Annotated in this window: 58 protein-coding genes (1 of these 58 only partly in view); 8 read left to right on the top strand and 50 right to left on the bottom strand. The window is 39.4% G+C overall.

Going from position 1 to position 57671, the window contains the following annotated elements:
- Positions 1-455: 455 nt before the first annotated feature.
- The 9 genes from B9Y69_RS12605 to mutY all read right to left on the bottom strand — a co-directional run bounded on the left by B9Y69_RS12605 (position 456) and on the right by mutY (position 7683).
- A complete protein-coding gene (locus B9Y69_RS12605) occupies positions 456-1145 on the bottom strand; it encodes a YiaD family glycine zipper/OmpA-like lipoprotein (RefSeq protein ID WP_200811800.1) in 690 nt (229 codons plus the stop codon).
- Between the two features lie 97 nt (positions 1146-1242).
- Positions 1243-2007, bottom strand: coding sequence for a hypothetical protein (locus tag B9Y69_RS12610; RefSeq protein ID WP_085473323.1), 765 nt, complete (start codon positions 2005-2007; stop codon positions 1243-1245).
- Positions 2008-2061: 54 nt separating this feature from the next.
- Positions 2062-2451 (bottom strand): hypothetical protein, encoded by a 390-nt coding sequence (locus tag B9Y69_RS12615; RefSeq protein ID WP_085473324.1) that lies wholly within the window; start codon positions 2449-2451, stop codon positions 2062-2064.
- A 2-nt stretch (positions 2452-2453) separates the two neighbouring features.
- The gene (rlmD, locus tag B9Y69_RS12620; RefSeq protein WP_085473325.1) at positions 2454-3863 is read right to left on the bottom strand and encodes a 23S rRNA (uracil(1939)-C(5))-methyltransferase RlmD; all 1410 of its coding nucleotides are present in this window, start codon (positions 3861-3863) and stop codon (positions 2454-2456) included.
- Between the two features lie 136 nt (positions 3864-3999).
- A complete protein-coding gene (locus B9Y69_RS12625) occupies positions 4000-4575 on the bottom strand; it encodes a TetR/AcrR family transcriptional regulator (protein ID WP_085473326.1) in 576 nt (191 codons plus the stop codon).
- A 3-nt stretch (positions 4576-4578) separates the two neighbouring features.
- A complete protein-coding gene (locus B9Y69_RS12630; protein WP_085473327.1) occupies positions 4579-4998 on the bottom strand; it encodes a hypothetical protein in 420 nt (139 codons plus the stop codon).
- Positions 4999-5000: 2 nt separating this feature from the next.
- Positions 5001-6041: a phenylalanine--tRNA ligase subunit alpha gene (pheS, locus tag B9Y69_RS12635; protein WP_085473328.1), complete on the bottom strand. Its 1041-nt coding sequence runs from the start codon at positions 6039-6041 to the stop codon at positions 5001-5003.
- Between the two features lie 125 nt (positions 6042-6166).
- Positions 6167-6613 carry a single-stranded DNA-binding protein gene (locus tag B9Y69_RS12640; protein ID WP_085473329.1) on the bottom strand — a complete coding sequence of 149 codons (447 nt, stop codon included), beginning with the start codon at positions 6611-6613 and terminating at the stop codon, positions 6167-6169.
- A gap of 2 nt (positions 6614-6615) precedes the next feature.
- Positions 6616-7683: an A/G-specific adenine glycosylase gene (gene mutY, locus B9Y69_RS12645; RefSeq protein ID WP_085473330.1), complete on the bottom strand. Its 1068-nt coding sequence runs from the start codon at positions 7681-7683 to the stop codon at positions 6616-6618.
- Between the two features lie 381 nt (positions 7684-8064).
- On the opposite strand from mutY, the gene B9Y69_RS12650 reads away from it, so the two are divergent.
- Positions 8065-8916 carry a M23 family metallopeptidase gene (locus tag B9Y69_RS12650; protein WP_085473331.1) on the top strand — a complete coding sequence of 284 codons (852 nt, stop codon included), beginning with the start codon at positions 8065-8067 and terminating at the stop codon, positions 8914-8916.
- Between the two features lie 285 nt (positions 8917-9201).
- Here the strand turns inward: B9Y69_RS12650 and B9Y69_RS12655 are convergent, their stop codons facing one another.
- From B9Y69_RS12655 to B9Y69_RS12705, 11 genes are all read right to left on the bottom strand, one after another.
- Positions 9202-9618: an urease accessory protein UreE gene (locus tag B9Y69_RS12655; protein ID WP_085473332.1), complete on the bottom strand. Its 417-nt coding sequence runs from the start codon at positions 9616-9618 to the stop codon at positions 9202-9204.
- A 78-nt stretch (positions 9619-9696) separates the two neighbouring features.
- On the bottom strand, positions 9697-10614 hold the full coding sequence (locus B9Y69_RS12660; RefSeq protein ID WP_085473333.1) for an urease accessory protein UreD: 918 nt from the start codon (positions 10612-10614) through the stop codon (positions 9697-9699).
- Positions 10615-10626: 12 nt separating this feature from the next.
- Complete coding sequence (gene ureG / locus B9Y69_RS12665) at positions 10627-11166, bottom strand: urease accessory protein UreG (RefSeq protein WP_449448553.1); 540 nt, start codon at positions 11164-11166, stop codon at positions 10627-10629.
- Positions 11167-11596: 430 nt separating this feature from the next.
- A complete protein-coding gene (locus tag B9Y69_RS12670; RefSeq protein WP_085473335.1) occupies positions 11597-12283 on the bottom strand; it encodes an urease accessory protein UreF in 687 nt (228 codons plus the stop codon).
- On the bottom strand, positions 12252-12776 hold the full coding sequence (locus B9Y69_RS12675; RefSeq protein WP_085473336.1) for an urease accessory protein UreE: 525 nt from the start codon (positions 12774-12776) through the stop codon (positions 12252-12254). The genes B9Y69_RS12670 and B9Y69_RS12675 overlap by 32 nt, the downstream gene beginning before the upstream one ends.
- A complete protein-coding gene (ureC, locus tag B9Y69_RS12680) occupies positions 12776-14629 on the bottom strand; it encodes an urease subunit alpha (protein WP_085473337.1) in 1854 nt (617 codons plus the stop codon). The genes B9Y69_RS12675 and ureC overlap by 1 nt, the downstream gene beginning before the upstream one ends.
- A gap of 4 nt (positions 14630-14633) precedes the next feature.
- Entirely contained in the window at positions 14634-15017 is a 384-nt protein-coding gene (ureB, locus tag B9Y69_RS12685) for an urease subunit beta (RefSeq protein WP_085473338.1), read from the bottom strand.
- 18 nt (positions 15018-15035) lie between these two features.
- Positions 15036-15338 (bottom strand): urease subunit gamma, encoded by a 303-nt coding sequence (ureA, locus tag B9Y69_RS12690; RefSeq protein ID WP_085473339.1) that lies wholly within the window; start codon positions 15336-15338, stop codon positions 15036-15038.
- 27 nt (positions 15339-15365) lie between these two features.
- Entirely contained in the window at positions 15366-16760 is a 1395-nt protein-coding gene (locus B9Y69_RS12695; RefSeq protein WP_085473340.1) for a porin, read from the bottom strand.
- Positions 16761-16838: 78 nt separating this feature from the next.
- Positions 16839-18224, bottom strand: a complete 1386-nt coding sequence (locus B9Y69_RS12700) for a sensor histidine kinase (protein WP_085473341.1) — start codon at positions 18222-18224, stop codon at positions 16839-16841.
- Positions 18214-18906 carry a response regulator transcription factor gene (locus tag B9Y69_RS12705; protein WP_085473342.1) on the bottom strand — a complete coding sequence of 231 codons (693 nt, stop codon included), beginning with the start codon at positions 18904-18906 and terminating at the stop codon, positions 18214-18216. The genes B9Y69_RS12700 and B9Y69_RS12705 overlap by 11 nt, the downstream gene beginning before the upstream one ends.
- A 61-nt stretch (positions 18907-18967) precedes the next feature.
- Between B9Y69_RS12705 and B9Y69_RS12710 the strand changes: the two genes are divergently transcribed.
- The 5 genes from B9Y69_RS12710 to B9Y69_RS12730 all read left to right on the top strand — a co-directional run bounded on the left by B9Y69_RS12710 (position 18968) and on the right by B9Y69_RS12730 (position 23755).
- Positions 18968-19408 (top strand): hypothetical protein, encoded by a 441-nt coding sequence (locus B9Y69_RS12710; protein ID WP_134433799.1) that lies wholly within the window; start codon positions 18968-18970, stop codon positions 19406-19408.
- Positions 19409-19420: 12 nt separating this feature from the next.
- Positions 19421-21286, top strand: coding sequence for a M1 family metallopeptidase (locus B9Y69_RS12715; protein WP_085473344.1), 1866 nt, complete (start codon positions 19421-19423; stop codon positions 21284-21286).
- Positions 21287-21923: 637 nt separating this feature from the next.
- Positions 21924-22778, top strand: coding sequence for an AraC family transcriptional regulator (locus B9Y69_RS12720; RefSeq protein ID WP_085473345.1), 855 nt, complete (start codon positions 21924-21926; stop codon positions 22776-22778).
- A 1-nt stretch (position 22779) separates the two neighbouring features.
- Complete coding sequence (locus B9Y69_RS12725; RefSeq protein ID WP_085473346.1) at positions 22780-23214, top strand: DUF983 domain-containing protein; 435 nt, start codon at positions 22780-22782, stop codon at positions 23212-23214.
- Positions 23215-23461: 247 nt separating this feature from the next.
- Positions 23462-23755 (top strand): GNAT family N-acetyltransferase, encoded by a 294-nt coding sequence (locus B9Y69_RS12730; RefSeq protein WP_085473347.1) that lies wholly within the window; start codon positions 23462-23464, stop codon positions 23753-23755.
- Positions 23756-24058: 303 nt separating this feature from the next.
- Here the strand turns inward: B9Y69_RS12730 and B9Y69_RS12735 are convergent, their stop codons facing one another.
- The 28 genes from B9Y69_RS12735 to B9Y69_RS12870 form a co-directional block, all read right to left on the bottom strand.
- Positions 24059-24490 carry a WxcM-like domain-containing protein gene (locus B9Y69_RS12735; RefSeq protein ID WP_085473348.1) on the bottom strand — a complete coding sequence of 144 codons (432 nt, stop codon included), beginning with the start codon at positions 24488-24490 and terminating at the stop codon, positions 24059-24061.
- Positions 24491-24500: 10 nt separating this feature from the next.
- Positions 24501-25463 (bottom strand): MraY family glycosyltransferase, encoded by a 963-nt coding sequence (locus tag B9Y69_RS12740; RefSeq protein ID WP_085473349.1) that lies wholly within the window; start codon positions 25461-25463, stop codon positions 24501-24503.
- A 9-nt stretch (positions 25464-25472) separates the two neighbouring features.
- Entirely contained in the window at positions 25473-26387 is a 915-nt protein-coding gene (locus B9Y69_RS12745) for an NAD-dependent epimerase/dehydratase family protein (RefSeq protein ID WP_085473350.1), read from the bottom strand.
- 189 nt (positions 26388-26576) lie between these two features.
- A complete protein-coding gene (gmd, locus tag B9Y69_RS12750) occupies positions 26577-27689 on the bottom strand; it encodes a GDP-mannose 4,6-dehydratase (RefSeq protein ID WP_085473351.1) in 1113 nt (370 codons plus the stop codon).
- A 167-nt stretch (positions 27690-27856) separates the two neighbouring features.
- Positions 27857-29017 (bottom strand): glycosyltransferase family 4 protein, encoded by a 1161-nt coding sequence (locus tag B9Y69_RS12755; protein ID WP_085473352.1) that lies wholly within the window; start codon positions 29015-29017, stop codon positions 27857-27859.
- The gene (locus tag B9Y69_RS12760; RefSeq protein ID WP_085473353.1) at positions 28995-30089 is read right to left on the bottom strand and encodes a glycosyltransferase; all 1095 of its coding nucleotides are present in this window, start codon (positions 30087-30089) and stop codon (positions 28995-28997) included. Before B9Y69_RS12760 ends, B9Y69_RS12755 begins: the two co-directional genes overlap by 23 nt.
- Complete coding sequence (locus tag B9Y69_RS12765; protein ID WP_085473354.1) at positions 30090-31019, bottom strand: glycosyltransferase; 930 nt, start codon at positions 31017-31019, stop codon at positions 30090-30092.
- Positions 31012-32286, bottom strand: a complete 1275-nt coding sequence (locus tag B9Y69_RS12770) for an O-antigen polymerase (protein ID WP_085473355.1) — start codon at positions 32284-32286, stop codon at positions 31012-31014. Before B9Y69_RS12770 ends, B9Y69_RS12765 begins: the two co-directional genes overlap by 8 nt.
- On the bottom strand, positions 32276-33004 hold the full coding sequence (locus tag B9Y69_RS12775; RefSeq protein WP_085473356.1) for a glycosyltransferase family 2 protein: 729 nt from the start codon (positions 33002-33004) through the stop codon (positions 32276-32278). Before B9Y69_RS12775 ends, B9Y69_RS12770 begins: the two co-directional genes overlap by 11 nt.
- A 5-nt stretch (positions 33005-33009) precedes the next feature.
- On the bottom strand, positions 33010-34266 hold the full coding sequence (locus B9Y69_RS12780) for a glycosyltransferase family 4 protein (protein WP_085473357.1): 1257 nt from the start codon (positions 34264-34266) through the stop codon (positions 33010-33012).
- A gap of 42 nt (positions 34267-34308) precedes the next feature.
- Positions 34309-35277 carry a glycosyltransferase family 2 protein gene (locus B9Y69_RS12785; protein WP_085473358.1) on the bottom strand — a complete coding sequence of 323 codons (969 nt, stop codon included), beginning with the start codon at positions 35275-35277 and terminating at the stop codon, positions 34309-34311.
- Between the two features lie 20 nt (positions 35278-35297).
- Positions 35298-36617, bottom strand: a complete 1320-nt coding sequence (locus B9Y69_RS12790; RefSeq protein ID WP_144036570.1) for an MATE family efflux transporter — start codon at positions 36615-36617, stop codon at positions 35298-35300.
- An 81-nt stretch (positions 36618-36698) separates the two neighbouring features.
- Positions 36699-37106, bottom strand: a complete 408-nt coding sequence (locus tag B9Y69_RS12795; RefSeq protein ID WP_085473360.1) for a polysaccharide biosynthesis C-terminal domain-containing protein — start codon at positions 37104-37106, stop codon at positions 36699-36701.
- Positions 37103-37969: an NAD-dependent epimerase/dehydratase family protein gene (locus B9Y69_RS12800; protein ID WP_085473361.1), complete on the bottom strand. Its 867-nt coding sequence runs from the start codon at positions 37967-37969 to the stop codon at positions 37103-37105. Before B9Y69_RS12800 ends, B9Y69_RS12795 begins: the two co-directional genes overlap by 4 nt.
- Positions 37962-39041: a CDP-glucose 4,6-dehydratase gene (rfbG, locus tag B9Y69_RS12805; protein ID WP_085473395.1), complete on the bottom strand. Its 1080-nt coding sequence runs from the start codon at positions 39039-39041 to the stop codon at positions 37962-37964. The genes B9Y69_RS12800 and rfbG overlap by 8 nt, the downstream gene beginning before the upstream one ends.
- A gap of 1 nt (position 39042) precedes the next feature.
- Positions 39043-39819, bottom strand: coding sequence for a glucose-1-phosphate cytidylyltransferase (gene rfbF / locus B9Y69_RS12810; RefSeq protein WP_085473362.1), 777 nt, complete (start codon positions 39817-39819; stop codon positions 39043-39045).
- A 112-nt stretch (positions 39820-39931) separates the two neighbouring features.
- Positions 39932-41017 (bottom strand): GumC domain-containing protein, encoded by a 1086-nt coding sequence (locus tag B9Y69_RS12815; protein ID WP_085473363.1) that lies wholly within the window; start codon positions 41015-41017, stop codon positions 39932-39934.
- Between the two features lie 5 nt (positions 41018-41022).
- Positions 41023-43542: an SLBB domain-containing protein gene (locus B9Y69_RS12820; protein WP_085473364.1), complete on the bottom strand. Its 2520-nt coding sequence runs from the start codon at positions 43540-43542 to the stop codon at positions 41023-41025.
- 36 nt (positions 43543-43578) lie between these two features.
- Positions 43579-44439, bottom strand: a complete 861-nt coding sequence (gene rfbA / locus B9Y69_RS12825) for a glucose-1-phosphate thymidylyltransferase RfbA (protein WP_085473365.1) — start codon at positions 44437-44439, stop codon at positions 43579-43581.
- 12 nt (positions 44440-44451) lie between these two features.
- A complete protein-coding gene (rfbD, locus tag B9Y69_RS12830) occupies positions 44452-45300 on the bottom strand; it encodes a dTDP-4-dehydrorhamnose reductase (RefSeq protein ID WP_085473366.1) in 849 nt (282 codons plus the stop codon).
- A gap of 228 nt (positions 45301-45528) precedes the next feature.
- Positions 45529-46086 carry a dTDP-4-dehydrorhamnose 3,5-epimerase gene (gene rfbC / locus B9Y69_RS12835; RefSeq protein ID WP_085473367.1) on the bottom strand — a complete coding sequence of 186 codons (558 nt, stop codon included), beginning with the start codon at positions 46084-46086 and terminating at the stop codon, positions 45529-45531.
- 32 nt (positions 46087-46118) lie between these two features.
- Entirely contained in the window at positions 46119-47174 is a 1056-nt protein-coding gene (gene rfbB, locus B9Y69_RS12840) for a dTDP-glucose 4,6-dehydratase (protein WP_085473368.1), read from the bottom strand.
- Positions 47175-47353: 179 nt separating this feature from the next.
- Positions 47354-47818, bottom strand: a complete 465-nt coding sequence (locus tag B9Y69_RS12845; RefSeq protein ID WP_085473369.1) for a hypothetical protein — start codon at positions 47816-47818, stop codon at positions 47354-47356.
- A 229-nt stretch (positions 47819-48047) separates the two neighbouring features.
- The gene (locus B9Y69_RS12850) at positions 48048-48521 is read right to left on the bottom strand and encodes an adenylyltransferase/cytidyltransferase family protein (RefSeq protein WP_085473370.1); all 474 of its coding nucleotides are present in this window, start codon (positions 48519-48521) and stop codon (positions 48048-48050) included.
- A gap of 180 nt (positions 48522-48701) precedes the next feature.
- Complete coding sequence (locus tag B9Y69_RS19215) at positions 48702-48875, bottom strand: hypothetical protein (protein ID WP_159451846.1); 174 nt, start codon at positions 48873-48875, stop codon at positions 48702-48704.
- Between the two features lie 528 nt (positions 48876-49403).
- Positions 49404-50558, bottom strand: a complete 1155-nt coding sequence (gene galK, locus B9Y69_RS12855) for a galactokinase (protein ID WP_085473371.1) — start codon at positions 50556-50558, stop codon at positions 49404-49406.
- The gene (locus B9Y69_RS12860; protein ID WP_085473372.1) at positions 50558-51601 is read right to left on the bottom strand and encodes a UDP-glucose--hexose-1-phosphate uridylyltransferase; all 1044 of its coding nucleotides are present in this window, start codon (positions 51599-51601) and stop codon (positions 50558-50560) included. Before B9Y69_RS12860 ends, galK begins: the two co-directional genes overlap by 1 nt.
- 507 nt (positions 51602-52108) lie before the next feature.
- Positions 52109-53347 (bottom strand): 3-deoxy-D-manno-octulosonic acid transferase, encoded by a 1239-nt coding sequence (locus tag B9Y69_RS12870; protein WP_085473374.1) that lies wholly within the window; start codon positions 53345-53347, stop codon positions 52109-52111.
- 59 nt (positions 53348-53406) lie between these two features.
- On the opposite strand from B9Y69_RS12870, the gene B9Y69_RS12875 reads away from it, so the two are divergent.
- Both B9Y69_RS12875 and galE read left to right on the top strand, forming a co-directional pair.
- A complete protein-coding gene (locus B9Y69_RS12875) occupies positions 53407-54399 on the top strand; it encodes a UDP-glucuronic acid decarboxylase family protein (protein WP_085473375.1) in 993 nt (330 codons plus the stop codon).
- On the top strand, positions 54399-55418 hold the full coding sequence (gene galE / locus B9Y69_RS12880; protein ID WP_085473376.1) for a UDP-glucose 4-epimerase GalE: 1020 nt from the start codon (positions 54399-54401) through the stop codon (positions 55416-55418). The genes B9Y69_RS12875 and galE overlap by 1 nt, the downstream gene beginning before the upstream one ends.
- Positions 55419-55474: 56 nt before the next feature.
- On the opposite strand, the gene B9Y69_RS12885 is transcribed toward galE, so the two are convergent.
- Both B9Y69_RS12885 and B9Y69_RS12890 read right to left on the bottom strand, forming a co-directional pair.
- Positions 55475-57409, bottom strand: coding sequence for an OmpA family protein (locus tag B9Y69_RS12885; protein WP_085473377.1), 1935 nt, complete (start codon positions 57407-57409; stop codon positions 55475-55477).
- 33 nt (positions 57410-57442) lie between these two features.
- Positions 57443-57671, bottom strand: partial view of a PorP/SprF family type IX secretion system membrane protein gene (locus tag B9Y69_RS12890; protein WP_085473378.1) — the 3' portion only. The gene runs 785 nt beyond the window's last position; the window shows 229 of its 1014 coding nt (coding positions 786-1014); its start codon lies off the right edge, out of view; it ends in the stop codon at positions 57443-57445.

Genomic DNA, 57671 nt, shown 5'->3' on the forward strand with positions numbered 1-57671 from the left:
AACTCGAAAAGATGCCACTTTGGCAGAGATTGTTAGCAGGTAATTGATAGTGCGTTGTTGCTTACCTGTAGTTGGTGGTTAGTAGTTGGCGGTTAGTAGTTAGTAGTTAGTAGTTAGTAGTTAGTAGTTCATGGTTTGGTAGTGTGCGGCTGGTAGTTCATAAAGACTGAGCTTCTCCCGCCCAAATTTACGATGTATAGCCTATACCGTCATCCCAAACGAGGCACAAGGAGGGGCTATTGATAATACAGCGCAATTGATCGGGAATAACAAGGACGGGTACTGAATAGCTAATAATGCTCAGAAATTTCCTGCCGTCGATAGGTCTGAATACACATCAAGAAGCATAAGACCTGTGAATAAACCATCCTTTTACATACGTAAACCATTCAAACAGAAAAGGCGCTGATGTATACCTTAACACCAGCGCCTTTCCATTATATTTTAGAAGTGGATTACTTACCCGCTTCTGCTTTTGCGTCTTGAATCATCTTATCACCCGCTACCACAACAATCTCTACACGGCGATTCTCTGCACGACCAGCATCTGTATCGTTAGAGGCGATGGGCTCAGAAAAGTTTTTTCCTTCTGTTTTTACACGTGATGAAGCTAAGCCTTGCGCTACACAAAAAGCTTTTACAGCATTCGCTCTAGACTCCGAAACTTTTTGATTCGCGGCTAACGTACCAACATTATCCGTATGTCCAATAACCATAATTTCTGTTCCTGGCTCTTTATTTAAAGTAGCAACTAAATTACCAATGTTGGTTTTTGCAGCGCTTTTTAATGTCGAGCTGTTGAAGTCAAACAAAATACCCTCATCGAATTTCACAATGATACCTTCATCTGCCTTGATAACCTCAGCACCAGCAACCGTATTTTCGATTTCCTTCGCTTGCTTATCCATTTTCTTACCGATCAAAGTTCCGGCAACACCACCAATCGCAGCACCCGCAAGTGCACCAATTGCTGTATTTCCGGCTTTCCCTCCGATTAGCGCACCAATACCTGCACCTGCAACACCACCAATTGTACCGCCTTTGGCAGCATTACTTGCGTTTTGAATTGTCGCACAACTAGATAACAACATCACCGATGTTGCTACAGATAAGCCATAAATAGCTACTTTTTTATTTATTTTCATACCGATATCTTGTTTTCCTTTTGTAATAAATTAGTTATAAACAAAGCTGATGCCAAAAAAATAACATCGCTTCATCATACGGCAACTTTTCTAAAAACTACCGTTCCTGTACCGGGATTTCTAGCTTGGGTAATCGAAGTGATTTAGGGCGACCATTCTTTTCCCAACTTTCCAGGGACGTCTTCACATAATTCATAAAATCATATTGTCCCCAATGTTGAACCGTACTGAATGAAGGTCGGTACAAATCCATGAAAGACTGTAAATCATCGCCTGTCAAATCAGTTAATGCACTCACGGAGGTTTTATTAAACACTTTATCCACTTGATTTTCTTCCAACTCCCGATCCATCACCTTTGCAAAGCGTTTTGCATTTTTAGCATCTCGACCAAAAAGATTGTATAATGCCGTAGCAGGACTATTTAGATAAGTCCCTACCGAATTTTTACCTCCATTATAGACCCCTTTCTTTGAATAGTCTTCCAACATGTCTCGCATTTCTGCCTCCCGCGAACGACGGCTCACCACAACGGTTTCAATCGTTAAACCGGGCTGCATCTCGATTAAAATGTCCTCTTGTGTATACAGTACCGTTTTTACCGGGCCATACCCTGTTTTTGTAAAAGACAAACTATCTCCCGCAAAGGCTTCAATAATAAACACCCCAAAAGTATTGGTCAAGGCTTTCTTTTTTGTCCGGAGGTTGGTTACATTAACTTCCGAAATACGGGTACTTCCGCCCTTCTCCAGGACAATACCAGACATCCCGGCCGTTTGTGCCGAACCTGTATGTGATAGTAAAATTATGAGCAAACAGCTCACAATCCCCTTAATTAGTTTGTTCTCTATCTTGAAATACATTTATCTAAAAGTAACAAATGTTTAGACTCGACAATGTTAAAAAGTTTTAATTTTTTAATAGGGATAAAACACAAAGTTTGCTCCCTCTGGCACAACCACAAACAGACACATGTACGCATTGGCATTCTTAAAGCTTTTTTCGAAGTACGCTTTCCGGTCATCTTTTATTAAGCCACGTTCCACAAACTCTTCTAAGGAGCTGGCATGAATGGACCACTGCGTATTCAATTCGTTCTTATCGAGCACAATTTCACCAATACTTATTTCGTGCTGATGTGCCACAAAAATCGGGTATAGGGTATAACCCTCCGCCATCATCTCTGTTGCGACCTCTTTTATCGACTCTTTATAAAAATCAAGATCTACTTTTAGGCTTTTGAGTGGACTAGGTTGCCCTCCGGCTTCCTGCCCCTCTCCTCCTGCCATCAAATCTTCAATATCCATATTTATCCTTTCAATTCTAACAAAACAACATTCTCCACGTGTTGTGTATGAGGGAACATATCGACAGGTTTTATACGCACCACCTTATATTTCTCCTGAAGGAGCGCTAGATCGCGCGCTTGTGTCGCAGCATTACAGCTAACATACACCACCTTTTCGGCCTCCATCTCCAATATTCTGTTCACAACATCAGCATGCATACCCGCTCTCGGCGGATCAGTAATAACAACCTGTGGCTTACCGTGTTCTGCAATAAAATCTGCGGTTAGCACATCTTTCATATCACCCGCATAGAACTTTGTGTTATACACCTTATTGATTTCCGAATTGATCTTCGCGTCTTCAATCGCTGAAGGCACATATTCTACGCCAATTACTTCGCGCGCTGATTTAGCCACAAAGTTTGCGATCGTACCTGCCCCTGTGTAAAGGTCATACACCAATTCGTCACCTTTCAATCCCGCAAAGTCGCGTGTAATCTTGTACAATTCGTATGCTTGAGCTGAATTCGTTTGATAAAAAGATTTCGGGCCTACTTTAAACTTCAAGCCTTCCATCTCTTCGTAAATAAAATCTCTACCACGAAAAACATGGATATCCTGATCAAAAATGGTATCGTTCTTCTTTTGATTCACGATATAGAGTAAAGAAACGATATCTGGGAAACGATCAGCTACTGCCGTCATCAACTGTTCTACTTGTCCTTCTTCCGGATACGCAAAAACAACAATCAGCATGACTTCGCCTGTTGAAGCTGTGCGGATAATTACATTACGTAGACCACCTTCATGCGCACGAAGATCATAAAATGTAATCCCCATTTCCAAAGCCAATTGCTTGATTGTATTACGGATAGCATTAGAAGGGTCTTGCTGCAAGAAACAATGGTCAATATCTAATATCTTATCGAAACGCCCCGGTACGTGAAAGCCTAGCGCATTCAAATCATCAGGTTTTACTTCATCGTCTACAGATGTCAACCAACGTTTATTCGAGAATGTATATTCGAGTTTATTTCTATAATATTCAGTTTGTTCGGATCCTAAGATAGGCTCCATCATGGCGGTATCCACTTTCCCTAAGCGCTTTAAAGCATTATCTACAGATTGCTGCTTGAAGGATAACTGGGCATCATAGTTCATATTCTGCCACTTACAACCACCACAAACACCAAAATGTGGGCAAAATGGTTCTACTCGATGCTCTGAGGGAGTAGTAAGGGCAACAACACGACCTTCAGCAAAGCTCTTTTTTTTTCGCAAAAGCTCCACATCTACAATATCTCCGGGAATTCCCTTCTCAATAAACATAACAAGGTCATCTTGTTTTGCAACACCTTTTCCCTCTTCCGCAATATCAATAATATGTACGCCGGAAATAAATTTTTTGTCCTGTGGAATTCTTCTACCCATAATGGGTGCAAAAATACATTTTTTTTATGAGTTGTTAATAGGAAGTAGGTAGTTGGTGGGGAGTAGGTCGTAGAGAGTAGTTGATAGACCGTCGTTGACAGAATAAAACTACAATCACAAAACAATGAACTAAAAACTAGAGCAAAGTTGCTTGAACTAAATAAGGTAGGATTTCCTTTTGGAAGGAGATGAAATTTTTCCGTACATCAGCTTCTGTTACACCGGTAAAAGCGAAGGAAAACACAATATTTTTACTGGATTTTATCAAAAAGGTAAGATTCTCTTCAGGTACAGTTTCGGCAATGGTTTGGTTCTGAATAAAAGAGCTCAACAAGAGAAACTCTAAATCATCGGACAGTGTTTTCAAATATTCCTGCGCATTAGCAGACTCTCGAATAAACTCCCAGCCTACGAATTCGTTACATACCGTATATGTTACACGACTCACTTTAAGGATTGTCGTAGCAAGAAAAGTCGACAAGTCCTTTTCGCGCACATTCGTATTCAAGATATCTTCTACATTCTCACGGATATAATCCATAAGCACAGCGTGCAGAATCAATTCTTTACTAGAAAAATGCTTGTAAAAGGTTGCTTTGGCTATATTGGCATGCTTAGCCAATTCATTGACACTTGTTTTATTATAACCATAGCGTCTGAAAAGTTCACGCGCAGATTTTTTAATCGCTAATATGACTTTATCAGATTCCATAAGTTAATTTTGCACAAAAAAACTAGACCCTTGCTGTGTTACGGCATAGGGTTTTAAAGGACATTCAGCAATTTCTGCAGGCGAACCATCCATCAACAACCACTTAGCGCCCGACACAGGGTCAATGATTAATTGACCTTCAACACGCACTTTATTTCCCTGCTCTGGATTTACAGTACTGCATCGATCATAAGCCACTAAGCGAGGAGCACTCTGCGTCCCCATATTGTATACAATCAAGCCAGCATATCCGCCCTCCGCGTAAGCATATCCGCCAGGAGAATAAACACCAATATGCTCGGCTTGACTAATTCGCGTTCCAAAAGATCGACTCGGCACCACATTACAACTACCGCCAGAACAGCTATTAAAAGCAATGGCTAGCAAGCAGGAACACACGATGTAAGTAATCTTTCTGAACATGTTTAGATAATCTCTGTTTCAAACTGCGACAAGAAACGTACGTCATTCTCGGAGAACAAACGTAAATCACGTATCTCATATTTTAGATTTGTTACTCTTTCGATTCCCATGCCAAACGCGAAACCAGAATATTTTTGGCTATCAATACCACAATTTTCCAATACGTTCGGATCCACCATACCGCAACCTAAGATTTCTACCCAACCTGATTGTTTACATAATTGACAACCCTCGCCTTTACAAATGGTACAAGAAATATCCATCTCTGCCGACGGCTCGGTGAATGGGAAATAGGAAGGACGGAAACGCACTTTTGTACCTTCGCCATACAGCTCTTGTACAAAATGAAACAATGTTTGTTTTAAATCTGCAAAGGAAACATTTTCGTCTACATACAAACCCTCTACCTGATGGAAGAAGCAATGTGCACGTGCAGAAATAGCTTCATTACGATACACACGTCCAGGCATAATTGCACGGAACGGTGGTTTCCCCATTTCCATCAAGCGAACCTGAACCGATGAAGTATGTGTTCGTAATGCAATATCGTTACCTTCCTTTTTCTCCACAAAAAAGGTATCCTGCATATCCCGCGCAGGGTGTTCAGGCGGAAAATTAAGCGCAGAAAAGTTATGCCAATCATCTTCAATTTCTGGCCCTTCGGAAACGATGAAACCTAATTTCTTAAAAATCTCAACGATTTCTTTCCGCACCAACGAAAGTGGGTGGCGTGACCCCAACTGAAAACCCTCTCCAGGAAGTGTCAAATCACCTTCCTGAGGTGCCCCCTGCGTTGAGCCTGCTCCTGAGAAAGCCTCCTGTGCCTCTGTAAATTTCTGTTCAGCCAGCTGCTTAAACTCATTGAGCACCTGCCCTAAGGCACGCTTCTCTTCTACAGAAACAGCTTTAAACTCATCAAACAATGCTTTTACAACTCCCTTGGATACTAGAAATTTCAATCTGAAAGCCTCAACCTCAGCAGCTGAGGTCGCTTTGAACTGGTTGATTTCTTCGGTATACTGCTTAATTTTATCTTGCAACATAGTCGACAAATATACAGCAAAAAAATGAGTCAATGAAATTGCAAAGTGATTGTTAACACGCCGCCAGCTAGCGATCGTTATTCATAGAAGCACCAGTCTGGCGACTGGTGCTCTGGTATTCTTATTTAAAACGGTAAACCGTCTGTATCGTTATTATTTTCCATAAAGTCTACATCTTGTTCCTTCTCTTCAGGATCAGCAGCATTCTCTACGGCAGTTTCTTTTGCTGGTTGTGCAAAGTCGGAAGGTCGTCCCAACAGCTTAAAACTTTCTCCTACAATTTCCGTCACAAAGCGTCTATTTCCATCCCTGTCTTCATAATTCCGCGTACGCAAGCGCCCTTCGATATATACGAGCTTTCCTTTTTTCAAGTACTTTACTGCCATTTCACCAAGATTACGCCACATTACAATATTATGCCACTCCGTATGCTGCATTCGCACACCATCCTTGGTATATGTTTCTGAAGTTGCTAATGGAAAACTAGCTACAGTGATATTCCCCTCGAGATAACGGACTTCTGGGTCTTTACCCAAGTGCCCCACTAAGATTACTTTGTTTACGCTCGCCATAACTATAATTTAAGGTTAATTAGTTGTCTATTCTTTTCGAGAAAAGCGAAGATTAGTTTATGTTTAGCTAATTTATCTATTTTTTCTAACAAATAGTAATTCCATTCGGTTTTTTTGTTTTTCACTTTCGAAGCGCTATCGACCAAATAAAAGCGCGCATAAATATTCTGGTGACTCAACACATGCTTGATTGTCTGACCGATAGGTCGCATGGCAATGTCCGACTCAAAATAATGTCCAAACAACTCATTATCGTACAAATCCCCAAGATCAAGATCCCCTTCACTCTCAAGCATCGGAAACTCGAATAGATTAGTCCACACGTCTCCTTCTCCCCGTTGTGCCATCATAATAGCATCGTCCTTGACAATCAAAAAATAATGGAAATATCGATTTCTACTTGTCTTCCCTTTTAGCTTTACGGGTAACGTAGTAACTTGTGCATCACGATAAGCAACACATTCTAATCGGAAAATACAAGTTTCACACAGGGCTCCCTTTGGCTTGCATTGCATCGCTCCGAAATCCATAATTGCTTGGTTATAGACAGCAGCCTGCTCTACAGCCAGCATTTCCTGTGCGAGTGTTGCAAACACTTTCTTTCCCCCCGAGGAATTTATTGGGACATCAATTCCAAAATATCGGGACAGGACTCGATACACATTACCATCGACAACAGCTTTTGCCTCATTACTTGAAAATGAAGCTATGGCAGCAGCCGTATATTCGCCCACACCACTCAATTTTATTACCTCATCATAACGAACGGGAAAACGCCCATCAAATGCAGCGACAACCGTCTTTGCAGCTTTATGCATATTTCGAGCGCGAGAATAATAACCTAACCCTTGCCACAGACGCAGAATATCAGCTTCCTCCGCCTCCGCAAAAGCAACTACATCGGGATAAGCCGCTAAAAATCTATTAAAATATGGGAGGCCCTGCTCTACTCGGGTTTGCTGTAAAATAATTTCCGACAGCCAGATAACATACGGATCTTTCGTGTTCCGCCAAGGAAGATCTCGACCGTTCGCTTGATACCAAGCCATCAATTTTGTTGCGAATGACATGTGCAAAGGTGCTTATTTTTTGTGAGAGTAGCAGCCTTGAGAAGGGAAGAGTTAAGGAGGTAAGAAGTGAAGGAGTTACAGGCTTTTTATGTTTAACCTGTCGAGATAAGCAGGCAATGTCACCCTGAGCCTGCCGAAAGCTTTTTAGAGGGTTGTTGAAACAGGGACCATACTTTGTTCGTCCTTCAATACGCTCAGGTCAGCGCTCCTGATGTCAAAAACTGAAATACCGCTTTGTTACGAAAGCAATTAACAAAAAGGCTTTTTTTGGCGCAAATCGACAAAAAAATGTTAAAAAACGTAAAAACAGAGATTGTAAAGACCTTATTAGCATACCTTTGAAGCTTGTACTATTGAAAAAATGTTTTTATAATTGACACTATGTTAAAGAAAAAAACTTCTGTATTGATCGTTGCGCCGGACGGTACATCTACGAAGAGCATACAAATACCCAGCTTCTTGCTAACACATTGGAAAAAGATTCTTGTTTCCGCAGCTAGTATTATTGCTATTATAATTTTCTCCATTGCTTATTTTGTTCGACACCAAACATCTGAACAATACACCGAAGCCTACGGAAAGAAAATCAATGAACTGAGACAGCAGAATAAACAACTGGAAATAGAAGAGATGAACAGCCAGATGACGGCTGATGAAATGAAAAAATCTATTCACGCGATCGACAGCACGCTAGAACGCATCAATAAAAAGATGAAAAAACGAGGCATGCAGGAGATCGCACTAAAAAATGTCGGAGGTCCAATAGAGAAGGAAGACAATTTGATTGAACTTTCTGCCTTTTACGACAAACAGCTCAAAACATTAGAGAAAAAACTTGATGGCGTTCCATTGGGAGTACCGCATCCTGGAAATATTACTTCGCCTTTCGGATACCGAAGAAATCCATTTACTAACACGGGAATAGAGATGCATTCAGGCATTGACCTGAAAGGCAACACCGGAGACCCAATAAAGGCCACGGCAAAAGGCCGTGTGGAGTTCGCTGGATATCAAGGAGATTATGGCTACGTTGTAAAAGTAAAGCATAGCAATGGCTATGAAACTCGCTATGCACACCTTATACGCACAAGCGTAAAAGAAGGACAACAAGTGGAAGCGGGAGATATTGTAGGCCATATGGGTAGTACAGGAAGAAGTACAGGCACGCACCTACATTATGAAATATTACTGAACGACCGGAAAATCAATCCTATCAACTACTTCATGCTGTAAAGCGTAATTGCTCAGGATGACAAATCTGTTATCCTGAGCCTGTGAAAGCCTATGGAGGTATTGTTTTCACTTTCTCATTTTGTTTTAATCCCTTCTTTAGGAAAATTCAATGTCTTTCTTCCATTTTGAAAGAAAAGCCATGAAGTATTATATGTTGCTGCTTGGATAGTCATTTATTCGACAATCATACCTCCATGCGCAAGAATCTCCCTGTCCCACAGATTCGACGATTATTGTATGGTTAGGAACACGGAAATGCGCTAGGACAGTTGTTGCAGTTGGTGATTACAAAAAATTACCAAATGCCTTCAGCACAAATACTGGGTCGAGCGTTTCCAAACAAAGAGATACCTCCTCCCCGTATTTACCTTTCAACGCCTGGTAAAGACGCGCATCATATGCCACAGCTACGCTTTTACCAATCAAAAAAACAGGTAAATGTCGATTTCCAACATCAAAACAAAAACTTCCCAAAGTCGCCATATTTTCAGTCGTCAAAATCATGCAGGTACACGGTTTAATACGGATACGCACAACCATACCGTCCACTGTAGAAATAAGCTCTTCATTTTTTATTGATTGTCCAACATCTCTACGTACCGTAACAGGAGTTCCACCTACGGTTTTTCTATTAAATAAAGTCTTATTTACTTCATACCACTCAATAAGTAGTGTGTCTTCCAGAACATTTTGTTTATTCACTGTGCTGTCTCCCAATTTATCTGTATACAAGAATCTCTTCTATGCCCCCTCTTCTATAACACCTCTATCCTCTTAGAATTAGGCTGCTTTTTTCTTTGCACGCTTCTTCTCCATAGCAGGTTTAGTTTTAGCTCTGGGCTTATCCGCCTTCGCCACCACATGTGTCGTAGGATCTGCTTGCTCTATAGAGCTTTTTGTTCTTTGCACTTGAATCTGATCTTGGGTAAACACCCAACACATCTGCGCCAACATGCCCAGAAAATTGTACAACAGCTCTCCATCGCTTCCCATAGCACGTAGCAATACGGTATCTTCGGCACACTGCGTGAAACCAAACATAACGTCAGCATATTCCGCGGTTAGAATTTCATCCAGTTCTACCTTTAAATCTTTCGCATAAGGCCCCGAGAAAAGCAAAGTCGCTTGATGGGTATATCCTTCAAAGAACAACAAATCTTCAATAGGCTGTTCTTTAGGAAGTAGACACTGATTATCCATAAAGTTCAATTGTCCATCTTTAAAGATCTTGGTGATGGAATGGAGCTTCGTAAAGACAAAACGTTCGTTCATATAAATACGGCCGGCACTGATAATATCACCCCAGATTAAGGTCGAATCGGCATCCATATAGATTTGATTGACAGTCTTAAAAATAGAATCTTTAAACGGCGTGACCGGATGTGGCACGTATTGAAAAACACTGCCTTTGGCCAGCCTAACATCTATATTTTGTGAAGCACCGTATTGCATCGGGTGGAGTTTATTGAAGGACTGTGTGAAAAGCTTGAGGTAAGCATCTTCTTTAACATGAACATCCATCAACAGCGAATCTCTATCCAGTATACCGGGAGAGGCACTCATAACAATCATCTCTAAATGATCTTGTGCCTTCGCACTACCGTAATGGGTTAACTTGTACGGGGCATTATGAAAACTCTCTTTCAGCACGGTCCCTCGTTCTTCCCTTTCCGCATTGATCTTAATAATACTATCCATACTTCAATAATCTTACTGCTCCAGCAAAGCGTATTTCTTAATCCAACTCTTCACATCTTCTAACCCCTGAAGCGTCATCAGATTTGTAAAAATAAAAGGACGTTCACCACGCATCCGTGTTGCATCACGCTCCATAACACCTAAATCTGCGTTAACATAAGGAGCAAGGTCAATCTTATTGATCAAAAGCAAATCTGAGCGTGTAATGCCCGGGCCGCCCTTTCTTGGGATCTTTTCGCCTTCAGCTACATCAATTACAAAGATGGTTACGTCGGCCAAATCTGGACTAAAAGTAGCCGTAAGATTATCGCCCCCACTCTCCACAAAGATGATTTGTGTGTCCGGAAACTTCCTTGCTAAATCCTCAACCGCTTCAATATTCATAGAAGCATCTTCACGAATCGCTGTATGCGGACATCCACCAGTTTCCACCCCTGCTATACGTTCCGCTGGTAAGGCGGAGTTCTTCTGTAAGAACTGGGCATCTTCTTTGGTATAAATATCGTTTGTGACGACACAAATACTGTACTCTTTTGACATCTCACGTGTCAATCGTTCTATTAAGGCTGTCTTACCCGAGCCAACCGGACCGGCAACGCCAATTTTTACATAATTTCTGTTCATTTTTTTACTTCTTTACTATTTCATTTTCTCTCCAAGGGAGGGAACAATCCCAGCCCCTACAGTAGGAGACCTTTGCTTTGTTTATCAAGATTGTCGTTTCTTCTTGTCTCAGGCGAACTAGGATGCCCCACAAAAGCAATGTCACACTGAGCTTGTCGAAGTGCTATATCAACATCTATAAGGCACGAGCCACAGGCTCGCGCCAGCGAAGAGCATCACAACCCTACATTTTTTCCGTTGAGGAGGCACGTCGTGGCAGTCTTTACTCCTTAGTCCTATTCCCCTCCTTTACTCATTACCAACTACGCACTCCCCTCTCCAAACTACCAACGACTCCCTACCAACTACCTCCTACTTCCTAAGAAATGTAAATACGCGTATACAACTTCTCGTGCTGCATACACCGAATATCCTGCGCGACGCAACAATTACCAATCATATCCTCAGCCAGCTCCTTCTGTTTAGCGACGAGTTCCCGAGTCAAGGGCTGCAGTTTAAATAGAATCTTTTGACCATCCATCTGGCTAATAGGCACCAATTTGGCACAGTTGGTCACCATACCATTCAGCGAATTATAGTAAAAGGCACTCAAAGCATCTTCAAAACTAATATGTTGCGAATGTGCATACATCGCAAAAGCCATAGCGTAATGCCCATGCGCTCTGCCGGACTGGATCGATTCGAGGTAACTCTTACAGCGGCGCACCGACTTTAGATTTTCAACCACCTTCAGGAAGCGGATAGCCAGCTTCTTACTGGCATCACGTATTTCAGAGGGAGACTTCAACGTCGTAATAAAACGATCCAAAGCCAGCAACTTATCTTTGGTCGCACGCTTTTCGCATATCTTCCACGTTTCCCAAAAGAAAGCTGCATCATTGTAATAGAAACTATAACGCAACATCGATGTCGCATAAGCTTCCGCCGTTGCACTATCTTTCACAATACGTTTATCGATATAAGTCTCCAGCCCATAGGAGTGTGTAAATCCTCCGATTGGGAAAACCGAATCGTTAATCTGTAATAATGTCAATAATGGATTCATCAATCGTTGGTGCTAATGTTATTTTAAAACTAGTCTGTACAGACCATTCGTGTATTTTTAGGGTTTGTGCCTGACTGATTACTTTATCGCTAATTTCCACCACAAAGTCTCCACGCTTCAATAGTTCATGCAACGGCGACTCATAAGCCACGACCAAACAAGCTTGATCATCTATCGCCATCGGGAGATGGCGGTTTCCAATCTCAAAACAGGCTATGGCCATCTCTCGGGCGTCCCTTGGTTTTATGACCAAACTCTTGCACGGTAAGATCCGCAAAGCGATGCAAGTCGCTCCATCATCAACCAACACATCCCCATCTTCCAGTAACCGGTCTGCAAAATTCCGGAAACCAATTTCTCGTTTACCTACCGTGATGGCACGTATGACACGTTTTTCGACATCAAACCAATCCAGCTCCAAGAAGTCAATCTCCCGTTCCCCAAACTGGTCTGATGTATATATATTCCCTTTTATGTCGTTCGAGACAAACATTAAAACAAGAAATAACGCTGCGCCATCGGAAGCACTTTCAGCGGCTCACACGTAGCCAGCACGCCGTCAATGGTCACATTATATGTTTCTGGATCCACCATGATTTCCGGGGTCGCATTGTTGTGCACCATATCTTTTTTCATTACGGTGCGGCAGCCGACTACCGGCAAGCTCTTGCGCGAAAGATTAAGGGAGGCAATAGTTCCGTTATCTATCGATACTTTAGACACAAAGTTGAAGCTGGTACTTGTTTTCGCTTTTCCATAGTGACCAAACATCTGTCTGTAAATAATTGGCTGCGGCGTAGGAATTGATGCATTTGTGTCGCCCATCTTCGAACTCACAATCATCCCTCCTTTAATAATCATTTCTGGTTTTACACCAAACAACTCAGGCTTCCACAACACCAAATCGGCATACTTACCAGGCTCAATAGAACCGACATAGCGATCAATACCATGTGCTTTTGCCGGGTTAATCGTAAACTTCGACACATAACGCTTCACCCGGTAGTTATCATTTTCATTGGCTTTATCCTCCGCTAAGAAACCGCGCTGCACCTTCATCTTATGTGCCGTTTGAAACGTCCGTGAAATTACTTCTCCTACACGTCCCATCGCCTGACTATCCGAGCTCATGATAGAGAAAACCCCCATATCTTGTAGGATATCTTCCGCAGCAATTGTTTGCGGGCGTATCCGAGAGTCGGCGAAAGCAACATCTTCTTTCACATTCTTATCCAGGTGGTGACACACCATCAACATATCCAAATGTTCTTCCACCGTATTGATAGTAAAAGGTTTCGTTGGGTTAGTCGATGCCGGTAAAATATTCGGATACATCGCAATCTTAATAATATCCGGTGCGTGCCCACCTCCTGCTCCTTCGGTATGGAACGTATGGATAACACGCCCATCGATCGCTGCCACAGTATCTTCTAGGAAACCTGTTTCATTCAATGTATCAGCGTGGATAGCAACCTGTACATCGTACTTATCAGCCACTTTTAATGCTGTATCAATAGTCGAAATAGTCGCGCCCCAGTCTTCGTGAATCTTCACACCTAGCGCACCCGCTTCGATCATCTCATTGATTGGCTCCATAGTCGAAACATTTCCCTTTCCAAAAATCCCGACATTGATCGGTAAATCTTCAAAAGCTTCCAGCATCTTATGAATAAACCACTTTCCAGAGGTTACCGTTGTTGCATTGGTACCATCAGCGGGGCCTGTTCCGCCGCCGATAAATGTGGTCACACCACTATACAAAGCCGTCTCTACCTGTGCCGGACTGATAAAGTGAATGTGTGTATCGATACCGCCTGCCGTGAGGATCATCCCTGCACCACTGTGTACTTCGGTGGAAGCTCCGATAACCATCCCTGGGGTAACGCCGTCCTGTACATCTGGATTTCCAGCTTTACCGATACCAACGATCTTACCGTCTTTCATGCCCACATCAGCCTTCACAATACCCCAATGGTCAATAATAATTACGTTATTGATACAAAAATCGAGTACGTCCTCATTACGTAATGCACGAGCAGATTGCCCCATACCATCGCGGATCGTTTTACCTCCACCAAACTTATTCTCTTCGCCATACACAGCGTAATCTTTTTCAATTTCAATAAGCAGTTCTGTATCCGCCAAACGCACCCGGTCGCCTGTCGTAGGTCCAAAAAGCGAAGCGTACTTGTCGCGTGGAATGTATAGCTCGCCATCGATATAACGGATCGATGATTTATCTAACCCTAACTTTTCGAGCCCCAATGCATTAAGCTTGGTTACTGCAATACCCGCTGTAGCGAGTCCCATGACTTTTATCCAGTCTCTTCTATTCCAATCTCCCATACCGTTACTTATCTAATGTTTTAGTCGATTTGTACTTTAACTTGTTCATCTTAGCAATAGCCGCAGCTTTCACTTTCTCATTGGTATGCTTCCCATTGGTTAAACCATTGAAGCCATGAACCTCTTTCGCGCCACCAATTTCTACCAAGACTACAGACTTTTTCTCTCCCGGCTCAAAGCGCACCGCGGTACTAGCCGGAATATTTAAACGCATGCCGAATGCTTCCTCACGGTCGAACTCTAACGCTTTATTTACTTCAAAAAAATGGTAATGTGACCCTACTTGAATCGGACGATCCGCTGTATTAGCAACCGAAATAGTGGTGGTGCGATAACCGACATTCGCCTTGATTTCTGCACCTCTTAAAAAATATTCTCCTGGAACCATGTTTTATATCTTTAATCGTTAACGAATAGGGTTATGTACCGTAACCAATTTTGTACCATCCGGAAAGGTTACTTCAATCTGTACATCGTGTATCATCTCGGGCACACCTTCCATCACTTGTCTACGCTTTAGCAATGTGGTGCCATATTGCATCAACTCAGCAACAGTTTTCCCATCACGTGCACGCTCCATCAGCTCCGCGCTGATGTAAGCAATACTTTCAGGGTAGTTGAGTTTGACACCTCTTTTCAGGCGCTTCGCTGCTAGCTCTCCAGCAATATGCAGCATTAATTTTTCGGTTTCACGGGGTGTTAATCGCATAGTTGTGTTTGTTATCTATTATTGTAACTACAATACAGGGATTGTAAAATATCCTCCTAGTGCAAGCCTATTAAACTTTTTGTCGCCAATCGCCAATCGATCCGCATAGGAAACCGTATTCCCGATATAGCCTAGATAGAAGCGTAAGTCCTGCTTTTTGAAGGGTTTATGCTGTATTGCTGCAAAATATGTGTAGTTCGTTCTAAAGTTCTTTCCGACTGTTTCATCGTCCCCGTGTGTAGCACTTTCTATTCCGCCCTTCAACGCCAGTTCCCACTTAGTGGTAATAAACTGATCGTATCGCGCGATCGCCGATTTGTAAACGACATTTTGTGCGAGCTGTCTGTCTCCACCGGTGTAGGCATAAAAATCGTTTATGGCCTGAGATGCCAATAGCGCATGATCCACACCTTGTTTTGTGTAGTTTAAATCAAGGTATACCATCTGTTTTGCCGTCTGATATTTGTTTGCGAGCGCAATTCCATGATTGGTGTGACCTTGTGCAAATTGTGCTATATTGTAAGACCATTTGGTATGTATCTTTCGGTCAGCAAATGCGCCAACCCAGGTAAAATAAGCGCCCATCGGTACTTTTGCCTGTTTCAGATCGCCCTTGCTGAAGCCGTTATTCTGGATATGATTTTCCAAAGTATTGTTCACCGTATTGTACAACTGAACATGAAAAGATTGATTGGGATTTATCGCATAGCTAAGCTTACCACCAACGACAAACAAGTTGACGACATGGTTGATGTAGTCGGTAAAAATAAGCTCATAGATGGGATTGTTTTCGAACTCGTACGAACCGACCATCGCGCTTTGCTTACCAAGTGTCATCGACCAGTTTCTATGTTTTCCAAACTTATAATCGATATAGGCATAATCCAACGCAGCCGAACTGTTATCAAGTGCAATCGGGGCGAAAGAACGGTTTAATCGAAAGCGTACTTTGTAGCTAAGGTCTTCGTTGTATCGTCCATGGAGTAACAACCGGATATCATCGAGATTCATTCGGGTGCGTGCGCTTTCCTGATTGAGGTTATCAGCATTCAACGCGGCCCGGAAAAGGACGTCGAGGTTGAAGAGTTCTGCTTTTGTAGGTTCGGCTTTAGTTGGCACAGTGTGTATAGTGTCTAGCGGCGAGGCATCATGGATATCTGTTGCTTTATCTAGAGACACGAGCTGAAAGCTCGCGCCAGCAATTTGAGCTTCTCCTAACAGATTGCCACGTCGTTCCTCTGCGTGATGATGCAGAGAACCAGCAAGAAAAGCTTTTGATTCTTTTTCGCTGGCGCGAGCCTGTGGCTCGTGTCCAACTAACAGATTGCCACGTCGTTCCTTTTCGCAATGACGGAGTGAACCTACAGCAAAAGCTGGAACCGAACAAAAAACAATAAAAAGGAAAGCGATAATCTTACTCATGAACGTCAATTAGATATACTCGACAGCAAGTATATAACTGACTATTAAAAATAGAATAAGAGCGAGATTAAAATAAGATTAGAAGGTCTGACCGTGCGTTGGAAGCTTTACGGTAACTGTTGTTCCAAACCCTTCTTCTGAAGTAATATACATTTCACCTTGGTGAACATCAATAATATTTTTGGCTAGCAATAACCCAAGACCATTACCATAAGTTGAACCTACATTGGAAGCCCGGTAAAATGAATCATAAATAAACTCTTGTTCACCAGATGGAATCCCTATTCCCTGGTCACTAATTTGAACAACCACATGTCCTTCGCGCACCATGAGCTTAATACTTACCATCCGGTCGTTCCCATACTTAAAAGCGTTTGAAACAATATTACTCAACGCTATATATAGAAGATTCGGGTTCCCAAAAACCTCAAGCGAAGCACTATCCTCCGGGATATCGTCAAAATCCAATTCTATATTTTTATCCGGTTCCACACTCCGCTCCGAGTTAATCACCCGAAACAACAGCTCATCTATTCGGATAACCTCCTGAATACGTTTATTTTCGTTCATCCCTGTCTTAGCTAGCGTCAGGAGATTATTAACAATCAAAATCATACGATCCACCTCTTCCAAAATCTTGGTCAATGGTTGGTAAGCTTCATCATTGGCGTTACAATCCTTCAATGCCAACTGTGCTTCTCCTTTGATAATTGTCAATGGAGTCCGGAAAGAATGGGATGCATTTCCAAGGAAACTACGTTGAGATTTTACAGCAATTTCGAGTCGCCCAATCATATCATTAAAACTATCGATAAGCGAACTAATCTCGTCCTTTGCCTCATTACGCTTACGCAGCCGTAGACTCAGACTGGCAATACTAATTTTCTTAATTTCTTTATCCAGCAAGGAGATAGGTCGGATGATACTATTCGAGAAAACAAAGGCGACCAAAGCGACCACTAAGATGGCTATAATACCTCCCGAGATCAAAGCTCGATCCAGAAAATCTTGTTCAGCAAGACCATAATCATCTCGCCCAGAGGAAATTACCATCAAGTCTTTACTATGCAAAGAATCCACAAAAAACACCGCCAAATAGGCCGTATCCTTATTCATGTACTCAGCAGTCCCCTTCGCCAAAGTCCTCGCATAGAAATCTTCCGGCAAAGCTAGGTTCGGTTTATCCTTAATGTCCGTGGCATTCTTTTCTATTCGCAGGATGTAATCATTCCCTTCTGATAGTTGGCGCAAATAATCGCGTCTTACCTCATAATACAATTGACTTAGGTACTCGTCATTTTCTAAGGTGTGCTTTCCAACAATACGTGCATTCTCCTCCAAGCGGTGAAAGAATTTCGTCCGCAAACTATCCCTCGTAAAATAGGAAACGTAAACCGCAAACCCTCCCAATAAGAGAAAAGTGATAAAGAAGAAAAGGAGGAAGATTTTTAATTTAATTTTCATGCGGGAGTCTCAGTACATAGCCCATTCCAACGATTGTATGCAGCAACTTCGCCCTGTGGTCTTTATCAATTTTTTTTCGGAGGTAGTTCATATATACATCCACTACATTGGTACTCATATTAAAACCAATCCCCCATACCGCTTCCAGAATATCAATCCGCGAAAGCACTATGTTTTTATTGTTCAATAAGTACTCCAGCAGTCGGAATTCTGTCGCTGTCAGCACCACATTTTTATCGCCACGTACGACCGTTTTTCGCGCCGTATTCAAGGTCAGATCTGCAATGGACAGCAAATCATCGTCGATAGTACGCTGTGTAGACGTACTTTTTCGTCCATAGCGCTGTACCCGTGCACGTAATTCCTCCAGATTAAAAGGCTTGGTCAGATAGTCGTCCGCATCGCTGCTAAATCCTTCCACAATATCCTCTGTTTGATCTAATGCAGACAAAATTAGAATTGGCACCTTCTTGTTGGACTGTCTAATTTTCCGACACACCTCAAAACCGCTCATTTCTGGCAGCATCACATCAAGAATAATTAGGTCATACGAATTAGACAACGCCATAGCAAGTCCCGTCTTGCCATTTAATGCAACAGAGATATTACATCCGAGCGAATTAAGCCCTCTACGGATCAATGAAATGACTGCGGTCTCATCTTCGACCAAAAGAATTTCCAATGCCTAACCTTTCTTAAGTGAACGACCCCAAAGTTAACTTTTCTTTCTTATTTTTGCCGTCATGGCAGCATCAACTTTTCACCTAGCGACCCTACACCGCGGTCGATATATGATCTTTCTCTTAGTGGGAGTTTGCGTGGTGACCGCAATCGTATCACGCCTTCCCCTTCAAGAGATTGTAAAGATTCTAGTGGTGTTGATCAGCCTTCCTATCCTCTTGTATCTAAGCACAAAACTGAGCCAAAATCCGTCTCAATGGACTGTTGACAGTGAGACACTTCATGTTCGCTTTAGCGATAAAAAGGAAGAGTCGATTCTCTTATCGGAGATAAAATACCTACGTAATGTCCCTCGATCGGGCGGCAACTTACTCATGTTCTTTATGCAACAAGGAAAAGGCACAAAACGTTTCTGGCGCAACAAATTGTTTCAAGCTGATGATGATCTAAATGCACTTATCCATGCACTAAAGCAGCAAAACGTCGAATACTACTACATGTAAATATTAAATCTAATGATACAGAAATTTATTTCTTTACTATCTTTCCTGTTGGTGTCCTGCAGTCTTTTTGCGCAGCGTCCCGGTTACTGGCAACAGGCCGTAGACTACAAGATGGATATTGATGTCAACGAGTCGACCTTTCAGTATGCTGGAAATATGACGTTAAAATATAGTAATAACTCTTCTCGAGCCCTTTCTAAGGTTTACTTTCACCTCTACCTCAATGCTTTCCAACCGGGTAGCATGATGGATTACCGTCTTTCTAATATTTCGGATCCCGATGCGCGGATGACCAACAACTTGGGAACGAAAGAAAAGCCACAATACCAAAGTCGTATCGCCACTTTAACTCCCGACCAGATTGGTTATCAAAAGGTGAAGAGTTTGCGTGTAAATGGGACTGATGCAACATTTAAGACGGACGGAACAATTTTAGAGGTCACGTTACCGCGTGCCATTGCAGCCGGTGAAACAGCAACATTTGAAATGACATGGGACGCACAGGTTCCGGAACAGATTCGTCGCACAGGGCGTAACTCGAAAGAAGGCGTCGCGTTATCAATGGCGCAGTGGTACCCTAAAATGGCACACTTCGATGATTATGGCTGGCATTTGGATGAATATGTGGCGCGTGAGTTTATTGCTCCTTTCGGCAATTTTGATGTTACGATTCATATCAATAAGGACTATGTTGTGGGTGCTTCCGGGAAACTGCAAAATCCGTTAGCAGTGAAAGGTTACAATAAAAAAGCTAAAGTACAACACAAGGACGGAAAAGCGACTTGGAACTTCAAAGCGGAAAATATTCACGATTTTGTATGGGCTGCAGACCCTAAGTTTGTGGTGGATTCGGCAAAAAGTCAGGGTGGAGTTTCGGTGTATACCGTATATATACCAAGCAGTGCTGCGGTAAAAGAGAACTGGAAAACAGCACTGACTATGGCGACAGAGTTTTTTGATTTCTGCTCCACGCGCTTTGGTGCTTATCCTTGGCCTACGTATTCTATTGTACAAGGTGGCGATGGTGGCATGGAGTATGGAACAGCAACATTGGTGACTGGTGGACGTGATATTAAGAGTTTGGTCGGTGTAATATTCCATGAAGCGGCACACTCCTGGTACCAGCATCTATTCGGCATCAATGAAACTGTAGATGAGTGGTTCGATGAGGGTTTCACCAGCTATGTGGAGGAATTGGCTTTTCAACAAATTTTTGAGAAAAAAGGTGCGATTGAAACAAATCCTGTTATCGCAGCCTATCGTGCGTATTATAAGCTGGCACTTTCAGGAAAGGAGGAGCCGATGAGTTTATTGGCGGATTACTATAACACGAATTACGGATATAGTAATCAGGCGTATAATAAGGGGCAGGTGCTGGCGCAACAGTTGGGCTATATTATCGGGCAGGAGAATTTGGATAAGACGTTCCTTAAGTTCTATGAGCTATGGAAATTCAAACACCCCACGCCAAATGACTTTAAACGGGTTGCGGAGGATATTTCGGGCATTAATCTGAAATGGTATTTTAATCTCTTTATTAATACGACGCGTACCATTGATTATGGTATTCTGGGGGTTAACGATAATGTAATTCAGCTTCGTAATAAAGGGGGGATTGCGATGCCGATCGATCTTCTAGTGGAGTACCAAGATGGTTCTAAGGAGCTTTTCTATATCCCGCTCCGCGAAATGCGTGGTGAGAAACCGGCTGAGAATTTCTCGATTTATCAGGGGGTAAAACGTACGGTGCTGGAAGATTGGTTTTGGACGAATCCTTTGTATCAGGTAAAAGTGGGTAAGGCGATTAAGAAAGTAACTATTGATCCTTCGCTACGATTGGCGGATGTGGAATCGAGTGATAATGTTTTGACACTCTAACTGTTAGGGACGCTCAAGCCGCTGGGCTCTTCTTTTTTACCTCAAAAAAGAAGCAAAACCGAACGCAGTGAGCTCATCAACTTGTTGATAAAAACCGTCGCTAGGGACGCTCTAGCCGCTGGGCTCTTCTTTTTTACTCCAAAAAAGAAGCAAAAAAACTCGTCGCTAGGAATTTTTGCAGGATGGGATAGTGCAAAAGGCAACTTTCTACAGATTGCAAAAATTCCTCAGGCGACACTTGGCGGTTAAGGGAAGATATGGGAAATAGAGGGCTGATACAAAACGTGACGTCGTTCGTCATTCCGAACGAGTTTACGAGGAGGAATCTGCGGACTATACTTGCGGCACGAATAACCCCTTTAAGTGAGTTTGCCTATAAAGTTCATAGATATCTTCTATCGTCGATATGACGTTCAAGGGATTCCTCTTTAACTTCCTACTACGTAACTATCTAATCCTTTTACGGCTCCCCCCTCACATCTTAACTTCCTAACTACGTAACTATCTAATCCTTTTACAACTTAACTATCTAACTCCTTCACATCTTAACTCTTTTTCCTATATCAATAAGTAAAAAGCACCATTAATAGTCAAAAATACACCACTACGAATGGATTAATTAACATACCTTTGTACTATGGCAGCAAAAGTACCAACCATAGCGCAATGTACCGTTTCCCTGCACCATGACCGCGATATTATGGTGGAGGATCTATCGGGTTACTTAGCTCGTAACCGAAACTTGGTCTTTCCGCATCGCCATAATTTCTACCATTTTCTTTTATTTACGAAAGGTGCCGGATACCATAGTATCGACTTTGAAACGTTTCAGATTGAAGCCGGACAGGTATACTTTATGGCTCCTGGACAGATCCATAGCTGGAACTTCGAAGGGGATATGGAAGGCTTTGTAGTCAACTTTGACCCCGATTTTTTTAAGACGTTCTTGCTTCGCGCAGACTATCTATCGACCTTATCTTTCTTCTCGGGGATTATGCGCGACGGTGTTTTTGTTCTTAACGACAGCATCTTACCGATTGCGGAGCAAATCCTAGAGAATCTAAATAAAGAGCAGCACAACAAGGAGTTTGCACGAGCATCATTGCTTTACTTGTTTCAGCTTTTAGAACTACAACATAAGCCATCAGCATATGCAGAGGCTAATGTATACAATCACTTATTGCTCCGGAATTTCTTAAACCTGATTGAACAGCATTTTAAGCAATTACGCTTACCTAAGGATTATGCAGAATTACTATACATCACGCCGAATCACCTCAATGCCTTGAGCAAGGAGTTTCTAGGTATTCCCGCTGGTGAAGTTATTCGTAACCGTGTCATCCTAGAAGCAAAACGATTACTTGTAATCAAAGATTTTAGCATCAGCGAAATTGCCTATGAGCTTAATTTCAATGACAATTCATATTTCACTAAGTTTTTTAAAAAAATAGAAGGTATCACGCCTGAAGAATTTCGCAAACAACAACAATAACATGGAAAACAACAATAACACACAACCAACATACACGATCCCTGGAGAATTCAAAAGTGCCGTTGAAGGGAAATGTCCACGTTGCCGCACAGGGAACATGTTTGCCGCTCCGCTCTTTAGCCTTAAATCAAAGAAAATGCACATCAACTGTCCGCACTGTGGATTGAAGTTCGAAAAAGAACCTGGATACTTCTACGTCGCGATGTATGTGAGCTATGTTTTCGTGGTGGCTGAGCTGGTAACGGCTTGTGTGGGAACCTATATCATCACCAAAAACCTGGAGTCTCCTTGGTTATACTTGATTGTAGCTATTCTCACAGCAATTATATTAGCTCCATTCAACTATCGTTACTCTCGTGTCGTTTTAATGTATTGGTTGACTCCTACGTTTAAGTTTAGACCGGAGATGTATGGGGATAGAGGAGTAAAGAGTTAAGACGTTAGCGTGTTAAGACACTCTCCTTTAGAGGCAGGGCTTGTCCCCGCCTTTTGTAAAAAGTTAAGAGGATTTAAAGAGTTAAATTGATCGTCTTACCACAACAGGTTAGGAGGAGCTCAATACGAAACAGAAAGATATCAAAAAAACAAAGGGGAAGAGAATGAAGTCAAAACAAAACGGGAACACCCATCGTTAATAATACTACGGTTAGCATGAAGCAGCGTGGGAAAAAATTATTCCGGATATGGAAATTATAAACAATACAGAAAAACTGCAATTCGAATATACCAAAGGTGGCGAGGTAGCAAAATTAGAATATCGTTTTTATAAGCAGAAAAACATCGCGCTCGTGCATACCTTGGTACCAGATAGCATGAGTGGCGAGGGAGTCGCTTCTGCTTTAGCTGCAGCAGCTTTTGCATACGCCAAAGAAGTTGACAAAAAAGTGATGGTATATTGTCCTTTTGTAGCTGCCTATGTAAAGAAGAACCCTGTTGTACGTGAGCAGATTGATCGAGCTTACCACCCGGGACTATAAAAAAATCAATGTCCAATGTAAGTAAGGACAACAAGTTGAGCCACCAGAATCACCACAAACAAAACGGCGAGCCACATATCTCTAAATACGACTGGGGCACCTTTATATAACTTTATAAGCTTACTCATATTTCTCTCCATTCAATTACTTAGGAAACCTCAAACAGACTCCGTAACATCATAAACACCCTTAAGCAATAAATGTTTGGTATAAGTAAACTTGATATTAAGAATAATGATCTTTAATGGCATGAAATCCCTTAAAGATGGAGGTCGTTTCTTCAAAAACTAGCTAAATAAGAAGTTAAACTTCCATCTTTTTATTCACAAAATAATCGGCCGGCCAAGTGTAATCATCATTCTTGGCATTGTCAATTCCATAGTCTGCAAAAACCAATAGCTCAGCCCCTTCTTCCAATGCTTGGAAAGCTGTTCCATAACCCACAGGCATATGAACAACTTGTTTGTCTTCCGCTTTTAAGACAATACGTTCAACGTCTAAAGTTGACGATGCAGTTTCCCAATTATCGATTTTAACAACATCCAAAACAAAGGAGCCAGAAAGCACATAAAACCAACGTTGCTCTATTTTATGTGCCCGCCAACCACGTACCAATTCGGTGTCTTTGTTTTTTATAATATAGAAACGTTTGACTTCCGTCATATCAAAGTCGTTGACAAAACGAATATGTCCTCGGTGGTCTTCAGCGATACCGCCTTTGATGGTTTTTATCATTTTTTAGGATCTAAGAGTTTTGAACAAATTTTCTAATTACGTAGGTTTTACAAATTAGATAGAATGTAGTTAACCCGATCAAAAGGACTATAGTAAAAATAATCTGTTCACTGATCTCCTTCTCAGCAAAAACAATTACAAGACAACCAATAGCAAACTGTAGAACGCCATAAATAAATGAAACTAGAAGCTTATTTACCCCCGCCTCATTGCCTAAGTACTGGTATAAGTGTGAACGGTGTGCCTGAAAGATATTCTCTTTCCGTAACAGACGTTGTACAATCGTCCATACTGCATCAATGCCATAAACCACAAGGAAAAGAATATAGATGATATTACCTGTTTTCAGAATCAATGCCCCTAAAGCAAACAATAAGATATAAGCGATGGCAACGGAACCGACATCTCCCGCAAAACACTTAGCTTTCAGCCTGAAATTAAAAAAGGTAAATACCAATACGCCTAGCATTACGTAGATCAAGAGATTTTGATCAATGAAAGAGATCTCCTGATTCACCAACATTAACAGTCCTCCAACAGCTAGGCTATAGCAGGCAGTGATGCCATTAATACCGTCCATAAAGTTATACGCATTGATAACGCCTACCGCAAAGACAAAACCAATCAAGAGAAAGTACCACGGTAATGCAAAAAGCTCAAGCTGATACGCCATAAGCAAAACGGAGGTAAAGTGCACCAGCAGCCGTAGCTTGTTTGATAGTGTAAAGACATCATCGAGAAAAGAGATCACCGTCATCATCGTTAGCCCTAAAAAGAACCAAGGATATTGAAACCCTGATAGGATAAAGTATATAGCTGCAGCGATGTAAAAGATAATACCACCACCACGTAATGTTACTGTTGTGTGTGATGACCGCTCATTGGGCTTGTCGATAATATTGAGACGGTCGGCTACTCGGAAGTACAGTAGCTCTAAAACAAATAGTGCTAGAAAAATAAATACATATACCATTCTTTCTCTCTATCCTTTCTTTCCGAACGATTCAATCGTTCTAATTAAACCTTCTTTTGCTGTCACTGGCAGCTTATCGATACCTAGCGCTTGTTTTATTTTGGTACTGGAGACTAACAAATCACTCGTCATTTTTTTTAACCGACTTGTATTGAGAGGAATTGGAAGTCTATCGCCAATTCTTGCAATTGCGTAAATCAATGCCTTTGGCAAAGCTAAATCTACTCCTCTTTTACCTGTAACTTCCTTAATGATCTGTATTATTTCTTTTGTTGAAATAGGCTGGTCGTCCGCGACATGATAGATTCCAGATTTCAATAGGTTATGTTTTTCGATGATCTGTTCTATATAAAAACAAAAATTCCCTATAGAAATGAAAGAGCGTTTATTATTAAATGCTCCTAACGGATAAGGAATTCCCTTGGAAATAAGTTTATATAACAAACCTAAATTCCCCTTATCACCCGGCCCGTGAACCATTGGTGGGCGCAGAATGATAAGTTTTTTATCTTCGGGTAATTCTTGACATAGTAGCCACTCTTCCGCTTCTCGCTTAGTTTTTCCATACCAAGAGATAGGGTGACAAGCATCTTCCTCTATCAAAGGTTGACGAGATTCAAATTCCTCCAGAGCAGCAAGTGAGCTTATATGGATGAGTAGTTTCGCCTCAGACTTTACAAATTCATCAAAAATCTGCTTAGCTAATTCTACATTTGCATGCTGATAGTCACTTTCAGTTGCCGTTCCTTTGTGATCATGTGCTTTGCCGACGAGATTGATAATTATATCAACACCTTGGAGGGACGATTTCCATAATGGATCTCTTAGAGACAGCCCTATAGAATTACCCATCTGTTGTATTAAGAATTTTCCAATAAATCCGAAAGAACCGAGGATTATTGTTTTTTGTTTCTTTTCACTCATTATAAACAGTAAACAAACTAAAATTTTCTTATCATAAAGTCATTTAGGATTTAAACAAACCAGTCTCCTAATTTAGAACCTAAATCCAGAGACTAGAATGTCTGTTTCGACAAGTAATCAAATACTAATAAAATCAGGACACCATTTTCGAAAACAAAAGCAAAAAAAGTCTACAGTATCAATATGAATCTATTCGTACTGATTTTTAACATCGTATCCGGCCTCTTTAAGCATTAGCTCTTTTTCGAAGGATGACAAATCTGCTCTCATCATTTCTTGTACTAAAGCAGAGAGATCATATTTGGGTTGCCACCCCAGTTTTGTATTTGCTTTCTCCGGGTTACCAATTAATAGATCGACCTCGGTCGGCCTAAAATACGCTTCATCAACACATACAACTACACTTCCCACTTCAAGATTATATCGTTCGTTTACACAATTCTTAACAAGAGCTCTTTCACTTACACCTGCCCCTAAAAACTCTAACTCTACACCTACCTCTGCAAATGCCATCTTGACAAAATCTCGCACAGTAGTGGTAATTCCAGTTGCAATAACGAAATCTTCTGGTTTTTCCTGCTGTAAAATTAACCACATAGCCTCGACATAATCTTTTGCGTGTCCCCAATCTCTTTTTGCATCCAAATTCCCTAAATATAGTTTATCCTGGAGCCCTAACGCAATTTTTGATACCGCCCTTGTTATTTTTCGAGTAACAAAAGTTTCCCCTCTTAATGGACTCTCATGGTTAAAAAGAATTCCATTAGAAGCAAAAATACCATATGCCTCCCGATAATTAACAGTAATCCAATAAGCATACATTTTTGCGACAGCATATGGTGACCGTGGATAAAATGGCGTACTTTCTGACTGAGGAACTTCTTGAACCAAACCATAAAGCTCGGAAGTAGATGCCTGATAAATTTTAGTTTTATTAACAAGCCCAAGTATCCGAATTGCTTCCAAAAGTCTTAACGTGCCAATACCATCAGCATTTGCAGTATATTCTGGTGTATCAAAGCTGACTTTCACGTGGCTCATCGCTCCTAAATTATAGATTTCATCAGGCTGTACTTCCTGAATAACACGTATCAAATTTGTAGAATCACTTAAATCCCCGTAATGTAATTTAAATCTTACATTATCATCATGGGGGTCTTGATATAAATGGTCAATACGATCAGTATTAAACAGTGAGCTTCGTCTTTTTAACCCATGAACTTCATAGCCTTTTTTTAATAGAAACTCTGCTAAATATGCACCATCTTGTCCCGTTACACCTGTAATAAGAGCCTTTTTCATTTTTATATTAAGTTAAATAAAATAATTAAATCTAAATTTGACCTCAATTCGACTACACAACCCCAAAACTATCTTTTACTATTCCTTTTCAAAAACCCAAAATTAGACTAACAAAAATAAATTACACAAATAGAAATATTAATATAGAATCTTTCTTATCAAAAAGGTCATATTTCTAAATCATTATTCAATAGATCCCAAATTTTTTTCTGGTCAAAATTCTCACAAACAAATTTACGCCCATTTTCTCCATGTTTTCTTGCAACATTAGGATTGCATAAATAAAATTGAATTTTTGAGGCAATATCCTCTGGATCATGATTTATAAAAAGTCCTGTTACACCCTCAGAAATTGCTTCTTCACATCCTGTAGCTCTAGTGACTAGGACAGGTATTTTCATAGATGAAGCTTCTAATACGACAGTAGGAAAACCTTCTCTGTAAGAAGGTAAGACAAAGATATCCATTAATGAATAATAAGCAGAAGCATCTAATACAAAATCAGTAAAAATAACCGAAGGGTCATTTAAAACTCTTTCTTCTGCATATTTCGAAATCGGATCGCGGGACTCTAGAGGACCAACCAACAGCAACTTGATATTCTCGAATCTTTCTTTCAAAATATCCCACGCCGAAATTAATTCATTAACACCTTTATCTTTAACCAAGCGCCCGACAAACCCAACAACAAAGTCCCCCTCAGATATACCTAATTTTTCTGCCAAAGTTTTGATATCGCTTATATCATAAGAAGTCGGATTATATTTTTCTTCGGTATCCACTCCATTACATGTACCTAATCCCAAAACGATATTTTTTTTTGCTGAATTAAGTTTATCTCTTTCACTTATCTTTTGAATTGACTTACTAACACAAACAACATCAGTCGCCAACATCCCCGATACTTTTTCTATATTCTTTAAAAGAAATCTCTTCGGTCCAAAACTCGTCTCATAGATTAGACCATGTCTGAAATAAATCCGATTAGGCACATTGGCCAAGAAAGAAGCAATCATCGCTAACATTCCTCCTTTAGGCGTATGACCGACAACTTTTGTTATTTTATTTTTCCGAATATATTTATAAATAGCAATTATCACTAATATATCTTTGACTGGAGTAATCTCTCTCGTTATAGGAATACTAAAGGGGATATAATTTAAATCAGTCGCAAGTTCAAAGAAATTATCAGAAGGAGAACAGCCCAAGTGATATTCATTTCCACTTTTTGTGATCAAGTAGGAGAATTGCCTGCCAAAAAAATAACTAATAGAAAAGGCAACTGTAATGATATGTAAAATTTTATCAGGATTTTGAGAGTTTCTCATAAATAGTAACAATTGATTCTATCATTTTTTTAATATCAAATTGTTGAGAATATAAGGAGCATCGATTTGACACTTCATTATAATAGTCTTTATTCCGAATCAGAGCCGTAATAATACTCGCCAATTCCACCGCATCACTTTCTTCAAATAAAACACCTACATTTTCAACTAATTCTGTGATTCCCGCTACTCTAGAAGCTACAACAGGAATATGAGCTGCCATTCCCTCCATAGCTGCTAAAGGCATTCCTTCCCAATGAGAACTCACTACTGAAATATAAGATGATTTCAATAGATTTGGCACATCTAATCTGATACCTAAGAAGAAAACTCTATTATCTAAGTGTAGGCTCTTGGCCATTGTTTCTAATTCACTTCTAAGATCTCCATCTCCAACTAAAACCAGCTTAACATTTTTCGGCAATAGAGACAAGGCTTTGATAGTCGTTTTTTGATCCTTCTGGACCCTAAATCCTGCGACTTGTATAATTATATAATCCGTATCCAGGATTGTCGGATTTATCCCAATCCAATCTATTCTTTTTGCACTCTTAATCTTCTGAATATCTATACCATTCCTTATTATTTCAAATTTTTTAGGATTGAGACTGGTGTATTTAATTAAAATATCACGTATTTCAGGAGAAATGCAAATAATCTTATTATAAATTCTATAAACGACTTTGTCAAAATACTTAAAAAAAATATTTTTCATTCGTCTATTAGTAGTATTATGTTCCGTAAAAATAAGTTTACAACTCGCGAAAGAAATAGCTTTTGCTATGGCTACCCAATACTGAGCAGGAAACAAGTGAACATGAATAATATCATAGCCTTTTAAAAAAGGAATTATCTTAAAAACATTCAAAGGATTGTAAATATTCCCCCCTCCAATTGTATGTATCTCGCAACATTTCATCTTTTTAAGCTCCTTAAGATACGGGTATTCTTTATCATCTAATATCAGAAGATCTACATTTACCCCTTGTTGATTGAGTAATGGTATCGCATCTAACAGCAACTTCTCAGCTCCCCCCGTGTTGAGTCCATTAATTACCTGCAATATCTTCATTTACTTTACTAAAATAAGTTTAAACATTAAATAAGCCTTACTTTCTCTTAAACTAAACCCACCTTTATAAATAGCAAAAAGTCGCTTTATAATACTATTATTCTCATCAATTATCCTCAAATAATTATGTATCAATGCTTTTTTCTCTTCATCAATTTCTTTAATATAATACTCAAAAAAAACATTCAAATACTTCACTAAATCGGGCGTATACAAATAAGTTTTTTTCTTCAAGAACCATAATACCCGACTTTGCAAGTCTATGTTTTGCAAAGTTGTAGATGATTCATGCCTACGATACAGCATCAATGGCCGTGAAATATGATGAACTTCACCTAAGAGTAACCCTACTAAGGATATATGGTAATCATGAATCAAACAATTTTCAAAAAAAGGAAAAATCTTCATCCTTAAATAATCATTGAAAATCATCCCTGATCCTTGATAACCCGCATTATAAAACAAAAAATTATGTAAAGAAGGAGGCTCCGTCATATTATAGTTATAACCATATTTTTTTGTTAAACTATCATCCGTTAAGATCGAATTAGCAAAAACTAAAATAGGAACAATTCCTCTTTCTTTTTCTTTGATAAAAGATAGCGACGTTTCTACTTTATCATTTATCCAAAGATCATCTTGATCAGCTAACATCACATATTTTGAGTCGGATAATTTAATTAATTCCATAAAATTCCCAAATACTCCCAAATTCCCCAAGTCGTCATCACAGACAATTATTCTTGAATCTAACCTTGCATAATGCTGCAAAATATCAAGCGTCCCATCAGAGGATCCATCATCTCTAATTATCAAACGCCAATTTTTAAAACTTTGATAGAGTATAGAATTAATTTGATCCTTAATGTATAATGTTCCGTTATATGTTGCCATTAGAATGTCAACTTCAGGTCTTACTACGTCACTCATATTTCTTTATTTTAATATACAATAGCATTATAAAAGGAAAAACTAAGATTAAAGTCATTAATAATGAATTTAATTCTGAAACAACAAAACCAATATCTGTCTCAATACTCGCTATTCTCATATACAGAACACAATAAAACATTCCAACTATACCTACATTCCTCATATTTTTAAAGCCATACATTCGAAATGCACCAAGAAACAAACCGAGAATAAAAGAAAACAAAATTGAACCAATATATCCAAAATACACTAATCCAAATACATTATGTCTAGCATTTGAGCCAAATGTAACATCCCAATAGGGATAGTTCATATTAAATAACTGAAGACCAATTGATTTAGGAATATCACTCCATCCAACAATACGATACGAGGCAAGAATATCGCCAAAAACTGCGTAAAAAGGACTGGCAGGTTCAATTTTACTTAAATTATCTTCAGGATATGCTGCCCAATATACATCTCCGAAGCCAACGATTCGTTTTAAAAAATCAGATGAAGCATCAAGGAGACTATCAGCCTTTAGATACATAATTAGAATGGCTGCTATGGTAATAACTATTAACCAATAAAAATTCTTTTTTGAATCCTTCTTTCTTGTATCACCAATCATTGCTTTATAGAAAAAAAAGATGATAAAAAACGTAATGAATGAAGATCGACTACCAGATAAAAAGAAGAAAACAGCACTTATCATACAGTAAAAAATAAAATACCATTTGAGTTGTTTTTTTTGGGTTTGAAAAAAGGTCACAACTCCCGTAAAAAGTCCCAATATTACCAAAACAGATAATAGTCGACCAATCAAACCGATCCCCCCCCCTTCCATATAAGTTTCAAGTCGCGAATCTTTATACAAAGGAATACCAACAAGTACATATGAAACAATCTGTAATAAGATATTAAGTAAAGAAAAAACTAAAAAACTAGTTTCTGTAATTAATAGGTTTTTATTTATTTTTAAGCGAGGATAGTCAGATTCAGCTAAAGGTCGTTGCTTTATAATAAAAAAACCTAGAAAAAAAGCAGATTGCGTAAGGACGTAATTTGTAAAATAGTAAGATGTAATTAATTCTTTGAAGAATAAAAACAAGACAACTGAAAAACCAAACATTGACCCCACAACTTGGAGTGTCAGGGGATCAAATATGGAACCCAACACCCCTTTGTATAGCCAGTAATAAAGTACAAAACTTAGTACAAAACTTAGTAAATAAATATCAAAAGATTCTAAGAGATGTAATACAAATGTTTCATTTGTCATATAGAAATTTCTTAGCCTGCTTCTTTAAAAAATCATATATCTTTATATAAACTGCATAAACAAAAGATATATTTTCTCCCACTATCGAATATTTATCTTTCAAAAAGATTTTATCTACGTTTTGATTACTACAACCATATTGATTAAAAACGGAAATCAAAAAAGGTAAGTAGACAAAAGTGATACTGCGATCTCCAAAGCTAATAATATTATAATTGTAATCAGCTAAGATCCTATAATTCAAATCATACTTTCTATTTTTATATATACTTTTCGGATAAAAGATAGCTTGATGGCAAATATTCCTTTTACTTAACTTAAAACCATTGAATTCTCCGTCATATATCAGAAGCTCTTTATTAAAAAAGGCATTTCCATAATACAAAGAGTTATTATCAGTCAGTATTGGGGCGATACGATGTAAAACATTCAATACTAGATCATCACATCCTATAAAGATTAACCAGTCACCAGTTGCCAACTGTAAACCTTTATTCATTGCATCATAAATTCCCTTATCCGATTCGGACACCCAATGAGTTATATTACTTTCATACTTCTTAATAATATCTATTGTACTATCCGTAGACCCTCCATCAATAACAATAAACTCCGTATCCTGATAGTCTTGATTGACAACACTTAAAATTGTAGATTCTAATGTCAACTCTCCATTATAAACGACGGTTACAATGCTTATCTTAGGGTTTCTTTTCATATCATCTATTCTTTATTAACGTTTGATGTAAGCAGAGACCTATACAGCTCTGAATACTTTCTAGAAAGGAGTGAACTATCATATAAATCAACAATTTTCTTCCGTCCCTCATTAGCAAGCTGATCATAATTTGATTCATTTAAAATCCATTTAATCCCAAACGCTAGGTCTTGTGTGTCGTAAGATTTTGCCAAATATCCTGTTTTCTTATGCTCCACGATATCTAGTATACCTGTATGCGCAAATGCCACTACTGGAGTACCACAAGCCATCGATTCAGTAGCGGTTTGTCCAAAAGCCTCTTGTAAGCTTGGGATTATCATAATATCAACAGCACTATATAAGCTTGCAAGACTAATGTCATCACTTAAATGTCCCAAATAATGGGTTTTTATTCCAGACCACACTTTCTCTTTCGGTTCACTACTACCAAAAACGATAAACTCAATTTCACAATCTTCTATGGTATTTAAAGCTTCTAATAAAAGAGAATAACCTTTATTAATGTCGCTTGTAGCACTTATTGCTCCAAAAAGTAGAAGTTTTTTGTTCTGGGGAAAATTCCACAAAACCCTAGCATCCATTTTTTTCATAGGTTTAAAAATAGAGGTATCAATTGGGTTACCAATATTGACGACTCTATGTTTTCCTAATAATGGGCTGGATTTAATATTATTTTCCATCCACTTACTCAATGCAACAATTGTCATTTCTGGAAGTTGAGAGAAAATTTTTTCCTTTCTTTTAAAGACAGCACTACTCAAATCATTTACTTTATCGCTACCAAGTCTTGGACAAGCTCCACATCCCTGTTTAAATCTTTCACAGTCCCACATAATATGACATCCTCCTGTAAAGGCCCAATTATCATGTAAAGTCCAAACTATAGGAGCCTTAATCCGTCGAAGATCCTCAATTCTTATCATCCCCCCACAAATCCAATGTAAATGAACAATATCTGGTTCAAAAGAATTTATTTTGTCCACAATATTACTGAAACCAAACCAAGATGGACTAAAAAGTGTCGCTGATCTCCTTTTATAAACTTTTAACGGCAAAACATCGATTAATGGCCGCAACTTTCCTATTAACTTTTGAAAGAATGACTTTTGGTATATACTAACTGTGTAATCATCTCCCAACTTTTGCTGCACTAACATTTCGGAATTAATCTCCTCTCTTAGAAGTGATCGATGTAATCTATATGTTGCTCGTGCAGCTCCCCCAAAAGAATCGGAGGTATTAATAATTAAAATTTTCATAACAGAAAAAGATATTCATCAAACAATCCAGTCAAAATTTTACTATTTACTTCTAGCCCCCATTTTCAACAAAAATTTAATTGGTCTCTTGAATTTTAAGGCAGTTTTAGATAGTAAATCTGCGAACAAAATCTTTAATTTATTTTTTTCATAATACTTTTCATTGATGGATTTAATACGACCTAAATCATTCTTGGCAAGACCTAAATTAAGTAAAAATTTTAGACTTGTAAATCGATGTTGTAGTCTTGAATCGAACTTAGAGAGTATAGTTTTTGACTTTTCACCGATAACATTAGAGAATAATTGATACTCAAAACTGGCATCTTTAAACGTCACCTGCATTAAATCATAGTTCTTCTCTATATAACGAAGACATACCACCGATGAACTTGGAACCACAATGCGGGGTATATCCCCGAGTTCGTATCTTCGAAAAAAAGACAACCAAAAACACCCATAAGCATGAGACGTACCAAACAGATATTTAAAATCCTCAGGTTTCATAAACTCCCTCTTAACAAGCAAGTTTCCATAAGTACAATACTCTTTTAGTTCTAAAAGTGCCTCCTCGAAATCAAAATATCTTTTATTTTTAAAACCGATCAATTCAACCCCTACTTCGTTTTGATCACTTACCCTTAAAGCATTAAATACCGCCAGGTCAACCTCTTCATTATTAATTAAATCATAAATATCTTTCAAAGCATTTGTTTGTAGATAATCATCGTCACCTATCAAAAAAAGGTATTCCCCAACAGCATGTCTAACGGCTTCAAACATACTGTGGTCTATTTCAAGTCTAATATCTCCTTTAGTATATGTAATATTAAAAGATTCAGATAAAACACTAATCTCTTTTTCAACTTCAGTATAATCTGAATCGGAACAGTTATTGTAAATACAGATTTCAAATTGAGTACTAAAATCTACATCCGAACAGATAGACCGAATTGTCTGAATAAGATAATGTGCTCTATTAAGAGTAGGAATACAAAAGGAAACAATCATTTTAATATATTTAATGACATCTAAAAGGGAAAAACCATTTTAAAATCTAAAAAACTAATTTCTAGATTTTTGAATACTTTTTTAACCCAAAACCAATAGTTAAAAGCGAGTTGAGTAAATAGCTGAGGGAGAATAACAGCATAAAACGAGGGAAGAACCCAACAAAGAATAAAAGTCGAAGAGATTATTATTATAGCAGAGATTGCATAGGGTCTCATGTAACTTAAATTGCCTTCTGAGAACAATATAAAAGTAGACATGTTTTGAATTTGATCCAAAAGAAGAATTAATAATACAAGCGAAAGGGGGATTGGAGGCATTACAGACATATTGCTACCAATTAATTCCAAGAGTTTATTACCAAACAATACTAATACTAGTCCACCACAACTTATAGATAAACTAGAAATTAATATACTAGCTGTAAATACTTTCTTCAATCCACTTTTATCCGATAAATAAACCATAGAGTTGATTTGAGGCAAATGAGTATAAAAATACATAAAAGAGACCTCTGAAAGCATGAACACCAGATTCATTGAAAAAGCAAATATACCGGCCTCTCTTAAAGGAAGAAATAATGATATAATTATAATACCAGATCTGTATATTGCTATTGAGGAAATTGATGCAACGCTAACTCTGTACGTAACACTCCATATTTCCTTAAAAGCTGAAAAATCAAACTTAACCTTTTCAACAGGAATTAATGGTCTTATTTCTTTTTCATATAACCGGTAAAGAAAAAATCTATTAAACAAAATTGCGATAAAGCCAGAAGCACAAATAGCAATTAGTCCTCCGCCACATACAACCCCCACAATAGCAAAAACCATTGATAGCAAAATGCCATAAACAGTTATTTTTTGAGTTTCCTTTATAAGACCTTTACTTTCCAATACAATCGTAAGATAATTATAAAAAAAATTCAAAATTGTACTTCCGATTAAAAAAGCCCAAGAGAAATATATTTGACTTTTATTCTCTACCCCCTTTCCTATATGATATATATATAAAGTTCCGAAAGTCGATAATGAAAAAAAAAGAACGACAGATGTATAAGCATAAAACCTCTTCATTACTGTAAGAGTCTTCATCAAATCTGACGCACTTATATTTCTGATATTTGAAGACTCAATATTATCTTTAAATTTATCTAGTGTATAACTACTACCTGACAATATTTGTGTCACATTACGCGAAAAAACATTGCTAAATCCAAGATCAAAAACGGCTATTAAAGCTGTTATGGAAGAAAACAGGGCCCAAATTGAAATCTGATCACTAGGTAGAAACCTAAGAATCAAAGGAAGTAAAATAACACTCTGTCCAATTCTCAAAAATTTCGAGAAATATGTCCAAAGTATATCGAACCGATCTATCTTTATAATCATTTAAAAAAGTATAGCAAAACTACTACATCAAAATTCCATATAGGCAATAGTATCAACAGGATCAAATAACTGATCAGAATAAGCTAATAAAATAAAATTATTATCAGACTTATTGACAAATATATGTGCGACATTATTAGGAACAAAAATGGTCTCTGGTATTTCGGACGATAGATTAATCAATAGTTTCTCACCTGATTTAACATCAACTAGTTTTAATTGACATTTTCCTTCAATTAATGTAAACCATTCATTTGCTTGAACATGATAATGTCCCCCCTTCGATTCTCCTTTAATCCCACTCGTTATGTAAACTTCTCCAGTATATTTAGGTAGGTTTTCCTCAAAACCATCAATTACCTTCAAGAACCACCCTCTACTGTCCTTTATAATTTTTCTGGGAATAACCTTTACTTTTTTTGATAATAATGTCATAATTTATATGAATCAATAGTCTTTTTAATACCTTCATTTAAACTGAATTTAGGCGTCCATCCCAAATTTTGTAAAATAGAAATATCCGCGTTGGAACATAATAATTCTGTTTTTCTCATAGGAATACTTCCAAATAAGAGCCTTGTTTGACTCTTTGAAGATTCTTTTATTATCTCAACAAGATTTCTGATAGAAACAGTTTCTCCCGACCCTAATGGCACATCAGTAAATCCTGAAAAAAGACTGATATTTCCTATAACACATCTATATGCACTAATTACATCATCGATAAAGATAAAGTCTCTTAATTGCGTTCCTGCGGTAAGTTCAATATCAGGTACATTTTTCTTCATTTTACCAATCATTGCTGTTACAAATTTAGAATCATCGTCATCAGGTCCATAGAAATGTTCTAGTAAAAGATTTATTGTTACAATTTGAGAGGAGAAATAATTAAGCCATTCAGAAAACTGACTTTTAAATAAAGAATAATGATTAGTCAAATATGGTAAAGATGTACCTGTATTTAAAAAATATTTTACCTTGTTACCTACAGCAGCATGTAACAAACGTAATGGAAAGTCAAGATTCGCCTCTTTAATTTCAAAAATATTCTCTCCTTTTCTTCCATATAGAGTAGCAAAATGAATAATAAGGTCAACATTGTTTTCTTTGAATGCAGAATCTATACCCGCGTCATCAGATGGATAAAATTTTATATTATCTGAAAGAGCCTTCAAGTTCGAGATATTGGAACTATCTCTTTTTAACACACAAATAGTATATCCCTCCTGTATAATACTCTGTACAAATTTGAGTCCTAAATATCCTGTAGCACCAGTTATTAAAATAGTTCTAACCATTTAAAAAATCATTTATTTGTTCTCTTGTAAAGCAAGAAATACTACCAATGTTATATTTAAACTCTTTATACCAGTCCATCGTCATTTTAACCGCTAATTTCGCGTTCATTCTAGGATGCCAGTGCAGTTCCGCAGCCACTTTACTTATATCTAGCTTTAGTAGGCCGGCCTCGTGCAGCTGTCCTCCAATGCCGTCAATTACATAAGTTCCATCAGGCCAACTTAGTTGTGCCAATTTCATCATTTCCTCGACTGTTAAAGCATCTGTTACCTCCGGTCCAAAATTATATTCTTTACTAAAACCTAGTGGATCTTCATATAATCTTGCCCCTAACAATAAATATCCAAATATTGGTTCTAAAACATGTTGCCAAGGTCTTATTGCTTGAGGATTTCTAATTAAAACAGGTTGACCTATTGAAAATGCTTTAATAATATCAGGAATTAACCGATCTTTAGACCAATCTCCTCCTCCTATAACATTCCCTGCTCTTGCAACTGCAATCCCTTTTTTATGTTGATTCAAGTTTTTAGAATTAAAAAAAGAATTTCGATATGAATCAATAATCAACTCAGCACAGGCTTTACTTGCGCTATACGGATCATACCCTCCTAAACGGTCATTTTCTCTGTAAGGGTACTCCCATTCCTTATTATGATAAACCTTATCAGTTGTAATTAAAACAATCGCACAAGGATTCGCCAATCGCCTAACAGCTTCTAAAACATTTGCAGTACCTATAGCGTTCACTTCAAAAGTTTCAACAGGCTGTTCATATGACAATCTTACTAATGGTTGAGCAGCTAAATGAAAAACAAAATCGGGCCTGAATGAACTAATCTCCAGACTCAATCGATCTGCATCTCTGATATCTCCTATAACAGATTCACACAAGCTATCACCTTCAGTCAAATTAAATAAATCGATTTCGGTTTTAGGCTGTAAAGCATACCCCTTAACATTTGCACCAAGTAAGCTTAAGAAGTTTAACATCCAAGCCCCTTTAAATCCGGTATGCCCCGTAAGGAAAACTCTCTTTCCTTTATATATTCTCTTTAATTCTTCAAACATATTACCATATTTTCCATTTCGCATTGCCACCGGACCATAATTCCTCTAGTTCAATTCTATCTCTTAGAGCATCCATCGGTTTCCAAAACCCCTTATGCTTATATGCGGCAAGCTGTCCATCATTTGCGATCTCTATCAATGGCTTCTTTTCCCACTGTATATTATCCATATCTTCTTTCAAGTAGTTAAAAATGCCTGGCTCCAAAACAAAAAAACCACCATTAACCCACATTCCATCCCCCTGAGGTTTCTCAACAAAATGACTAACCTTCCCTTCTTCACTAATTTCAATATTACCAAATCTTCCCGGTGTTTGAACACTTGTTAAAGTTGCAAGCCTGCCATGTTTTTTATGAAAACTAACCAGTTCATCAATATTTACATCGGCTACTCCATCACCATAGGTCAACATAAAAGTATGATTGCCTACATACTTCTGAATACGTTTAATTCTGCCGGCGGTATTGGTATGTAAACCTGTATCTACAAGAGTTACTTTAAAAGATTCCGAGTTAGAAAAGTGTACGTCGACTTTATTTTTCGCAAGTTCAATCGTAACGTCAGAATTATAAAGATAATAGTTCAAAAAATATTCCTTAATAATTTGTGCCTTATAACCCAAACATATCACGAAATCATTGTATCCATATGTCTCGTAAATTTTCATGATATGCCATAAAATTGGTTTTCCTCCAATTTCCACCATTGGTTTGGGTCTAGCTTCAGTTTCTTCCATCAGACGAGTTCCTAATCCACCCGCCAACAATACTACTTTCATTTATACAATCTTTTTTTACAAAACTTATATTGAATATGTTAAAAATCTTTCTATCAGATAAAAGAAAAAAATCAATATCTGATAATTTTACTAATATTAATACTCAAAGCTATCAATCTAATACACGAAACATGATCTTCCTAAACACGATGAAAACGGCAGTAAGAACAGTTAAAAAGATACTACAAAAAAAAACAGATTTAAGCTTTCCAATTCTTTCAACACTCAATGGATAAATAGGTTCATCGACTTTCTGTATTAATGGTGCTTCCTTCATTAAAGCCATTTTGGACATCTCCAAATTCTGCACAAGCTGCCCTAATATCGCCTTATTAGTCTCTGCCGAAAATTGAGACCTTTGTGAAGGAACTATACGTTGCGCTTGCTTCGTCAAATTCAAATTTGGCGTTGCATCAACAATTATTGCTGCAGAAGAGATAGCTCCATTCATCACAGCTCTCACAGAGTCAGTCTTATGTTGTAAAATCACTATGTTATCCAACGATTTTTTTGTCTTAGTTTGTATGTAAAATTCATTTACTTCCATCACAAGAGCTTCATTAAACTCTTTAGCAAAAACCTCATTTTCCGATTTCACATCAATCTTGATAATCGACATTTTTTTATCCGGTTTTCCGACTTGAAGAATATTTTTATTTATTTCTAAGACTGCTTTGGATAGTATACTATCTCTTTGCCTTTGGATTATTGGCGTTTTCTGATGATGCAATTTAAAGTCTATAGACAACAATCCGGGAGTCTTTTCTTTCCAAACCTCTTTGGTTTTACTCAAGTCTATATATTTATCTATTAGTAATTGTGCACTATCGCTAACAGAGGGCCTAAGAAGAGCCGCTTCAATCATCTTACGCGATTTATACAACTCTAAAAGATTATCACCTTGAAAGATCCCCCCTCCACCACTACTCAGATCGATGCCAATCATAGCCGCCATACCCATATATTGAGACAATCCACCTCCACTATTTTCTCCTGACTCCAGAACGAATGTTGTTGTTGCTGTATAAATCGGTTTTTTTACTTTCGAATAGAGAATACCGATCCCTGCCCCAAAGAATCCAGCAATTAGTAATATATACCATTTAGAAAATAAATAGACTCCCCATTGTTTAATATTAATGAATAGATCCTTCAAAGAAATTTCTTGTTCACTCTTATTTGCTGCACTATCCATCATTATCTTTATCTTAACAAACTAACAATAATCGCAGCCAACGAAGCAACTCCTGTTCCTAACCCAATCCAGCCTTGCGCATTTAGTTTTTCTCGCGGCGCACGTTTTGGCACCACAATCTCAGCTCCAGGTTTTACTTCGGGATAGTTCCCAGAACGACCTTTTACGGCCCCGTTCGCGTACTGTACAAAAACTTTTTTCTTTAGTGCCTCACTAGTAAAACCTCCTGCTTGGTTCACATAATAACTTAAAGACTTTCCTTTCACATAAACTACATTATTCGGATTAAGTACTTCGCCAACTACTCTGACCGTCTGCAGTTCCTTTGGAACAGTAATAATATCTCCATCTAACAGCAACAAATCCTCGCGTTGATATGGTTTTGCTAATACTTTATGTAATTCAATACCTACGAGATCACTTGGCTCTGCGACAACGGCTTCAACCGCTCCAGATTGCGAAACTTTACTTAAAGCCTGTTTTGTCGCTCTGTTACCTCCTATATTTAATGCATCGTCCTCTTCATCAAAACCGTGGACAGCAGCTTCTGACCCCAACTCAGTTTTCCGTAACTCTTTTTCTTTTTTGATTTCAGCTTTAAGTTTGGATGTTCCCGTACGACGTAAAGAAGCTCCTTCCGTGTAGGCATAAGCCGTTAATCCACCTGCTCTTGTAATAACATCAGATATACGTTCATCTTCCCTATTAATCGTATAGATTCCCGGATACAATACTTCTCCTTCGATTTTTACTTGTCGCTGTACGCGGTAATTTGCGTCCCCCAGCACACTAACAACATCATACGGTTTTAGCACAATACTTGAATCCTCCAACTTACCGTTTCGGATATTTACCAAAATAATATTAGAGGAAACGGTATCCTGTGCATCTCTATTCCGTATTCGCCGAGCAATCTCAATACGAGCGTTCTTTGCTTCTTCAGTTAAACCTCCGGCTTTCTGAATAACATCTCCCAGCGTAGCATTAACCGCATAAGGGAATTCTCCTGGCCTACGCACTTGGCCCTGAACGATAAACTTATACTCATCACGTAAATCAAAAATGGAGGAGATAGAGATTTTATCTTCACGCATTAGGATAATATCTGCTACTTTTCCGTCCAAAACAGCGCGCACGTTAAAATTTACCAATTGCAATGTATTATCAGCAGCAAGTCTATTAATCAATCCGCGTTCCATAAAAGCATCCTCCCGTACGCCTTGCGCTTTCTCCAACAATTCACGCAAAGTCATCCCGTTCTCTAATCCATATACACCCGGCCGAAAAACAGCCCCCAAAATACTTACTCTATTCTCGTATCTATCTAACAACTCTTCAGCGAGAAAATTATCCCCATTTTTTGGCTCGTAATCGGCAAATTGATCGGCGTATATATCAGAGATCTTACGTTCACGATCTGTCTTTTGAAACACTTTAATTTTAGCTGAATAAGCATTTTCTCCAAAGCCACCGGCATAATTCAAAACATCTTGTAGCGATTCACCTTTCACTATTTCAAAAATCGCGGGACGTTTAACTTCTCCTTCGAATTGAACCCTATTGGCATATACAGGTATGTGAATTACATCCTGATCTTGAAGACGAATATTTCCCTTTTGCAAACCATTCACCAGAAAATCATAAATATCAATCCTTGATACAACATGGTTGTTACGAATAACCTGAACATCCCGATAACTACCATTTTCAGCAGGACCTCCTGATGCATACAGCGCATTAAATACGGTTGCCAATGACGGCAACGTATAAGTCCCTGGCTTAGTCACGGCCCCTGTGAGTGTCACACGGATACTACGAATGTTTCCGATGTTAACATCGACCTTGGTTCTTCCTGAATTAATAGCTCCATACACGGAACTTAATCGTTGGCTGATTTTACTTCTTGCGGCTGAAATAGAAAGTCCAGAAACATTAATAACCCCGACGTACTCCACCTTTATATTTCCTTCTGGGCTAACAGGTAATTTGTACGATACTTCGTTATCCCCGGTAATATCCAACAATAACTCATCGTCAGGACCAATTACATACGATGACGGTGTCGCCATCCTTAGGTTAGGTTCAAATGTGATCGCATTGTTTTTAAATAGGTCTGCACCAAACACCTTTGGTTTACCAACAGCAAGCAAGCTATCCTGCATGAATCGCAGTGAATCAACTTCACTCAAGAAACGATTCCTTCCTCTAGCACTAGGATCTCCGAGCACCTGTCTACCTGAACCTTGGGAGTTGTTACTTTTCGCCGACACCTGCGATTCCGATTGTTTATTTTTCTTGATTCGTTGTAATCGATCTTGTAGTTTCTTTACCTCCGTTGCCGAAATACCTTGGGCGCGTGCAAAATCAGGTAATTGAGCATCTGAGTATCCCATAAGCTCCGCTTGCTTCACATATTGTTCAATCTGAGCATCGCTTAGATTGTCAACTTTTAAACTACTAACATTAACTTGCCCCTTCAGTTGTATTAAACAACACAAAGTAAAGCACAAAACAAACAATCTCCTCATTCTTGTCTTTTGGTTTTCCTACAAAAGTAGCTAAATCTATTTAACTATATGCATCAAATATTCCCCGTAACCGGACTTTTTCAATGGCTCAGCCACTTTTATCAATTGCTCCTTATCGATCCAACCCATCCGATACGCGACCTCCTCAATAGCACCAATCTTCATTCCCTGTCGTTCTTCAATCACCTGCACAAATTGACCTGCTTGCATCAGCGACTGTATGGTTCCCGTATCCAACCAGGCTGTACCACGGTCAAAAACACCGACTTTTAATTTACCACGCTTTAGATACTCCTTGTTCACATCCGTAATCTCCAATTCACCACGATGTGACGGTTTAATGTTTTTCGCTATCTCAACGACATCATTGTCATAAAAATATAATCCAGGAACCGCATAATTTGATTTAGGCTCTACAGGTTTTTCTTCTATAGACACGACATTTTTATCCGTATCAAACTCCACAACACCATAACGCTCCGGATCGTGAACAGGATAAGCAAAAACCACGCCACCATCGGCATTGGCACAGGATTGCAATAGCTTAGACATACCTGAACCATAAAATATATTGTCTCCTAGAATTAAAGCAACTTTATCGTCTCCAATAAATTCTTCACCCAAGATAAAAGCTTGCGCTAAACCATCCGGACTAGGTTGCTCTTTGTACGAAAACTTACAGCCAATTTGCGAACCATCACCTAAGAGTTTTTTAAAGTTTGGTAAGTCTTGGGGTGTGGAAATAATTAAAATTTCACGAATCCCCGCCAACATTAATGTTGACAGCGGGTAGTAAATCATTGGTTTATCATATACGGGCATCAGCTGCTTAGACACCGCCAAAGTAAGCGGATGTAGCCTCGTTCCTGAACCGCCTGCTAAAATAATTCCCTTCATGTCATTAAATATCTATAGTATACCTAACATTTTCTCTAAACTCTCCCGCCAATCAGGTACCTCTACCCCAAAGGTACGGTGGATCTTCGACTTATCAAGCAACGAATATCGAGGTCGCTTTGCAGGTGTTGGATACTGCGCCGTTGGGATAGGATGAATCATGCTCGCTAGACCTTTTACTTCTTTAATTGCAGCCGCAAAGTCATACCATGATATTTCTCCTTCATTGCTGTAATGATAAATCCCACCAACCCAATCCTCACTATCGACAATATCGACAATGGCTTGTGCTAGATCTTTTGCATAGGTTGGCGAACCTATCTGATCGTTGATGACCGATATTTCATCACGCTCAGTCATCAGACGAATCATGGTCTTTACAAAATTATTACCATAAGTCGAATATACCCATGAAGTGCGGATGATAATACTCTCCGGATGCCATTTCATGATTGCATGCTCCCCCTTCAACTTACTTTCACCATACACATTGATCGGAGCAACCGGTGCATCTTCTTTTAACGGCGTGTCCGAGTTTCCGTCAAATACATAGTCCGTTGACACGGCAATTAGCTTCGTTTCATTGAGTCGACAATATTGCGCAATCTCTTCAGAGGCCAAATGATTGATTCTATCTGCTAAATCAGGCTCATTTTCCGCTTTATCTACAGCCGTATAGGCTGCGGCGTGTATAATCACATCGGGATGATACATTGCCAGGATGTCCTGAATAATTGCGGTCTGATCCAAAGGCAATTGCTTCCGGTCAAGAAAGAAACATTCCTTATCAGAATGTTTTTGTAGAATATCATGAAGCTCTGACCCAAGTTGGCCATTAGCACCTGTAACTAGTATTTTCATTTATTCTTTTATAAATTAAGGCGTTAAGAGGTTAAAACGTTAAGAAGTTAGAGAGTTAAGATATAAGGATGATTGCCGCGTCGCTACGCTCCTCGCAATTACATCCTCTTTCCGTTCTCAGCTCTCTTTACAACTTTACTTTACCGCTTCACATCTTTACCAACCTTTACGACTTCACCTTCTTAACACCTCTACTTTACCCCTTCACATCCTCACCACTTAACATCCTTACTTCACCACCTGAGCGGTAAAAGCTGCAAATGATTGCGCTTCTTTATCCTTATCTGATAGCAATAATTCTTCTATGGGAATTTGCCAATCAACCGCCAAATCCTGATCTAGCGGATGAATGCCACATTCTGAATCCTTGTTATAGAAATTATCACATTTATAAAAAAATGTTGCTACCTCGCTCAAAACCACGAATCCATGTAGAAATCCACGCGGCACAAAAAGCTGTCTATTATTTTCCGCTGATAACTCAACCGCAACATATTGACCATACGTGCCTGAGCCAGGACGTACATCCACCGCAACATCCAAGACTGCTCCCTGCAATACACGGACCAGCTTTGCCTGCGCATGTTCCCCTGCTTGTGCATGAAGTCCCCGCAATACCCCCCTCGTAGAGAATGATTGATTATCTTGTACAAAGTGCGTCTCAGTCCCTGTCAACACATTAAACGTCCGTTCGTTGAAGCTTTCAAAAAAATATCCTCGGCTATCGCCAAACTTAACCGGCTCTACGATATAGCAGCCTTTAAGTTTTGTTTCTGTTACTTGCATTTGATTGTTAATAATGTTAGAAAGTAAACTATCTAACTATTCCCCACATATTGTCCTTCATAATACTTCTGATAATCACCAGAAGTCACATTATCCAACCACTCCTGATTATTCAAAAACCAATCGATTGTTACAGACAAACCTTGCTCAAAAGTTACCGATGGTTGATAGCCCAGCTCTTGGTTAATCTTTGTCGCATCAATAGCGTAGCGTAGGTCATGACCAGGACGATCTTTCACAAATGTGATCAACGCAGCAGCCGTTCCTTGCGGTCGACCAAGCTTTTCATCCACCTGCTTGCACAACTCCTTTACCAAATCTATATTTTGCCACTCGTTGAATCCACCAACATTGTAAGAATCACCATTCTTACCATTATGGAAGACAAGGTCGATTGCTTTAGCATGATCAATTACAAACAGCCAATCACGCGTAAACTTACCATCTCCGTAAATCGGAAGCGACTTATTATTAAGTATATTATGAATGCAAAGTGGGATCAATTTCTCAGGAAAATGATTAGGGCCGTAATTGTTAGAACAATTCGTCAAGACGATTGGTAATCCATAGGTATCGTGGTAAGCACGCACAAAGTGATCCGAAGAGGCCTTAGAGGCGGAATATGGTGAGTGTGGATCATAGGCGGTATCTTCACGGAAAAGCCCCGATTCACCTAGCGTACCATACACTTCATCCGTGGATACATGATGGAAGCGTTTTCCTTCAAAGTTATCTTTCCAGATTTCTTTTGCAGCATTCAGAAGATTTACAGTACCAATAACATTTGTCATCACAAACGCTGTCGGATTTGTAATGGAACGATCCACATGTGATTCTGCTGCAAGATGGATAACTCCGTCTGGTTGATGTTCTTGAAAAACAGCCAATATATGGGCCGCATCCGTGATATCCGCTTTAACAAAGGTATAATTCGGTTTATTCTCGATATCTTTCAGATTTTCCAGATTACCTGCGTAGGTCAAAGCGTCGAGGTTAACAATATGATATTCTGGATACTTGTTAACAAACTCCCGAACCACATGAGATCCAATGAACCCCGCACCACCAGTAATTAATATTTTTTTCATCAGTAAATTAATATCTCTTCTAAAGATTATCAGCTTTTAGCCCTGTACAATTTTCTTATATAAAAAACTAATATAAGCTTTATATCTCTAGAACTTTCTCTTCCCAAAACAGCCATAAGAAAACGAAAACACACAATATTTACACTCAGTCGAAAACGGAAAACCGTAAACTGCTATGCTTATATAACTTCACTTCTCACCAGAAGAGGGATTTTTGCTTCAAAATGCTTCACCTTACCGTCCTTACTAATATACAATCCCTCGTACCAAACTTTCACTATTTTGTTTTCATAATCCTCCAAAATAGAATCTTTTATCTTAAAGTTCAGACTAAGAGTCTGCACCCTTCCTTTTGTTGGATTAAAGCAAAGTAACTGTGAAGGAAGTATTTCGAACGCACTATTATTGAAGTTTGATCTCGTAACCATCATAACTTGCAAACTATCTACATAATTATGAAAATCGACAACAATACTTCCTTTTACATAAGAATCAACTATCTCCACCCCCGTTAGTAAACGCATATGAGTTAAAAAGTTGATATCTTTTTTAAAATTATACGACCGACGAATGCGCATCAGAACATATCCGATAAGCAATCCTAGACCAACTAACGTTAAAAGATAAATAAATTCTTTAGCCATTAATAAATATGCGCATTAATTTATTGCGAAAATAGCACTTTTAAACTAAAGAATCATTCATTTCACTGCGTCCTCTCATAAACAATGACCGAAGGAAACTACAATACCATAAATAAACACCTGCACCTAAGCGCATCGGAAAAGTAAATGTCACATTATAAAATAAAAACACAACATCCAAAGAGTTCACTCTAGCTACATATTGTGCCTCTATTGCTTTATAATTGTGTTATTTTTTACCGTTTTTCTGCGCTTCTTTTTCGGCTACAATTTTACGCAAACCGGAGCTAGAGAAACGATGATCACGACTATTGAAATAAAGATCAATCCCCTTATCTTCACAATATTTTCGGCCTGTAAAATCTTTATTTTTATATTCATCTCCAACAATACGCACATCCAGCTTAAAAGAACGAAGAATGTCCTCTAGATCCTGTTCTGTCGAGTAAGGGACGATTTCATCCACGTAAGAACAACCTCGAAGTTGTATATAACGCTCCACAACAGTTTGCGTGGGCGGATTTTTTTCCGGGCGATCTAATGTCGGATCCATCTGCAGTCCACAAATTAAATAATCACACTGTCGTTTTGCTTCCGCTAACATCATGATATGACCCGCGTGCAATAAATCAAATGTTGAAAATGTTATACCTACCCGCGGTCCCGGGTTATAATCTTCTCTTTTATCTTTTCCTTTACTCATAAAAGTTCCTTACGGTTGAATAGTATTAAATTGTTTGTTTCCTTCTCTCCAAAATCTGTTCCAGTTTTTAAAAGAAGATTGCAAACTTAGATTAAAAAAATGTTACTCTTCCTTTGAAAGGTCAAAAGTATAGCGAATGTCCCCTTCTTGTCCACTAGATCCCCACTTTGTCCTTGTCAATTACTCATCTAATATTGGAGCATGCGGAACACCGTATCCTCCTTTCAAGACAATCTTATTATTAAAACTATTCTTCTCCAAAAAAACAATCAAAACCAACTGAGCCATAGCAATAATAGCCAATAGCAAAAGGGTATATACAAGTCGATTAGGCCTCGCTGTGTTAGTAGTCATCTTTTCAAAATAAAGTGCAAAATTGGCAATAATTTATCGTAAAACATTAAGATAAACGAGGTCTGTCAGGGAAACGCTACAAGAAGGTTGTGTAAAGTTGTAAATGGGTTAGGAAGTAAAGTAGTTAAGATGTTAAAGCGGCTGCCATTTCTCCGCTGAGCCGCCCCTTGCTGGCACGAGGCTTCAGGTCGGGTCCTCTCTCGTATTAATATTGGAAGGCCAAGTTAAGGACTCTCGAATACTTGACGATGTTTCCCCCCTGTCTACCGCAGGCAGGCTCAACATGACAAGAGCGGTATTACCTCGAACTGATTAAAGTCCTTTTGAAGTATCTAAATGATCGCCACACCTTCGTTCCTCAGGTTCGCTATGACAATAAAAACGATCTTTTTCGTCACTGCGAGGAGGTACGACGCGACAGTCTTTGTCATACGTAACCGGCCCCTGCTGGCGCGAGGCTTCGGCTCGTGTCCCCTCCTTCTTAACTTTCGAACCTCTTACCCCTCTTCACTTCTTAACTCCGCTCCCTCACAACAAGGATGTTCCCGCCGAAGGCACCACTTTTATTGCCGTCAGTTCCAAGCCAAATTTTTCCTCATAAACCGGCTTCATCCGGTCAATCAATAAATCTTCAAAACGTTTATGCACCAAATTAATCGTACATCCTCCAAATCCACCTCCCATCATACGTGCACCCAATATTTCAGGAAACTGACGAACATAATCAACCAAAAAATCCAATTCCGGACAGCTTACATCATATTCTTTACTCAAACCTTCATGTGCCCGATACATAAGCTCCCCCATCGTCTCCAAATCGCCATTTTCTAACGCCACACAAACCTGCTCTACGCGCTCGTTCTCTTCAATAATGAATCGACTTTTAACAAAAGCATCAGCATCCACTGGTAATACCAGCTCTTCCAGCATAGTAACCGTTGCATCGCGCAAACTATTCACCTCGGCATGTTTTTGCTGGATCAAACGAACTGCTGCTTCACATGCCGATCGTCGATCATTATACGCCGTAGAAGCCAACGAGTGCTTCACATTGGTATTCAACAAAAGAATTGTATAATCACCAAGCTCCAACGGTTTGTACAAGAAAGAAAGGTCCCGACAGTCCAAGCGCAAAACATGTCCTGCTTTACTCATTGCTGAAGCAAACTGATCCATAATTCCACATTGCACCCCAGCATACGTATGTTCTGCCAATTGCCCGATTTTTGCAATATCTACCCGATCTAACTCCAAATCAAACAGCACATTCAACGCAAAACCTGTCGCACACTCCAACGCTGCCGAAGAAGACAACCCAGCTCCCAAAGGAACGTCGCCATCGATATAAAGATTGAATCCTGAAACAGGAAGTCTACGTTCCACAAGTTGATTCACTACCCCCAACACATAATTAGGCCATCCTTCCATCGTGGGATGAATAGCTGACAACGGCGTTTCATAAAATGTCTGAAAGTCTTCCGCATACAACCGAATCATATTGTCCGAACGTCTCGAAACCGCGACATAGATCGCTTTATCAATTGCCGTCGGCAACACAAAGCCTTCATTATAATCCGTATGCTCCCCAATAATATTGATACGACCAGGAGACCTCACAATATGAGTGGCGTCCGAGTCAAAAAGTTCTTTATATCGTGTACTTATCTTTTCTTTAGAAATCATTATCTCTTCACTTTATAGTGTATTGTAGACTGTTCTTTTAATGTCTTTGCAGCCTGTTCTGGTGTGATATCCCGCTGTGGCATAGCCAACATCTCGTAGCCCACCATAAACTTTTTCACCGTTGCCGAGCGAAGCAGTGGCGGATAAAAATGCATATGCCAATGCCATTCCGGATGCTCTCCATCATTCGTGGGTGCCTGATGCATTCCAGCCGAATAAGGAAACGATGTGCCAAAAATATTGTCGTATCGAATGGTCAGCTCCTGCAACACCTTTGCAAAATCCAGCTTTTCATCATCCCTAAAGGCTCCAATGTTTTGTATTGAACGCTTGCTAATAATCATCGTCTCATACGGCCACGACGCCCAGAAAGGCACAACGGCTACAAAATGTTCTCCCTCCACAATAATTCGCTCGTTCTTTTCAAGCTCAAGGGATAAATAGTCCGATAACAAGGTACGTCCTTTTTCTTTATAATATTTTAATTGCTGCTTACTTTCTTTCTCAATCTCCACCGGAATTGAACTCTGCGCCCATATTTGCCCATGCGGATGCGGATTGCTACACCCCATTATGGCTCCCTTATTTTCAAAAATCTGTATATACTTTATCCACTCATGAACAGACAGGTCTACGAATTCCTTTTGCCACAAGTCCACCACGGCTTTAATCGCTTCCGTTGACATTTCCGGTAGTGTCAGATCATGACGAGGGGAAAAGGATATCACTTTACAGATACCACGCTCAGCTTCCGCAATCAGCAGGCCTCCGTCTGCCTGTGTCTCTGGAACCGTCTCTTCCAGCAAAGCCGAAAAATCATTTACAAAAACAAAACTATTGGTATAAGCAGGATTGACAGAACCTTCAGCACGCGCATTTCCCGGACAGAGGTAACATTGAGGATCATAGGCAGGTCTTTCTGCTCCAACAACGTCTTCGACCTGTCCTTGCCAAGGACGTTTACTCCGATGCGGGGACACTAAAATATATTCGCCCGTCAGCAAATTTTTACGTTTGTGGGGCTGCTCTGAAAATTGAAACATAGCGGTTTAAGGTTTGGTGTAAATATAACACTTATTTTTCAGGCAAAGGGAAAATTCAAAAGGGAAAAATTAAAAAAGGTAAAGAGGGTGAAGGGGATAAAAGAGTGTGAGGGAGGTAAGTCGCGAGAGAGTAAAGAAGTTGAGGTTACAAGCCTAGCCCCTACATTAGGCGAAAATCCTACATATACAAACTACTATACAACGACAAAAAAGACACAACATCTAGCTTCGCCCTTCGGGGTTTGTGTCTCAACAAACCACCACCTACTTTGGAAAGATTGTCCATAGATCCCTCCTCGTACCTCGTTCGGGATGACAAGATGATTTTTTCAAAACGGTACTGCTTCTAGCTTTCCTTAACCGCCAAATGTCGCCTGAGGAATATTTGCAATCTGTAGGAACTTGCCTCCGCACCAACCCTCCCTGCAAAAATTCCTAGCGACGAATTTTTTGCTTCTTTTTTGAGGTAAAAAAGAAGATACCCTCCGACATAGAGGAGTCCCCTTCTTACAAAAAATCCGCCAAATACCGCATAATAATCTGCGTAGCGCCTGCTTTCTCCTTGACATACTTTGCTGACGCGAAAGAAGCATTTTCCAATTTCACATGATGTTGAAGGGCTTCAAAAACCTCAAAAAGCTCAGCTACTGTACTGATACTAAAACCAGCGCCTACTTCGATCAAATCCACCGCTTCCTGAAATTTAGCATACTTCGGACCGAAAATCACCGGTAACCCATAGGTAGCTGCTTCCAATGTATTGTGAATACCGGCTCCAAAGCCACCGCCGATGTAAGCAAGTTGACCATAACCGTAAAGTGAAGACAGCATACCGATATTATCAATCACCAGAACCGTTGCCTGCTGCTTCTCAACAGCATTATATGTCGCATACTGCGAAAACAGTAACGATTTAGGAAAAAGTTGCTGCACGTCACGGATATGTGAATCATGAATCTCATGCGGTGCCAAAATAATTTTCAAACCTTTTTGCGCACTCAACAATTCCGCAAGAAGTTGCTCATCTGGTTCCCAAGTACTCCCGGCCACCAACACCACACCACTCCCCAGCAGAAAATCCTCCACCTCTGCAATAGACCTCCGCTGCTTGGGCAATTCCACGACCCGATCAAACCGCGTATCACCTGCAAGCCCCGCCTGTGTAATACCAATGGATTTTAGCCAGAGCACCGAATCCGTATTCTGCGTAAAGAAAAATGTTACCCGCTTTAGAATCGACCGAAAGAAACCACCATACCACTTAAAGAAAACCTGCTCTTCACGAAAAATCGATGAAATCATCAACAGTTGCACCTGACGACGATCCAGTTCCTTGAAATAATGATACCAATACTCATATTTCGTAAAAACCGCCAACTTCGGCTGTACGATATCTAAAAACCGTCCTGCATTTCGAGATGTATCAGCAGGCAAATAGAAAACATAATCTGCCAAAGGCGTGTTCTTTCGAACCTCAAAGCCCGATGGCGAAAAAAAAGTTATCAATATTTTTTCATTCGGATATTTCTTTTTTATGCCCTCCATCACCGACCTTCCTTGTTCAAATTCACCCAAGGAAGCAAAGTGAAACCAAATAGGGTGGCTTCCACTTTCAACCGTTTGTTCTAGTCGAATGAAGATACCGCGACGGCCTTCCACCCATAGCTTAGCTTTCGCATGAAATGGGGAGATAAGCCGCAAAATAAGACCGTAAAGCCAAATTCCTAAATCGTATAGAAGATGCATCTTGTTAAAATATCCTTATATTCGTCAAAGATATTAAACTTTATCGATACCCGACATCCGTGAATAGACAAGTAAAAAAACGTGTACTCATCACCGGTGCTGCAGGCTTCCTAGGCTCGCACCTTTGCGACCGTTTCATTGCCGAAGGCATGCAAGTAATCGGTATGGATAATCTCATTACGGGAGACCTCCGAAATATCGAACATCTATTCAAGCTTCCTAACTTCGAATTTTACCAACACGATGTATCAGAGTTTGTCCATATCCCTGGCGAGTTAGACTATATCTTGCACTTTGCATCGCCGGCAAGTCCCATTGACTATGTACGTATTCCTATCCAGACCTTAAAAGTCGGTTCTTTGGGTACGCACAATCTGTTGGGGTTAGCGAAGAGTAAGCAAGCTAGAATCCTCGTTGCTTCAACCTCGGAAGTATACGGCGACCCCTTGGTTTCTCCGCAGCCAGAATCCTATTGGGGAAATGTAAACCCCGTTGGACCTCGCGGTGTATACGATGAAGCCAAACGCTTTCAGGAGGCTATTACCATGGCTTACCACAACTTTCATGGATTAGACACCAGAATTGTACGCATCTTTAATACATACGGACCTCGAATGCGCCTGAATGATGGACGAGCTTTGCCGACCTTTATCGCGCAAGCACTAAGAGGCGAAGCGTTATCTGTCTTCGGAGATGGCACACAAACCCGTTCATTCTGCTATGTATCTGACCAAGTGGAAGGCATCTACAGACTGTTGATGGCTGATTACAACCTTCCTGTTAATATTGGTAATCCAGATGAGATGCCGGTTATCGATATCGCTAAAGAAATTATTGAGCTGACAGCAAGCACATCGAAGATTATTTTCCAGGGACTCCCCGTTGATGATCCAAAACAAAGACGTCCGGACATCCGTCTAGCACAAGAGCTCCTTCAATGGGCACCATTAGTCAAGCGTAAAGATGGTCTTGAAAAAACGATCGCCTATTATCGGACGATCCCTAATGAAAAATTGCAACAAAAAGATTTTACATATTATAATCAACAATAATGAGCAAAATACTAGTCACTGGCGGAACAGGATATATCGGTTCCCATACCGTTGTCGAATTACATAATGCAGGCTACACGCCGGTTATCATCGATAATCTATCCAACTCCAACATCCAGATTTTAGATCAGATCGAAAAAATTATCGGTGTAAAACCCGAGTTTCATGAGTTCGACCTATGTGATGAAGCTAAGGTATTTGAATTCGTAAAGAACAATCCTGATATCGGTGGTGTCATCCACTTTGCGGCATCAAAGGCCGTTGGTGAGTCCGTAGAGAAACCATTAAAGTATTATCACAATAACTTTTTCTCGCTGATCAACCTATTAAATGCATACCAGGAAAAACCTGTGAATTTCGTATTCTCGTCTAGCTGTACCGTGTATGGTGAACCCGATATATTACCTGTTACGGAATCTGCTCCTGTAAAAAAAGCGACCTCACCTTATGGCAATACCAAACAAATTGCAGAAGAAATACTAGAAGAAACCGCAAACGCATATAACAATTACAACATCATTGCACTGCGCTACTTTAATCCAGTTGGTGCCCATGCCTCAGCCTTAATTGGTGAGCTCCCTATCGGTGTTCCCCAAAACCTACTTCCTTTTATTACACAAACGGCAATTGGAAAACGTGAAAAACTAACGGTATTTGGCGGTGATTACGATACCCCTGATGGTTCATGTGTACGTGATTATATCCATGTCGTAGATTTAGCAAAGGCTCATGTAGCCGCGATTAAATTATTGGAGAAAGGCAACAAGAACGGTAAGTACGATGTTTTTAACGTAGGTACGGGTAATGGCTATTCGGTACTCGAAGCAATTAAAGCTTTCGAGAAAGCATCCGGTCAAACGTTAAACTATGTAGTAGGCCCTCGTCGTGAAGGAGATATTATCAAAGTATGGGGTGATATAACAAAATCGTCTGAAGAACTGGGCTGGAAAGCAGAACTAGGAATTGAAGAGATGATGGCATCAGCCTGGGCTTGGGAAAAGTATTTGGCTAGTAAGTAAAGAAGTAAATAAAAACAAAAAGAGCCGAGCATTAGCTCGGCTCTTTTTGTTTTCAATTAAAACTCTAAGACTTCCACCTCAGTACGGCGATTAGCTTGATGTTCAGCAGGCGTACAACTAACACCATTGCTGCATTTATTCACAAGCCTTGTTTCACCATAACCTTTCGCTATAATACGATCTCTCGAAATACCGCGACTAATCACATATTCTACAGCAGAAGTTGCTCTGTTTTGTGATAAACGCATATTATAGCTATCGCTACCTCTACTATCCGTATGGCTAGACAGTTCCACCTTCATGGTTGGATTATCACGCATCACACGCACTAAGTGGTCGAGGATATCTGCGGCATCTTTACGGATATTATGCTTATCAAAATCATAGTAGATGTTTTCCAACACAATCTTATCACCCGCCTTATACATAGGTTGCAGATATAGGGCCACATTAATAACCGTATCACGCTGCGGATACACCGCTGCCACTCTAGTGGAGTCACTCATATAACCGGTGTGTTCTGCATTCACACGGTACGCTGTACCTGCATCAAGCTCAAACACAAAGTTTCCTTTTCCATCGCTCAATTTACGCGCGATGATATCGCCGCTTACACCTAATAAACTTACACGAGAATCCTCTAGGATTGCCCTTGTTTTCTTATCATATGTAAAGCCATTTAAGATAATTTTGATTTTAGGCTTCGTGTAATTAAACGAGTAAATATCATCACTTCCTACACCACCAATTCTATTCGAAGATACATATCCATATACATTACTTCCTGCATCAGTAGCAGCCACGACATAAGAGAAATCATCCGATGCAGAGTTCAATGGGTATTGCAAATTCTTACGTCCTTTGAAATTCCCATTACTACCTTCCGCTACAAAAAGATCCAATCCGCCCATCCCTGGAAAACCATTACTCGAGTAGAATAGTTTGTTCCCTAACACCGTAGGAAACATCTCATCACCCGCTGAATTGATTTCACGGCCAGCGTTTACAGGCTTACCCCAGCTACCATCCGCCTGAAGCGTACTAAACCAAATATCAACACCACCCAGACCTCCCGGCATATCCGATGCAAAATACAAAGTTTTCTCATCGTCGCTCAGCGCCGCATGACCTAAAGAGTATTCCTTTACATTATTGTATGCAAAATCCTCTTCCGACCAATCGTTACCGTTCTTTTTATATATCTTTAGCTCTAGGTTTTGCTTTTTAAAGCGTACCCCTTCAGCCTTAAACTTTTCAGCATCTTTGCCCGGATAAGTACGTGTCACATAAAGAGCATCTTCATTTCTATTCGGAAGAATAGGACCAACGTGATAAGCAGCACCATTAAAACTACCCGCCATAATCGTAGGCATTTCTAAATTAGCATCGTTGCGACTCGCCGCAAAAACTTTCAGATACCCTTGTCCTGTCATTGCACTTCTGCCCGATCCACCCATTTTAGGTTCTGCTGCATATAGCACACCATTTGAAGCTGGAACTGCTGAAAACTCAGAAAGATCTGTATTGATACCCTTTTCATTCTTCAGCTTATAATTCAGTGGATTGGCCATCCACACCGTTGCAGAATCACAACCAGCAAGCTCAATTTGAATCTTTTCAGAAGAACCAAATCGCGCGCTATAATTTTGGAACTGTACTTTTGCTTCCGCATATTTACCGTTCTGTTTCAAAGCTTCCGCATAACCCAATAATGCATCTTTGCTGTGTCCTTCTGTTTGGATCGCACGCGCATACCAGTTTTCAGCTAACTCATATTGTTTCAAGTACAAATAACCTTGACCAATCTTTTCAAAGTCACCGACTTTCACTTTTTTAGCATTCGCTAAACGCTCATAAATCGGCAGCGCTTTAGAAAATTCCAAGCGGTTAAACAAATCATCTGCTCGCTTCCGAAGGCTAGGTTGTTCTTGTGCGTGAACACCATTAAATAGCGCTCCTGATAACAACAAACCCAATAATATTTTTCTCATGTTCATAGTACTCTCCTGTGAAAAGATTAAAAATTAGAAGTAACGCGGACTTAACATGGTACGCAATGATTGACCAAATGTAATCCCCAAGGTAATCTCATGCGTTCCATTTTGTAAACCACTCATTCTGTTCAACATTACATCATAAGAATAACCGATACGTAATCTATCTGTGGCGTAAAACTGTGTAATCGCCGTTATTGCGTTTGTCGCAGACAATTTCAATGGCGATGCACTGTAATATTCTCTATTGAAAACTTTT

Source organism: Sphingobacterium psychroaquaticum, from assembly GCF_900177625.1.
In the GTDB taxonomy this organism is placed as follows: Bacteria; Bacteroidota; Bacteroidia; order Sphingobacteriales; family Sphingobacteriaceae; genus Sphingobacterium; species Sphingobacterium psychroaquaticum.

Excerpts from the sequence above, each read along its gene's own strand:
- B9Y69_RS12605 (WP_200811800.1), bottom strand. The coding sequence starts at position 1,145 with ATGAAAATAAATAAAAAAGTAGCTATTTATGGCTTATCTGTAGCAACA.
- B9Y69_RS12610 (WP_085473323.1), bottom strand. The coding sequence starts at position 2,007 with ATGTATTTCAAGATAGAGAACAAACTAATTAAGGGGATTGTGAGCTGT.
- B9Y69_RS12615 (WP_085473324.1), bottom strand. The coding sequence starts at position 2,451 with ATGGATATTGAAGATTTGATGGCAGGAGGAGAGGGGCAGGAAGCCGGA.
- rlmD (WP_085473325.1), bottom strand. The coding sequence starts at position 3,863 with ATGGGTAGAAGAATTCCACAGGACAAAAAATTTATTTCCGGCGTACAT.
- B9Y69_RS12625 (WP_085473326.1), bottom strand. The coding sequence starts at position 4,575 with ATGGAATCTGATAAAGTCATATTAGCGATTAAAAAATCTGCGCGTGAA.
- B9Y69_RS12630 (WP_085473327.1), bottom strand. The coding sequence starts at position 4,998 with ATGTTCAGAAAGATTACTTACATCGTGTGTTCCTGCTTGCTAGCCATT.
- pheS (WP_085473328.1), bottom strand. The coding sequence starts at position 6,041 with ATGTTGCAAGATAAAATTAAGCAGTATACCGAAGAAATCAACCAGTTC.
- B9Y69_RS12640 (WP_085473329.1), bottom strand. The coding sequence starts at position 6,613 with ATGGCGAGCGTAAACAAAGTAATCTTAGTGGGGCACTTGGGTAAAGAC.
- mutY (WP_085473330.1), bottom strand. The coding sequence starts at position 7,683 with ATGTCATTCGCAACAAAATTGATGGCTTGGTATCAAGCGAACGGTCGA.
- B9Y69_RS12650 (WP_085473331.1), top strand. The coding sequence starts at position 8,065 with ATGTTAAAGAAAAAAACTTCTGTATTGATCGTTGCGCCGGACGGTACA.
- B9Y69_RS12660 (WP_085473333.1), bottom strand. The coding sequence starts at position 10,614 with ATGGATAGTATTATTAAGATCAATGCGGAAAGGGAAGAACGAGGGACC.
- B9Y69_RS12670 (WP_085473335.1), bottom strand. The coding sequence starts at position 12,283 with ATGAATCCATTATTGACATTATTACAGATTAACGATTCGGTTTTCCCA.
- B9Y69_RS12675 (WP_085473336.1), bottom strand. The coding sequence starts at position 12,776 with ATGTTTGTCTCGAACGACATAAAAGGGAATATATATACATCAGACCAG.
- ureC (WP_085473337.1), bottom strand. The coding sequence starts at position 14,629 with ATGGGAGATTGGAATAGAAGAGACTGGATAAAAGTCATGGGACTCGCT.
- ureB (WP_085473338.1), bottom strand. The coding sequence starts at position 15,017 with ATGGTTCCAGGAGAATATTTTTTAAGAGGTGCAGAAATCAAGGCGAAT.
- ureA (WP_085473339.1), bottom strand. The coding sequence starts at position 15,338 with ATGCGATTAACACCCCGTGAAACCGAAAAATTAATGCTGCATATTGCT.
- B9Y69_RS12695 (WP_085473340.1), bottom strand. The coding sequence starts at position 16,760 with ATGAGTAAGATTATCGCTTTCCTTTTTATTGTTTTTTGTTCGGTTCCA.
- B9Y69_RS12700 (WP_085473341.1), bottom strand. The coding sequence starts at position 18,224 with ATGAAAATTAAATTAAAAATCTTCCTCCTTTTCTTCTTTATCACTTTT.
- B9Y69_RS12710 (WP_134433799.1), top strand. The coding sequence starts at position 18,968 with ATGGCAGCATCAACTTTTCACCTAGCGACCCTACACCGCGGTCGATAT.
- B9Y69_RS12715 (WP_085473344.1), top strand. The coding sequence starts at position 19,421 with ATGATACAGAAATTTATTTCTTTACTATCTTTCCTGTTGGTGTCCTGC.
- B9Y69_RS12720 (WP_085473345.1), top strand. The coding sequence starts at position 21,924 with ATGGCAGCAAAAGTACCAACCATAGCGCAATGTACCGTTTCCCTGCAC.
- B9Y69_RS12725 (WP_085473346.1), top strand. The coding sequence starts at position 22,780 with ATGGAAAACAACAATAACACACAACCAACATACACGATCCCTGGAGAA.
- B9Y69_RS12730 (WP_085473347.1), top strand. The coding sequence starts at position 23,462 with ATGGAAATTATAAACAATACAGAAAAACTGCAATTCGAATATACCAAA.
- B9Y69_RS12735 (WP_085473348.1), bottom strand. The coding sequence starts at position 24,490 with ATGATAAAAACCATCAAAGGCGGTATCGCTGAAGACCACCGAGGACAT.
- B9Y69_RS12740 (WP_085473349.1), bottom strand. The coding sequence starts at position 25,463 with ATGGTATATGTATTTATTTTTCTAGCACTATTTGTTTTAGAGCTACTG.
- B9Y69_RS12745 (WP_085473350.1), bottom strand. The coding sequence starts at position 26,387 with ATGAGTGAAAAGAAACAAAAAACAATAATCCTCGGTTCTTTCGGATTT.
- gmd (WP_085473351.1), bottom strand. The coding sequence starts at position 27,689 with ATGAAAAAGGCTCTTATTACAGGTGTAACGGGACAAGATGGTGCATAT.
- B9Y69_RS12755 (WP_085473352.1), bottom strand. The coding sequence starts at position 29,017 with ATGAGAAACTCTCAAAATCCTGATAAAATTTTACATATCATTACAGTT.
- B9Y69_RS12760 (WP_085473353.1), bottom strand. The coding sequence starts at position 30,089 with ATGAAGATATTGCAGGTAATTAATGGACTCAACACGGGGGGAGCTGAG.
- B9Y69_RS12765 (WP_085473354.1), bottom strand. The coding sequence starts at position 31,019 with ATGAGTGACGTAGTAAGACCTGAAGTTGACATTCTAATGGCAACATAT.
- B9Y69_RS12770 (WP_085473355.1), bottom strand. The coding sequence starts at position 32,286 with ATGACAAATGAAACATTTGTATTACATCTCTTAGAATCTTTTGATATT.
- B9Y69_RS12775 (WP_085473356.1), bottom strand. The coding sequence starts at position 33,004 with ATGAAAAGAAACCCTAAGATAAGCATTGTAACCGTCGTTTATAATGGA.
- B9Y69_RS12780 (WP_085473357.1), bottom strand. The coding sequence starts at position 34,266 with ATGAAAATTTTAATTATTAATACCTCCGATTCTTTTGGGGGAGCTGCA.
- B9Y69_RS12785 (WP_085473358.1), bottom strand. The coding sequence starts at position 35,277 with ATGATTGTTTCCTTTTGTATTCCTACTCTTAATAGAGCACATTATCTT.
- B9Y69_RS12795 (WP_085473360.1), bottom strand. The coding sequence starts at position 37,106 with ATGACATTATTATCAAAAAAAGTAAAGGTTATTCCCAGAAAAATTATA.
- B9Y69_RS12800 (WP_085473361.1), bottom strand. The coding sequence starts at position 37,969 with ATGGTTAGAACTATTTTAATAACTGGTGCTACAGGATATTTAGGACTC.
- rfbG (WP_085473395.1), bottom strand. The coding sequence starts at position 39,041 with ATGTTTGAAGAATTAAAGAGAATATATAAAGGAAAGAGAGTTTTCCTT.
- rfbF (WP_085473362.1), bottom strand. The coding sequence starts at position 39,819 with ATGAAAGTAGTATTGTTGGCGGGTGGATTAGGAACTCGTCTGATGGAA.
- B9Y69_RS12815 (WP_085473363.1), bottom strand. The coding sequence starts at position 41,017 with ATGATGGATAGTGCAGCAAATAAGAGTGAACAAGAAATTTCTTTGAAG.
- B9Y69_RS12820 (WP_085473364.1), bottom strand. The coding sequence starts at position 43,542 with ATGAGGAGATTGTTTGTTTTGTGCTTTACTTTGTGTTGTTTAATACAA.
- rfbA (WP_085473365.1), bottom strand. The coding sequence starts at position 44,439 with ATGAAGGGAATTATTTTAGCAGGCGGTTCAGGAACGAGGCTACATCCG.
- rfbD (WP_085473366.1), bottom strand. The coding sequence starts at position 45,300 with ATGAAAATACTAGTTACAGGTGCTAATGGCCAACTTGGGTCAGAGCTT.
- rfbC (WP_085473367.1), bottom strand. The coding sequence starts at position 46,086 with ATGCAAGTAACAGAAACAAAACTTAAAGGCTGCTATATCGTAGAGCCG.
- rfbB (WP_085473368.1), bottom strand. The coding sequence starts at position 47,174 with ATGAAAAAAATATTAATTACTGGTGGTGCGGGGTTCATTGGATCTCAT.
- B9Y69_RS12845 (WP_085473369.1), bottom strand. The coding sequence starts at position 47,818 with ATGGCTAAAGAATTTATTTATCTTTTAACGTTAGTTGGTCTAGGATTG.
- B9Y69_RS12850 (WP_085473370.1), bottom strand. The coding sequence starts at position 48,521 with ATGAGTAAAGGAAAAGATAAAAGAGAAGATTATAACCCGGGACCGCGG.
- B9Y69_RS19215 (WP_159451846.1), bottom strand. The coding sequence starts at position 48,875 with ATGACTACTAACACAGCGAGGCCTAATCGACTTGTATATACCCTTTTG.
- galK (WP_085473371.1), bottom strand. The coding sequence starts at position 50,558 with ATGATTTCTAAAGAAAAGATAAGTACACGATATAAAGAACTTTTTGAC.
- B9Y69_RS12860 (WP_085473372.1), bottom strand. The coding sequence starts at position 51,601 with ATGTTTCAATTTTCAGAGCAGCCCCACAAACGTAAAAATTTGCTGACG.
- B9Y69_RS12870 (WP_085473374.1), bottom strand. The coding sequence starts at position 53,347 with ATGCATCTTCTATACGATTTAGGAATTTGGCTTTACGGTCTTATTTTG.
- galE (WP_085473376.1), top strand. The coding sequence starts at position 54,399 with ATGAGCAAAATACTAGTCACTGGCGGAACAGGATATATCGGTTCCCAT.
- B9Y69_RS12885 (WP_085473377.1), bottom strand. The coding sequence starts at position 57,409 with ATGAGAAAAATATTATTGGGTTTGTTGTTATCAGGAGCGCTATTTAAT.